Annotated in this window: 71 protein-coding genes, 2 tRNA genes and 1 pseudogene (2 of these 74 running past the window's edge); 58 read left to right on the forward strand and 16 right to left on the reverse strand. The window is 61.4% G+C overall.

Annotation, left to right across the window (positions count from 1 at the left end):
• A protein-coding gene (gene tig, locus NKI85_RS02655; protein ID WP_352776225.1) for a trigger factor crosses the window boundary here: on the reverse strand, positions 1-699 show its start. 777 nt of this gene lie to the left of the window's left edge; the window shows 699 of its 1,476 coding nt (coding positions 1-699); it begins with the start codon at positions 697-699; its stop codon lies off the left edge, out of view.
• 556 nt (positions 700-1,255) lie between these two features.
• On the opposite strand from tig, the gene NKI85_RS02660 reads away from it, so the two are divergent.
• The 46 genes from NKI85_RS02660 (at position 1,256) to terL (ending at position 36,622) form a co-directional block, all read left to right on the forward strand.
• A complete protein-coding gene (locus NKI85_RS02660; RefSeq protein ID WP_352775676.1) occupies positions 1,256-1,666 on the forward strand; it encodes a hypothetical protein in 411 nt (136 codons plus the stop codon).
• A 69-nt stretch (positions 1,667-1,735) separates the two neighbouring features.
• Positions 1,736-2,185: a hypothetical protein gene (locus NKI85_RS02665; RefSeq protein WP_352775679.1), complete on the forward strand. Its 450-nt coding sequence runs from the start codon at positions 1,736-1,738 to the stop codon at positions 2,183-2,185.
• Positions 2,186-2,339: 154 nt separating this feature from the next.
• Positions 2,340-4,832, forward strand: a complete 2,493-nt coding sequence (locus NKI85_RS02670; RefSeq protein WP_352775682.1) for a DNA-directed RNA polymerase — start codon at positions 2,340-2,342, stop codon at positions 4,830-4,832.
• 81 nt (positions 4,833-4,913) lie between these two features.
• Entirely contained in the window at positions 4,914-5,117 is a 204-nt protein-coding gene (locus NKI85_RS02675; RefSeq protein WP_352775685.1) for a hypothetical protein, read from the forward strand.
• A gap of 239 nt (positions 5,118-5,356) precedes the next feature.
• Complete coding sequence (locus tag NKI85_RS02680) at positions 5,357-5,560, forward strand: hypothetical protein (protein ID WP_352775688.1); 204 nt, start codon at positions 5,357-5,359, stop codon at positions 5,558-5,560.
• The gene (locus tag NKI85_RS02685; RefSeq protein ID WP_352775691.1) at positions 5,557-5,916 is read left to right on the forward strand and encodes a hypothetical protein; all 360 of its coding nucleotides are present in this window, start codon (positions 5,557-5,559) and stop codon (positions 5,914-5,916) included. Before NKI85_RS02680 ends, NKI85_RS02685 begins: the two co-directional genes overlap by 4 nt.
• Positions 5,913-6,038, forward strand: coding sequence for a hypothetical protein (locus NKI85_RS02690; RefSeq protein ID WP_352775693.1), 126 nt, complete (start codon positions 5,913-5,915; stop codon positions 6,036-6,038). Before NKI85_RS02685 ends, NKI85_RS02690 begins: the two co-directional genes overlap by 4 nt.
• A gap of 28 nt (positions 6,039-6,066) precedes the next feature.
• The gene (locus NKI85_RS02695; protein WP_352775696.1) at positions 6,067-6,834 is read left to right on the forward strand and encodes a hypothetical protein; all 768 of its coding nucleotides are present in this window, start codon (positions 6,067-6,069) and stop codon (positions 6,832-6,834) included.
• 3 nt (positions 6,835-6,837) lie between these two features.
• Complete coding sequence (locus tag NKI85_RS02700) at positions 6,838-7,323, forward strand: PDDEXK family nuclease (protein WP_352775699.1); 486 nt, start codon at positions 6,838-6,840, stop codon at positions 7,321-7,323.
• Positions 7,320-7,556, forward strand: a complete 237-nt coding sequence (locus NKI85_RS02705; RefSeq protein ID WP_352775701.1) for a hypothetical protein — start codon at positions 7,320-7,322, stop codon at positions 7,554-7,556. Before NKI85_RS02700 ends, NKI85_RS02705 begins: the two co-directional genes overlap by 4 nt.
• Before the next feature lie 2 nt (positions 7,557-7,558).
• Complete coding sequence (locus NKI85_RS02710) at positions 7,559-7,738, forward strand: hypothetical protein (RefSeq protein WP_352775704.1); 180 nt, start codon at positions 7,559-7,561, stop codon at positions 7,736-7,738.
• Positions 7,738-7,998 (forward strand): hypothetical protein, encoded by a 261-nt coding sequence (locus NKI85_RS02715; protein ID WP_352775706.1) that lies wholly within the window; start codon positions 7,738-7,740, stop codon positions 7,996-7,998. The genes NKI85_RS02710 and NKI85_RS02715 overlap by 1 nt, the downstream gene beginning before the upstream one ends.
• Positions 7,995-8,495: a hypothetical protein gene (locus NKI85_RS02720; RefSeq protein ID WP_352775707.1), complete on the forward strand. Its 501-nt coding sequence runs from the start codon at positions 7,995-7,997 to the stop codon at positions 8,493-8,495. Before NKI85_RS02715 ends, NKI85_RS02720 begins: the two co-directional genes overlap by 4 nt.
• Positions 8,492-8,719, forward strand: a complete 228-nt coding sequence (locus NKI85_RS02725) for a hypothetical protein (protein ID WP_352775710.1) — start codon at positions 8,492-8,494, stop codon at positions 8,717-8,719. Before NKI85_RS02720 ends, NKI85_RS02725 begins: the two co-directional genes overlap by 4 nt.
• Positions 8,716-8,865 (forward strand): hypothetical protein, encoded by a 150-nt coding sequence (locus tag NKI85_RS02730; RefSeq protein WP_352775713.1) that lies wholly within the window; start codon positions 8,716-8,718, stop codon positions 8,863-8,865. Before NKI85_RS02725 ends, NKI85_RS02730 begins: the two co-directional genes overlap by 4 nt.
• Positions 8,866-10,515 (forward strand): toprim domain-containing protein, encoded by a 1,650-nt coding sequence (locus NKI85_RS02735; protein WP_352775716.1) that lies wholly within the window; start codon positions 8,866-8,868, stop codon positions 10,513-10,515.
• Positions 10,496-10,711, forward strand: coding sequence for a hypothetical protein (locus NKI85_RS02740; protein ID WP_352775719.1), 216 nt, complete (start codon positions 10,496-10,498; stop codon positions 10,709-10,711). Before NKI85_RS02735 ends, NKI85_RS02740 begins: the two co-directional genes overlap by 20 nt.
• 147 nt (positions 10,712-10,858) lie before the next feature.
• Entirely contained in the window at positions 10,859-11,137 is a 279-nt protein-coding gene (locus tag NKI85_RS02745) for a hypothetical protein (RefSeq protein ID WP_352775722.1), read from the forward strand.
• Positions 11,137-13,134 (forward strand): DNA polymerase, encoded by a 1,998-nt coding sequence (locus NKI85_RS02750; RefSeq protein WP_352775725.1) that lies wholly within the window; start codon positions 11,137-11,139, stop codon positions 13,132-13,134. Before NKI85_RS02745 ends, NKI85_RS02750 begins: the two co-directional genes overlap by 1 nt.
• Positions 13,135-13,201: 67 nt before the next feature.
• Entirely contained in the window at positions 13,202-13,471 is a 270-nt protein-coding gene (locus NKI85_RS02755; RefSeq protein ID WP_352775728.1) for a GIY-YIG nuclease family protein, read from the forward strand.
• A 24-nt stretch (positions 13,472-13,495) separates the two neighbouring features.
• Positions 13,496-13,681, forward strand: coding sequence for a hypothetical protein (locus NKI85_RS02760; protein ID WP_352775729.1), 186 nt, complete (start codon positions 13,496-13,498; stop codon positions 13,679-13,681).
• Entirely contained in the window at positions 13,678-14,412 is a 735-nt protein-coding gene (locus NKI85_RS02765; protein WP_352775732.1) for a hypothetical protein, read from the forward strand. The genes NKI85_RS02760 and NKI85_RS02765 overlap by 4 nt, the downstream gene beginning before the upstream one ends.
• Positions 14,409-14,621, forward strand: a complete 213-nt coding sequence (locus NKI85_RS02770) for a hypothetical protein (RefSeq protein WP_352775734.1) — start codon at positions 14,409-14,411, stop codon at positions 14,619-14,621. Before NKI85_RS02765 ends, NKI85_RS02770 begins: the two co-directional genes overlap by 4 nt.
• A 5-nt stretch (positions 14,622-14,626) precedes the next feature.
• Positions 14,627-14,854 (forward strand): hypothetical protein, encoded by a 228-nt coding sequence (locus NKI85_RS02775; protein ID WP_352775737.1) that lies wholly within the window; start codon positions 14,627-14,629, stop codon positions 14,852-14,854.
• Positions 14,855-14,915: 61 nt separating this feature from the next.
• Positions 14,916-15,041, forward strand: coding sequence for a hypothetical protein (locus tag NKI85_RS02780; protein ID WP_352775740.1), 126 nt, complete (start codon positions 14,916-14,918; stop codon positions 15,039-15,041).
• A gap of 3 nt (positions 15,042-15,044) precedes the next feature.
• Positions 15,045-16,637, forward strand: a complete 1,593-nt coding sequence (locus NKI85_RS02785; RefSeq protein WP_352775742.1) for a portal protein — start codon at positions 15,045-15,047, stop codon at positions 16,635-16,637.
• On the forward strand, positions 16,630-16,794 hold the full coding sequence (locus NKI85_RS02790) for a hypothetical protein (RefSeq protein WP_352775745.1): 165 nt from the start codon (positions 16,630-16,632) through the stop codon (positions 16,792-16,794). The genes NKI85_RS02785 and NKI85_RS02790 overlap by 8 nt, the downstream gene beginning before the upstream one ends.
• On the forward strand, positions 16,794-17,636 hold the full coding sequence (locus NKI85_RS02795; protein ID WP_352775748.1) for a capsid assembly protein: 843 nt from the start codon (positions 16,794-16,796) through the stop codon (positions 17,634-17,636). Before NKI85_RS02790 ends, NKI85_RS02795 begins: the two co-directional genes overlap by 1 nt.
• A gap of 53 nt (positions 17,637-17,689) precedes the next feature.
• On the forward strand, positions 17,690-18,073 hold the full coding sequence (locus NKI85_RS02800) for a M15 family metallopeptidase (RefSeq protein WP_352775751.1): 384 nt from the start codon (positions 17,690-17,692) through the stop codon (positions 18,071-18,073).
• Between the two features lie 199 nt (positions 18,074-18,272).
• Positions 18,273-18,599, forward strand: a complete 327-nt coding sequence (locus NKI85_RS02805) for a hypothetical protein (RefSeq protein ID WP_352775752.1) — start codon at positions 18,273-18,275, stop codon at positions 18,597-18,599.
• Positions 18,559-18,795 carry a hypothetical protein gene (locus NKI85_RS02810; RefSeq protein WP_352775755.1) on the forward strand — a complete coding sequence of 79 codons (237 nt, stop codon included), beginning with the start codon at positions 18,559-18,561 and terminating at the stop codon, positions 18,793-18,795. The genes NKI85_RS02805 and NKI85_RS02810 overlap by 41 nt, the downstream gene beginning before the upstream one ends.
• Before the next feature lie 552 nt (positions 18,796-19,347).
• Positions 19,348-19,418 (forward strand) — tRNA-Ile (locus tag NKI85_RS02815).
• Between the two features lie 197 nt (positions 19,419-19,615).
• Entirely contained in the window at positions 19,616-20,548 is a 933-nt protein-coding gene (locus NKI85_RS02820; RefSeq protein WP_352775758.1) for a major capsid protein, read from the forward strand.
• A gap of 79 nt (positions 20,549-20,627) precedes the next feature.
• On the forward strand, positions 20,628-21,215 hold the full coding sequence (locus NKI85_RS02825) for a phage tail tubular protein A (RefSeq protein WP_352775760.1): 588 nt from the start codon (positions 20,628-20,630) through the stop codon (positions 21,213-21,215).
• On the forward strand, positions 21,215-23,689 hold the full coding sequence (locus NKI85_RS02830) for a phage nozzle protein (protein ID WP_352775762.1): 2,475 nt from the start codon (positions 21,215-21,217) through the stop codon (positions 23,687-23,689). Before NKI85_RS02825 ends, NKI85_RS02830 begins: the two co-directional genes overlap by 1 nt.
• Positions 23,689-24,153: a hypothetical protein gene (locus tag NKI85_RS02835; RefSeq protein ID WP_352775764.1), complete on the forward strand. Its 465-nt coding sequence runs from the start codon at positions 23,689-23,691 to the stop codon at positions 24,151-24,153. The genes NKI85_RS02830 and NKI85_RS02835 overlap by 1 nt, the downstream gene beginning before the upstream one ends.
• 3 nt (positions 24,154-24,156) lie before the next feature.
• Entirely contained in the window at positions 24,157-24,702 is a 546-nt protein-coding gene (locus NKI85_RS02840) for a virion core protein, T7 gp14 family (RefSeq protein WP_352775766.1), read from the forward strand.
• A complete protein-coding gene (locus tag NKI85_RS02845) occupies positions 24,702-26,912 on the forward strand; it encodes a hypothetical protein (protein WP_352775769.1) in 2,211 nt (736 codons plus the stop codon). The genes NKI85_RS02840 and NKI85_RS02845 overlap by 1 nt, the downstream gene beginning before the upstream one ends.
• Positions 26,913-26,968: 56 nt before the next feature.
• Positions 26,969-30,697: a hypothetical protein gene (locus NKI85_RS02850; RefSeq protein ID WP_352775771.1), complete on the forward strand. Its 3,729-nt coding sequence runs from the start codon at positions 26,969-26,971 to the stop codon at positions 30,695-30,697.
• A 76-nt stretch (positions 30,698-30,773) separates the two neighbouring features.
• On the forward strand, positions 30,774-32,165 hold the full coding sequence (locus NKI85_RS02855) for a phage tail fiber domain-containing protein (protein ID WP_352775774.1): 1,392 nt from the start codon (positions 30,774-30,776) through the stop codon (positions 32,163-32,165).
• Complete coding sequence (locus NKI85_RS02860; protein WP_352775776.1) at positions 32,165-32,590, forward strand: hypothetical protein; 426 nt, start codon at positions 32,165-32,167, stop codon at positions 32,588-32,590. Before NKI85_RS02855 ends, NKI85_RS02860 begins: the two co-directional genes overlap by 1 nt.
• A gap of 26 nt (positions 32,591-32,616) precedes the next feature.
• Positions 32,617-32,793, forward strand: a complete 177-nt coding sequence (locus NKI85_RS02865) for a hypothetical protein (RefSeq protein ID WP_352775779.1) — start codon at positions 32,617-32,619, stop codon at positions 32,791-32,793.
• Complete coding sequence (locus NKI85_RS02870) at positions 32,790-33,062, forward strand: DNA packaging protein (RefSeq protein ID WP_352775782.1); 273 nt, start codon at positions 32,790-32,792, stop codon at positions 33,060-33,062. The genes NKI85_RS02865 and NKI85_RS02870 overlap by 4 nt, the downstream gene beginning before the upstream one ends.
• The gene (locus tag NKI85_RS02875) at positions 33,062-33,319 is read left to right on the forward strand and encodes a hypothetical protein (protein ID WP_352775785.1); all 258 of its coding nucleotides are present in this window, start codon (positions 33,062-33,064) and stop codon (positions 33,317-33,319) included. Before NKI85_RS02870 ends, NKI85_RS02875 begins: the two co-directional genes overlap by 1 nt.
• On the forward strand, positions 33,319-34,815 hold the full coding sequence (locus tag NKI85_RS02880; RefSeq protein WP_352775788.1) for an SGNH/GDSL hydrolase family protein: 1,497 nt from the start codon (positions 33,319-33,321) through the stop codon (positions 34,813-34,815). The genes NKI85_RS02875 and NKI85_RS02880 overlap by 1 nt, the downstream gene beginning before the upstream one ends.
• Positions 34,816-34,915: 100 nt before the next feature.
• Positions 34,916-36,622 (forward strand): phage terminase large subunit, encoded by a 1,707-nt coding sequence (gene terL, locus NKI85_RS02885; protein ID WP_352775791.1) that lies wholly within the window; start codon positions 34,916-34,918, stop codon positions 36,620-36,622.
• 224 nt (positions 36,623-36,846) lie between these two features.
• Here the strand turns inward: terL and NKI85_RS02890 are convergent, their stop codons facing one another.
• The 6 genes from NKI85_RS02890 to NKI85_RS02915 form a co-directional block, all read right to left on the reverse strand.
• Positions 36,847-37,077, reverse strand: coding sequence for a hypothetical protein (locus tag NKI85_RS02890; RefSeq protein ID WP_352775794.1), 231 nt, complete (start codon positions 37,075-37,077; stop codon positions 36,847-36,849).
• A 76-nt stretch (positions 37,078-37,153) separates the two neighbouring features.
• Complete coding sequence (locus tag NKI85_RS02895; protein WP_352775797.1) at positions 37,154-37,399, reverse strand: DUF982 domain-containing protein; 246 nt, start codon at positions 37,397-37,399, stop codon at positions 37,154-37,156.
• 197 nt (positions 37,400-37,596) lie between these two features.
• A complete protein-coding gene (locus NKI85_RS02900; protein WP_352775800.1) occupies positions 37,597-37,851 on the reverse strand; it encodes a DUF982 domain-containing protein in 255 nt (84 codons plus the stop codon).
• A 7-nt stretch (positions 37,852-37,858) separates the two neighbouring features.
• The gene (locus NKI85_RS02905; RefSeq protein ID WP_352775803.1) at positions 37,859-38,101 is read right to left on the reverse strand and encodes a DUF982 domain-containing protein; all 243 of its coding nucleotides are present in this window, start codon (positions 38,099-38,101) and stop codon (positions 37,859-37,861) included.
• 4 nt (positions 38,102-38,105) lie between these two features.
• A complete protein-coding gene (locus tag NKI85_RS02910) occupies positions 38,106-38,339 on the reverse strand; it encodes a hypothetical protein (RefSeq protein ID WP_352775806.1) in 234 nt (77 codons plus the stop codon).
• A 148-nt stretch (positions 38,340-38,487) separates the two neighbouring features.
• A complete protein-coding gene (locus NKI85_RS02915; RefSeq protein ID WP_352775809.1) occupies positions 38,488-38,682 on the reverse strand; it encodes a hypothetical protein in 195 nt (64 codons plus the stop codon).
• A 1,138-nt stretch (positions 38,683-39,820) separates the two neighbouring features.
• Between NKI85_RS02915 and NKI85_RS02920 the strand changes: the two genes are divergently transcribed.
• Positions 39,821-40,603: a hypothetical protein gene (locus tag NKI85_RS02920; RefSeq protein WP_352775812.1), complete on the forward strand. Its 783-nt coding sequence runs from the start codon at positions 39,821-39,823 to the stop codon at positions 40,601-40,603.
• Between the two features lie 184 nt (positions 40,604-40,787).
• Positions 40,788-41,207, forward strand: a complete 420-nt coding sequence (locus NKI85_RS02925; RefSeq protein WP_352775815.1) for a hypothetical protein — start codon at positions 40,788-40,790, stop codon at positions 41,205-41,207.
• Positions 41,208-41,332: 125 nt separating this feature from the next.
• Here the strand turns inward: NKI85_RS02925 and NKI85_RS02930 are convergent, their stop codons facing one another.
• Positions 41,333-41,923 carry a hypothetical protein gene (locus NKI85_RS02930; protein WP_352775818.1) on the reverse strand — a complete coding sequence of 197 codons (591 nt, stop codon included), beginning with the start codon at positions 41,921-41,923 and terminating at the stop codon, positions 41,333-41,335.
• Here NKI85_RS02930 and NKI85_RS02935 point away from each other — a divergent pair.
• A complete protein-coding gene (locus NKI85_RS02935; protein ID WP_352775821.1) occupies positions 41,916-42,056 on the forward strand; it encodes a hypothetical protein in 141 nt (46 codons plus the stop codon). The two genes, NKI85_RS02930 and NKI85_RS02935, sit on opposite strands and share 8 nt — an antisense overlap.
• A 9-nt stretch (positions 42,057-42,065) precedes the next feature.
• On the opposite strand, the gene NKI85_RS02940 is transcribed toward NKI85_RS02935, so the two are convergent.
• Both NKI85_RS02940 and NKI85_RS02945 read right to left on the reverse strand, forming a co-directional pair.
• Positions 42,066-42,440, reverse strand: coding sequence for a hypothetical protein (locus tag NKI85_RS02940; RefSeq protein ID WP_352775823.1), 375 nt, complete (start codon positions 42,438-42,440; stop codon positions 42,066-42,068).
• 66 nt (positions 42,441-42,506) lie between these two features.
• Positions 42,507-42,665 (reverse strand): annotated as a pseudogene (locus NKI85_RS02945) (IS1595 family transposase); the annotation flags it as partial.
• 445 nt (positions 42,666-43,110) lie between these two features.
• Here NKI85_RS02945 and NKI85_RS02950 point away from each other — a divergent pair.
• The 6 genes from NKI85_RS02950 (at position 43,111) to NKI85_RS02975 (ending at position 46,174) form a co-directional block, all read left to right on the forward strand.
• A complete protein-coding gene (locus NKI85_RS02950) occupies positions 43,111-43,521 on the forward strand; it encodes a helix-turn-helix domain-containing protein (protein ID WP_352775825.1) in 411 nt (136 codons plus the stop codon).
• A 96-nt stretch (positions 43,522-43,617) separates the two neighbouring features.
• Positions 43,618-44,016 carry an ArsR family transcriptional regulator gene (locus tag NKI85_RS02955; RefSeq protein ID WP_352775828.1) on the forward strand — a complete coding sequence of 133 codons (399 nt, stop codon included), beginning with the start codon at positions 43,618-43,620 and terminating at the stop codon, positions 44,014-44,016.
• A gap of 65 nt (positions 44,017-44,081) precedes the next feature.
• The gene (locus NKI85_RS02960) at positions 44,082-44,447 is read left to right on the forward strand and encodes a hypothetical protein (protein ID WP_352775831.1); all 366 of its coding nucleotides are present in this window, start codon (positions 44,082-44,084) and stop codon (positions 44,445-44,447) included.
• 122 nt (positions 44,448-44,569) lie between these two features.
• Complete coding sequence (locus NKI85_RS02965; RefSeq protein ID WP_352775833.1) at positions 44,570-44,947, forward strand: winged helix DNA-binding protein; 378 nt, start codon at positions 44,570-44,572, stop codon at positions 44,945-44,947.
• 2 nt (positions 44,948-44,949) lie between these two features.
• On the forward strand, positions 44,950-46,032 hold the full coding sequence (locus tag NKI85_RS02970; RefSeq protein WP_352775836.1) for a tyrosine-type recombinase/integrase: 1,083 nt from the start codon (positions 44,950-44,952) through the stop codon (positions 46,030-46,032).
• Between the two features lie 56 nt (positions 46,033-46,088).
• Positions 46,089-46,174 (forward strand) — tRNA-Leu (locus tag NKI85_RS02975).
• Between the two features lie 20 nt (positions 46,175-46,194).
• Here the strand turns inward: NKI85_RS02975 and NKI85_RS02980 are convergent.
• The 3 genes from NKI85_RS02980 to NKI85_RS02990 form a co-directional block, all read right to left on the reverse strand.
• Positions 46,195-47,679 carry an aromatic amino acid lyase gene (locus NKI85_RS02980; RefSeq protein WP_352775839.1) on the reverse strand — a complete coding sequence of 495 codons (1,485 nt, stop codon included), beginning with the start codon at positions 47,677-47,679 and terminating at the stop codon, positions 46,195-46,197.
• A 250-nt stretch (positions 47,680-47,929) separates the two neighbouring features.
• On the reverse strand, positions 47,930-48,511 hold the full coding sequence (locus NKI85_RS02985; RefSeq protein WP_352775842.1) for a GDYXXLXY domain-containing protein: 582 nt from the start codon (positions 48,509-48,511) through the stop codon (positions 47,930-47,932).
• Positions 48,508-49,626 carry a DUF2157 domain-containing protein gene (locus NKI85_RS02990; protein ID WP_352775844.1) on the reverse strand — a complete coding sequence of 373 codons (1,119 nt, stop codon included), beginning with the start codon at positions 49,624-49,626 and terminating at the stop codon, positions 48,508-48,510. The genes NKI85_RS02985 and NKI85_RS02990 overlap by 4 nt, the downstream gene beginning before the upstream one ends.
• A 224-nt stretch (positions 49,627-49,850) precedes the next feature.
• Between NKI85_RS02990 and NKI85_RS02995 the strand changes: the two genes are divergently transcribed.
• The 3 genes from NKI85_RS02995 to trmFO all read left to right on the forward strand — a co-directional run bounded on the left by NKI85_RS02995 (position 49,851) and on the right by trmFO (position 51,959).
• Complete coding sequence (locus NKI85_RS02995) at positions 49,851-49,991, forward strand: DUF1127 domain-containing protein (protein ID WP_091596947.1); 141 nt, start codon at positions 49,851-49,853, stop codon at positions 49,989-49,991.
• 48 nt (positions 49,992-50,039) lie between these two features.
• Positions 50,040-50,180 (forward strand): DUF1127 domain-containing protein, encoded by a 141-nt coding sequence (locus NKI85_RS03000; protein ID WP_023678914.1) that lies wholly within the window; start codon positions 50,040-50,042, stop codon positions 50,178-50,180.
• 369 nt (positions 50,181-50,549) lie between these two features.
• On the forward strand, positions 50,550-51,959 hold the full coding sequence (gene trmFO, locus NKI85_RS03005) for a methylenetetrahydrofolate--tRNA-(uracil(54)-C(5))-methyltransferase (FADH(2)-oxidizing) TrmFO (protein ID WP_352775846.1): 1,410 nt from the start codon (positions 50,550-50,552) through the stop codon (positions 51,957-51,959).
• A 26-nt stretch (positions 51,960-51,985) separates the two neighbouring features.
• Here trmFO and NKI85_RS03010 read toward each other — a convergent pair whose 3' ends face one another.
• The 3 genes in view from NKI85_RS03010 to secDF are tightly spaced (at most 25 nt apart) and all read right to left on the reverse strand, a layout consistent with a single transcriptional unit that may run on beyond the window.
• Entirely contained in the window at positions 51,986-52,813 is an 828-nt protein-coding gene (locus NKI85_RS03010) for a phytoene/squalene synthase family protein (protein ID WP_502896100.1), read from the reverse strand.
• 25 nt (positions 52,814-52,838) lie between these two features.
• On the reverse strand, positions 52,839-53,228 hold the full coding sequence (locus NKI85_RS03015) for an Mth938-like domain-containing protein (protein WP_352775851.1): 390 nt from the start codon (positions 53,226-53,228) through the stop codon (positions 52,839-52,841).
• A 14-nt stretch (positions 53,229-53,242) separates the two neighbouring features.
• Positions 53,243-54,726: the 3' portion of a protein translocase subunit SecDF gene (gene secDF, locus NKI85_RS03020; protein WP_352775854.1), read on the reverse strand. It continues 1,069 nt past the right edge of the window; the window shows 1,484 of its 2,553 coding nt (coding positions 1,070-2,553); the start codon falls outside the window, past its right edge — the gene reads right to left on this strand; the stop codon is at positions 53,243-53,245.

Here is a 54,726-nt window from a genome sequence, read left to right on the forward strand (position 1 = left end):
ATGCGCCGCCTGATAGTTTTCGGGGAAGGTGACCGTGACCTGCTTCTCATCGCCGGCCTTGCCGCCGATCAGCTGATCCTCGAAGCCGGGGATGAATTCCTTCGAGCCGAGCACCAGCGGCTGATCGGTACCGGCGCCGCCGTTGAAGGCTTCGCCGTCGATCTTGCCGACATAGTCGATCGTCACGCGGTCGCCCTCGGCGGCCTTGCCGGTCTTCGGCTCGTAGGTGCGAGCGGATTCGGCGACGCGCTTGACCTGCTCGTCGATCTCCTCATCCGGCACGTCGAACACCTGGCGCGTCACCTTGATGTCGGAGAAATCCTTGATTTCGATCGGCGGAATGACCTCGTAATTCAGGCGAAACTCGAAATCGGCGCCGCCGGCCAGGATCTTCTCGGCTTCCTTCTCGTCCTCGGTCATGATCACTTCGGGCTGCATGGCGGCCTTTTCGCCGCGCCCGGTGATGATCGAACGGGTCGAATCATTGAGGATCTCATTGACCACTTCGGCCATGAACGACTTGCCATAGACCTTGCGCAGGTGCTGCACCGGCACCTTGCCGGGGCGGAAGCCGTTGATGCGAACCTTGTTCCTGGCGTCCGAAAGCCGCGCCATCAGCTTGGCTTCCATGTCACCGGCCGGCACGGTGATTTTGATCTCGCGCTTGAGACCGGAGTTGAGCGTTTCGGTGACCTGCATCATAAAACCTTTGTTTCCACCAATGAGGCCGCCAAACGGCCCCTGCCGTTCGCAACCTGCCGGTATGATCTTGCCGGGAATGGCTTTTGGTGCGGGACTTGGCGATTTGTCCGCCCAACGCGGCTCAAATCCTCCAGCAATACGCTCCAAAATGTGAATAAGTCTTTGTTTTTCCTACTTCTTGTCACATTCTGCAGAAGCGGATCGCCGCGTTCCGTCACATTCGACACGCCTTCTGTCACAGGCGCGGCTGATTTTCAACCATCTTCGCGTTCCGGCCAATGATGCTGATGTGGGCTCTGACATTGACAGAATGATGGCTACATGAGATTGGCCGGGCGACGCGGATGTGGCGGAATTGGTAGACGCCCTGGATTTAGGTTCCTTCCGGCCCAATCTCCCCTAGCGGAGCTACTCCCCAAAAATCAGTTAAACCCTTGTGAAACATAAGGGTTTTTCCCCCGCGCAAATAGATACGGTATCGATACTAGATACGGTGACAAACTCGCCGTGTGACAAATTTCTGCGACAAACGTGACAAACAGGAGAACCTAACGTGAACTTCGACGGCATGAACCTCGATCAACTCGGGGCTCAGGCGTACGCCCACTACAAGGCCGGCGAGAAGGCGAACCAGAAGGCCAACGACCACGCGAAATCGAGCGGCCTGTATCTGGCCGAGGCGAAGCGCAGGATCGACACGGAGCATCCCTACGGGGAACGCACGAAGGTTTGGCACGGGTTCCTGAAGTCGCATTGCCCTGTCGCCCCAACCCGCGCCCACCAGCTCATCAGTGTTGCCACTGGCAAGACCACCGAGGAGGAGGTCAAGCAAAAGACGGCTGCGTCTGTGCGGGAGACCCGCGTAAGGGCCAAGGACGAGAGTTTTTCACTACGTAGTGAAAAAGTTCAGGCACGCCTCCACTTCCAGTCACACCCGATCTCGACGAACGGGACACCCTCATAGCCCGCATCACGGCCAAGCTGCCCGCGCTCTCCATCGAACAACTCCAGACCATCGAAAGGCTGATCCCCAATGTTCAAGACTGACGACATCCCGCACTCCAATTACACCCGCAGGCGCAGCCGCTCCTTGGCTCCCGCGATCAGAGGGCTCAACCCGAGCGAGTTCGTGCGGGTCATGTCCATCTACAACAGGGGCAAGGTCCGCTGCACCGTGATCAAGGGGGAGACGTGCCCCGCGATCATCGACCTCCTGCCGGACGAGTTGGTGAAGGACAAAGGATCGTGGGTGGAAATGAAGGTCTCCGTCCGCGAGTTCGCTATGCGGAATTGCAAGGCATGTGTGAGGAAGATCGGCAACAAGCGCCTCTTGGTCATTCCGGGGAGCTGCGTTCAGACTTTCGCGACCTACGTCTACCACAGGGCTCAGGGTCTGGACTTCAGGGCCTGCTTCGCTGCCCTTCCCAACCTCCTCGACGAGCCCACGGCCCCGGTCTGGGATAGCAACGGGCTGTACCAGTGATGGCCCAGAACCGCTCCGGTATCCACTACCTCGCCGCTACCTCTGGCCTCTCCTACGGGGGAGGTCAAGCAGCTCCTCTTCGAGATCATGATGAACACCACAAAGGCCAGGAGCGCCGCCCGGGAACTCGCCCGGGAGATCGTAGGAGAATTTGTTGAACGCGCCATTCGACCACAACCTCCAGCGGCAGATCGAGCTGGAGATCGAAATGTCCGGCTTGGGCCGGGATCGGTACCTCTCCCGCGTTCGTAAGAACATCGACAAGGGACGCGGCTACGAGACTGACACCGGGCGCTGCATCCTCCAGAGTGCTGTCGGGCCAGTCGCTGACGGCATCGCCCAGTTCATAGAGGATACCTACAACGGTCGCCCCGGCCCCCGCGCCGTGGCAGCCAAGCTGATCAAGGACATGGACCACCATGTCGTGTCGTTTCTCGCCTGTCGGGCCGTCCTGGCGGGCATGATGCGCCGCCGCTCCGGTTCCCTCCTAACGCTTGCCATCTCTGTGGCCCGGGCTGTCGAGACGGAAGCGCGCTTCGAGGTCTTCCTCAGGACTGATCCCGACCGCTTCAGGTGGAAGCTCAAGGAGTTGTCCGACAGCGGCGCGACGGAGCAGCACAAGGCCACCGTGCTGACCTACGCCATGGGCAAGCTCGGCATCCCTTGGGATCGCTGGACGCACACCGACAAGCTGCACCTTGGCATCAAGCTGGTGGAGCTGTTCTGCCAGCAGACCGGCCTGACCGCCATCGAGCAAGCGTACATCGGAGGGGACAAAGAGGCACCCCGAGACCAGTACATTGTCCACCTGACCGAGCGCGCCATGGCGTGGATCGACCAATCCATCCTTGGCGGCGAGCTTCTGTTCCCCGCGTTCATGCCCACGCTGGTCCCCCCGAAGGACTGGACGGGCCTGTCGGGTGGCGCGTACTTCACCAAGCTTGGGCGTCCCGTGCCCCTCGTCCGTCGTTCCCGCCCGGGGCAGCTAGAACTGCTCAAGCGAGCCGACCTATCGCTGGTCCTCAAGGGACTGAACGCCATCCAGCGGACGCCTTGGGAGATCAACGGGGCGATCCTCGACGTGATGGTCGTCCTCGCTCGATCCGGGGAGAGCATCGCCGGGCTGGTTCCAGCGGAAGACAAGCCGATGCCCGCGCGGCCTGCTGGTGTCCCTGAGGACGCCGACATCAAGTCCCTCCCAGTTCACCTTCAGAGGGAGTTTCAGGAGTGGAAGTGGGCAGCCCGGGACGTCTACTCGGAGAACCTCCAGCTCCGACAGGACCGCCTCAAACAGCAGCAGCTACTCGGTCTGGCCGAGAAGTTCCGCAATGAGGCTGCCATCTACTTCCCCCACAACCTCGACTTCCGGGGTCGTGCGTATCCCCTGCCAGACGTCCTTCACCCGCAGGGCAGCGACCCCGTCAAGGCGCTCCTCAGGTTCGCCGAGGGGAAGCCTCTCGGGGAGGATGGGGAACGCTGGCTGGCCATCCACGGGGCGAACACCTACGGCATCGACAAGGTGTCGTTCGATGAGCGCGTGAAGTGGGTCGAGGAGAACCGCTTCCTGATCTGGGCGCAGGCCGTCGATCCCTTTGCGAACCTGTGGTGGACCGAGGCTGACAAGCCTTGGTGCTTCCTCGCCTTCTGCTTCGAGTGGCTTGCACTGGACCAGCAGGCTGACGCCTTCATCTCGCACCTTCCAATCGCCCTCGACGGCTCCTGCAACGGGCTCCAGCACTTCTCTGCCATGCTCCTCGACAGTGTCGGCGGTGCGGCGGTGAACCTGATCCCGGCGAAGAAGCCTCAGGACATCTATCAGGTGGTCGCTGACCGCGTGATGGCACAATTGCGTCTTATTGCCTCCGGTAACGGAGCTGATCCCGAAAGGGAACGGTGGGCGCATGAGTGGCTGGCCATGGGGATCGACCGCAAGGTGACCAAGAGGCCGGTCATGGTGCTGCCCTACGGGGGAACGCCACGGTCGTGCCTCAAGTATGTCGACGAGGCCGTGAAGGCGAAGGTCGCTGCCGGCTATCAGCACAACCTGGGTGACGAACTGAAGAAGGCCATCGGCTTCCTCGCCAGCCTTGTTTGGGACAGCATCGGGGACGTGGTGATCGCCGCAAGGGACGCCATGGGGTGGCTCCAGAAGACGGCCCGAGCGGTCGGCAAGGAGAACCGCCCGGTGTACTGGACGACGCCCAGCGGCTTCGTCGGGTATCAAGCCTACCTCAACATGACGACCCGTAAGCTGAAGACCAAGATCGCCGGTCAGATGGTGCAACTGCGGGTCAACGACGACACCGACGACATCGACGTGTCCAAGCAGGCAACCTCGATCAGCCCCAACTACGTCCACTCAATGGACGCCTCGGCCATGATCCTGACGGTGGCAGCCTTGGCAGTCGCTGGCTTCAAGTCGTTCGCCATGATCCACGACAGCTATGGCACCCACGCCTGCGACACTACCCTCCTCGCTTCGACCCTCCGCAAGGTGTTCGTCGAGATGTACAAGCAAGACCCCCTCGCGGCCCTCCGCGCGGCGATCATAGACAACAACCCCTCGGTCGACGGGATCGAGCCACTACCATCGAAAGGAGACCTGAACCTGGACGCTGTCATGGCGTCTGACTTCTTCTTCGCCTAAACACCTCCGCAAAGGGAATTGATCCCTGATCGGAGATTATGGTGACCAATAGCCCTACGAAACATTCTCGAAGGATTTCACATGAACAACAACATCACGATCCGCATGGGTGCTGCCTATCAGGACATCACCGTGGGCACCGTTCACATCGACCTCGCGGCTGCCGACAAGACTGCCCGCTACGAGGTTCGCAGGACCCTGATCGAGGGTCTGAAAGAGAACGGCTACTTCGGCAAGAAGGAACAGCGCAAGGCTCAGTTCCGCAACCGGAGGGCTGCAGCATGACGCCGGCTGAGGTCTCCGCAATCATCCTCCTCCACTTCGTCGCTACCCTCGCCGGCTACTGGGTCGGCTGGAAGATTGGCGAGTGGCTGTTCGACTGATGACCATCGAAGCTGCAACGGCGCTGGTCGCCCTCTCCCTCATCACCCTCTTCTTCCTGGCTAACCTCGGAGGCCCCGATGCCACGGCTTAATCGTGACGTTTTGAACATGGCCGGTCCCCGCGACGTCGCAATGGCGTCCATGACCGTTCTCGACCGACTGCAGGACTTCCGCCCTGAAATCCAGATCATGGGCGCAGCAGCGGTCTTCCTGACCCTCGCAGACCACCTCGGCATTCCTGCTCAGGAAGCCTTCACGGTCACCAAGAACCTGATCAACGGGGACGACGGCAAGCGCGCCGAGTTCCGTGGCATCGACGCATACATGAAAGGCGAACTGGCATGAGCAACCCCTTCAAGGCTAACGACAAAATCATCTGCATCGACGCCAAGAACAGCCATGGCCGGCTCACCGAGGGTGAGACCTACACCGTCCGTGAGGCCCACCCCAACGGCTACATCAAGCTCGTCGAGCGGCCCGGCATCTACTACGCCAAGCGGTTCGAGCCGGCCTCCAAGGCTAAGGCCAAGCCGACACCGTTCGGTCAGGTCAAGGCCGTCACCGTCAACAAGGCCGACGTCCTCGCCGTGCTGACCCAGTACGTCCGCTTCGGCTTGGGCATCGACGCCACGGTCGCGAAGCTCGTCGACAAGTTCCCCGAAGCCATCGAGCTGGTCCTCAGCAGCGAGGCTGCCGCGTGAAGTACCTCACCATCGCAAAGCTCCTCTGGAAGCGCGGTCAGCCGCTACCACTCGACCTCTACATGAAGCTGACCGACCTGGGCCACAACGTCGAAGCCCTTGAACGCCGTTATTCCGTCTGAACTCATCCCTTAAAGGACCTACTACTGCATGGCAAAAGATACCAAGAAGAAGCTTCCTCAGTTCACCACCCCGCGTGGCGTGTTCGTCTACCCGAAGCTGTCTGAGCCCGACTACGGCACGAAGGACTACCCGAAGCCGGACGGCGAATACTCGCTCAAGTTCCGCATGTCGCACTCCGACGCCGAAGCCTTCGTGAACCGCAAGGTCAAGCACGGCAACGAGTCGTTCTCGATCCAGTCGATCTACGAGGACGCCCTCCGCAACGCCGAGCGCCTGTTCGGTGAGCTGAAGCTCGAAAGCCGCAAGAAACTTGGCTCGGTGAAGCCGAACGCCCTCTTCACGGTCCTGTACGATCAGGACACCGAGGAGCCGACCGGAGAGGTTGAGTTCAAGTTCAAGATGAAGGCTTCCGGCGAGTTCAAGAAGGGTCCGAAGGCGGGCACCAAGTGGAACCGCAAGCCCGACATCTTCGATGCTCGTGGCGTCAAGATCACCAAGGGCGTCCAGATTTGGGGCGGCACCGAGGGCAAGGTCTCGTTCGGCATCGGCACCGACAAGGATGGCGTGCCGGGCTACTTCGTGGCTGGCACCGCCGCTGCGGGTCTGACCCTCCAGCTCTCCGCTGTCCAGATCATCAGCCTCGTGTCTGCCGGCCAGCGCTCCGCTGACAGCTACGGCTTCGGTGAGGAGGAAGGCTTCGGCTACGATCCCGACGATTACCGTGAGGACGATGCCGGCGAGGACAAGTCCAACGAGGGCTCATCCGAGAGCCAGGCCGGCGAAGACGACTTCTAAGCCTTGGCACGACGCACGTTCCCGAAGCGGACCTCGACGCGGCAGATCGCTGTCGCCAAGGGGTTCCGCTCGGGGCTCGAAGACAAGGTGGCGGGGGAGCTGGACCATGCCGGCGTCCCCTACACCTACGAGACGTTCAAGATCACCTACGAGATACCCGCCCGGCTGGCGAAGTACACACCTGACTTCCGCCTACTCAGCAACGGCATCATCGTGGAGACCAAAGGACAGTTCGTCACTGCGGATCGCCAGAAGCACAAGCTGATCAAAGAGCAGAACCCCGACCTCGATATTCGGTTGGTGTTCAGTCGCTCAGGCACCCGCATCTCCAAGCAGTCTCAGACCACCTACGCCATGTGGTGCGAGACCCACGGCTTCCTCTACGCGGACAAGTCAATCCCTCAGGAATGGCTCGACGAAGCACCGACTGCCGGTCGCATGGAAGCCCTCAACGCCATCCTCAACTCCCAATCAAAGGTCAAGAAATGAGCATCGTCACTTCCATCATCAACTTCTTCAAGCGCGCCCCGTCGACCGCCAACGCCGTCGCCGTCTTCAACAAGGCCATCGCCGAGCTGGACGCCGTGGTCGAACACCACAACCTCAAGGCCGAGCTGCTCGACGCCGAGATCGCCGTGAAGGTCGCCGCTCAGACGGTCGCCAAGGAAGCGGCTGCCGACGCCGACAAGATCGCCAAGCGCGTCCGCAAGCTGGTGGCCTGATCATGAAGGGTGTCGTTCTCTTCCAGCTCGCCCTGATCGTGGCCTTCATTTACGGCTGGATCGTCAACCTGATCGAAGTGATCCACGCGGCCACCGCTGGTGCGCCGTTCACCACCATGCTGATCCTTCGCATCATCGGCATCCCGGTCGGCCTGCTCGGCGCGATCTTGGGGTGGTTCTGATGAACGAAGCCGTCCGCATCGCTCACTGCTTCGGCGCGATCCTGACCGGGATCACCATCGTCGTCCTCGCCATCGTGATCAGCGTCACCCACGGGTCGGCCTTCGGGGCAGCCTTCGGGTTCCTGTCGCTGATCTTCGGCTACGGCGTTGGCGTCAACACGGTCGGCTCCATTCTCGCCACCAACACGACGGTCGCCATGGTGATCGTCTCGTGGACCTCGGCGCTGGCTGCCGTCGTCCTGGCGCTGCTCGCCCTTTGATGGAACTTGATAGCAAGGCTTGGACGGGTCGAGAGGCCCGTTCCAGCTACCCCTCCGTCACTGAGCTGATCGACAAGTACCTCCCCCGGAAGACCCGGGCCGAGGTCTACGCGATGTCCCGGGCCTACGAGGATCGGATCACCGACCTCATGCGGACCATCCACGACTATCACCTCCGCTGCGAGGCGATGGCCAAGCACATGGATGGCATGGAGAAGGAGTTCTACAGCCGGGTCGCATGGCCGGTGTCCTACGGCTCCTTCGACAGCTCCGTCGAGATCAACCCGATGGAATGTACCCGGTCCTACCAAGTCGAGTGGAAACCAGACGTCTATCGCGCCCGGTACGTCATGCGGGACAGCGACCTGATCAACGAACGGGATCACCCACACCTCTTCGAGATGGTGTGCCGCCAGTTCGAGGAACACATCACCAGAACCCTCATCCCCAAGCTCCGCCATGAGTTCGCGAAGCTCTACAGCAGGACCACACGATGACACCGAAAGACATGGCAGAGAACCTCGCCGGGGACTTCTTGGAGTTCGCTCAGGACCTCCTCAAGGTCAGCCGCGAGGACAACCTCAAGGCCGTCGAAGGGCGACCTGTCACACACGTCTACGATGCCGCCGAGATGGCGCGCATCATCTTCACGACCGCCTATCAGGTCCACCACCGGCTGATGTCTGTGGCCAACTCGATGCGGATTGAAGAGGTCGGGTGAAACGCCTGACTGACGCGGACAGGCTCTCCCTGCTCCGCTTCCAGCTAGTCCTCAGCACCGCTCGACAGCTCGGCAAACCCATGCTGACCGCCGAGATGGTCAAGCACCAGCTCCAGCAGTTCCAGAACATCCCGCCGCAAGGCTGAATGCACGAAACCGACAGTGAGTTCCTGCGCAAGGAGCCATGCCCATCCTGTGGCTCCCGCGACAATCTCGCCCGGTACACGGACGGCCACGCCTACTGCTTTGGCTGCCGCCACTACGAACCCGGAGACAATGAATTGACAGAACAGACCGAGGCTGCAGAGCCCCGGAACGTAGACTTCGTCCCTCTTGGTGAGCCGTCCGACTGGCAGAGCCGAGGCATCAATCTAGAAAGCGCGCAGAAGTGGGGCTTCACCCGTTCGACCCTGAACGGCCAGCCCGTCCGCTTGTTCAACTACCGAAACAGCGCGCAGCAACTCGTCTGGCAGAAGGTCCGGTTCCAGGGAAAGGACTTCCGGTCCAAGGGCACCAAGGAGGACATGTGCCTCTACGGCCAGTGGCTATGGCGGGACGGCGGTAAGCGCGTCGTCATCGTCGAGGGCGAGCTGGACGCGATCTCTCTCAGCCAAATGCAGGGTCACAAGTGGCCCGTCGTCTCGATCCCTAACGGGTGTGACGGCGCGGCCAAGGCCCTGCGGAAGAACCTCCAATGGCTCGAACAGTTCGAGGAAGTCGTCCTCATGTTCGATCAGGACGACCCCGGCCAGAAGGCCACCGAGGAATGCAAGACGATCCCGTTCACACCGGGCAAGCTCAAGATCGCCTCGCTGCCCCTCAAGGACGCCAACGAGATGCTCATGGCGGGCCGGATCAAGGAGACCATCGACGCCATTTGGGGTGCCAAGGTCTACCGCCCTGACGGTCTCGTCGGGGTGGCGGACATCATGGGCGACCTCCTCAAGCCAGTCGAGTACGGCCTGCCATGGTGCCTGGAGGAGCTGACCAAGCTCACCTACGGACGCCGAGACGGCGAGGTCTATGGCTTCGGCGCAGGCACGGGCATCGGCAAGACCGACTTCCTGATGCAGCAGATCGCGTTCGACATCACCGAGCTGAAGCAGCACGTCGGTGCGATCTTCCTCGAACAGAAGCCCGTCGAAACGGCGAAGCGTGTTGCAGGCAAGTTGGCCGGCAAGATGTTCCATGTTCCCGACGCCGGCTGGACGCCCGAGGAACTGACCCGCGCCGCCACCGAGCTGGATGGCAAGCTGTTCTTCTACGACAGCTTCGGCCAGACGGACTGGGAGTTGGTCAAGGGCCACATCCGCTACATGGCGGTGAGCCTCGGCATCAAGCTGATCTACGTCGATCACCTGACGGCCATGGCCGACACGGGCGACGAGAAGGGCACCCTAGAGCAGATCATGAAGGAGATGGCGGGCCTCGCTATGGAGCTGGGCATCATCATCCACTTCGTCTCGCACCTGTCGACGCCTGATGGGAAACCCCATGAGGAAGGCGGGCGCGTCATGATCCGCCACTTCAAGGGCTCCCGAGCGATCGGCTTCTGGTCCTACTTCATGTTCGGCCTCGAACGAGACCAGCAGAACGAAGATCCAGTTATCGCCACCACCACAATCTTCCGCATCCTCAAGGACCGCTACACCGGCAGGGCCACGGGCAAGACCATCATGCTCGGGTTTAAGCAGGAGACTGGCCGTCTGTACGTGCGGGAGGACGATCCCTTTAGCGACAAGGACGCAAACGCGCATGGCTTCTCTAACGAGAGCGATGACGACCTACCTTTCTGAGGCGCTGTCATTCGTGATGGTAGCCCTCCTGATCCTCTGGCTCGCGGTCTCGCCGCATCAGCCAATCTCACAGCCAGGTAACCATTGCCGCGTCGATGTGGCCCCAGTCGGTCAGGACGTGTTCCTGCTGCCCTGCTCCAAGGTCGAGCCGGCAGTCTATCCGTACGTGTGGCTGAACGAGGGTCAAGACATCTGACCTTCGATCACACCAACGAGAACATCCCCTCGGCGCTGATCGTCCGGCGCGAGGGTCACCGTCTAATCCTCCAAGGCAGAACTGCCAGCATCGTCCTGTTCGCGGAAGCGTGGAGGGACGTCGTGGGCGCAATTCAAGAGGTAATGAATGGCCAACCAGACCACCCTCAACCTGACCCAACTCCTGCTCGCTGAGAAGGAAGAGAAGCGCCAGCTCTACAATCGCTACAAGGAACTCGAACGCAGCCGGGATCACTTCCGTGACTGCGCCGTCAGCGCCGACAACCTCAGGGACCAGATCAGGGTCCTGACGGGCGAGAACTCCAAGCTCGACCAGATGGTCGGCAAGCTGCTCGACGAGAACCTCGGGCTGAAGCAAGACAACGAGATGCTGCGTATGCCGCAGTTGTTCGTGCCGACCTCCTGATGGGTCCAACCACGCTCGTCTTCGACATCGAGACGAACGGACTGATCCCAGAGATGACCACGATCCACTCGTTGGTCATCCGAGACGTCGCAACCGGAGAAATCTGGAGCTGCGACGACCACACAAACCGCAACGGCTACTTCATCAAGGACGGCCTCGACCTCCTGATGGAAGCTGACGTGGTTGTCGGTCACAACATCGTCGACTTCGACATCCCCGCAATCCAGAAGCTCTACCCGTGGTTCAAGCCTAAGGGTCTGATCCGCGACACCATCGTCATGTCCCGCCTCATGTGGGCCGACATGACCGACGCCGACTTCCGGCAAGAGAAGCGGAAGGGCAAGGGCAAGTGGATCGAGCAGAAGATGTTCGGTCGCCACTCGCTCGAAAGCTGGGGCCAGCGCCTCGGCATTTGGAAGGGTGACTACGGCAAGAGCAAGGAAGCCGAGGGCAAGGCCCTAGGTCTCAAGCGCGACGACCTCGTCAAGTTCGTCTGGGGCACATGGTCCCAGGAAATGCAGGACTACTGCGTTCAGGACGTCGAGGTCACCACCCAGCTCTGGCTGAAGGTGCAGTCCAAGGGGTTCTCGGAAGAGAGCATCAACCTTGAACATGACGTGCGCCGGATAGTCAGCCGGCAGGAACGCTACGGGTTCGCCTTCGACGAGAAATCCGCGGTGCTTCTGCTGGGCGTCCTGTCGCAGGCCAAGGCCGACTTGGAGAAGACCCTGCTCGACACCTTCAAACCGTGGTTCAGGGACCTCGGACGGAAGACCCCCACGGTCGACCGCTCAATCTCTCAGAAGCACATGAAGCCGGTCGGCTACGCGACCTACAAGAATGGGAAGCCGAAGCTCGACAAAGAGGGACAGCCGGTCCCGATCTACCCGAAGTGCCATTACAGCACCGACGCCCCGTACACCGAGATCAAGCGCGTCCCGTTCAACCCGGGCTCCCGCTTCGACATCGCTGACAGGCTGAAGAAGATGCGTGGCTGGAAGCCCACAGAGTTCACCTCTGACGGGCATCCGAAGGTCGACGAAGAGACACTGTCCGCGCTGCCGTACCCGGAGGCCAAGCTGCTCACGCAGTACCTCATGGTGCAGAAGCGCCTCGGTCAGCTCTCGGACGGCAAGGAAGCGTGGCTCAAGAACGTCCGCAATGGGCGCATCCACGGCTCGGTGAACACCAATGGTGCCGTCACCGGGCGCATGACCCACAGCAAGCCGAACATGGCCCAGGTCCCCGGCAATGGGGCTCCCTATGGCCACGACTGCCGCGCCCTGTTCATCGCGGTGGCGGGCAAGCTGCTGGTCGGTGCCGACGCCGACGCCTTGGAGCTGCGAGACCTCGCTGGCTACATGGCTGCCTACGATGGTGGCGCGTACATCAAGACTGTCCTCGAAGGTAAGAAAGAGGACGGGACGGACATGCACACTCAGAACGCTGCGGCGTTGGGGTGTGATCGTGCCACGGCCAAGGTCTGGTTCTACGCCTTCATCTACGGTGCCGGCGACTTCAAGCTGGGTCTGATCCTCGGCGTGAAGGGTTCCAAGCAGCAAGTCACCGCTGCTGGCAAGGCATCCCGAGCCAAGTTCCTCAAGGCACTCCCTGCCCTCGCCAAGCTGGTCGACGCGGTCAAACGCAAGGCCAAGACGCAGGGGTGGCTCAAGGGTCTCGACGGTCGCATCCTCATGGTGCGCTCCGAACACGCGGCTCTCAACACGCTCCTGCAGTCCGCAGGCGCGATCCAGATGAAACGGGCTCTCGTGATCCTCGACAACAACCTTCAGGCCCTCGGTCTCGTGCCGGGCGTCAACTACGAGTTCGTCGGGAATATCCACGACGAGTGGCAGATAGAGGTCGATGAAGACATTGCCACGCTGGTGGGTGCGGAAGCCGAGAAGGCCATCCGACTTGCCGGTGAATACTACAAGTTCCGCTGCCACCTCGCCGGCAACTCCGTCGTGGGAAAGAGCTGGGCAGAGACACACTAAGGCTCCCCTTAACGCCCCGGGCTACGTCTACATCGCGGTTAATCCCGCGTGGCCCGGGCGCTGCAAGGTGGGTCTCGCCAAGGACCTCAAGAACCGTCTTCGGCAGATGAATACGAACGACCCCGACCGGGCATACGCCTTCCATGAAACGAGGAGATTTAATGATCGCAAACAGGCTGAGGCAGTTCTTCACGAGCTGCTGGCTGGCTATCGCATCGCCGGCACCGAATGGTTCGACCTACACCCTGAAGATGCAGCCGGTCTGCTACGGGGGCTCCATCGCAGGACGCCTGAGAGAGATCGACCGGAAGGCGATGCAAGACGTCCTGACCAATAAATACGGCATCAGGGAAATCGACTGATGCGGTGCGACATGGGCGTCGGCTGTGACGAGCATGGTGCCTGCTTTGCCTCCTACCACGGCAGGCCCGACATGTGCCCGATCTACGACTGGGCCGATGACGCGCGCAAGTCCTACGACCTCGCCATCAAGGTCAAGCGTGAGCGCGGCGACGACTACTACACCAACCCCAAGGAGACCAATTGAGAACACTACTGATCGACGGGGACATCCTCGTCGTATCGACTGGAGCTGCCCTTGAGGTCGAGACCGACTGGGGCGACGACGAGTGGACCCTGACTTGCGACGTCAACGAAGTTAAGGCCACCGTCCTCTCCACCATCAGACGCCTTGAGCGAGACCTCGACGCCGACGCCTCGGTGATCACTCTCTCGAAGGGCACGACGTTCCGCCACGACCTCTACGCCGGTTACAAGAAGGGCCGCTCACGCAAGCCTGTCGGCACCAATGAGGTCAAGCGTTGGCTGATCGAAGAACACGGCGCGAAGTACAAGCCGGGGATCGAGGCCGACGACGTCATGGGCATCCTCGCGACCAACCCTCGGCTGATCAAAGGCGAGAAGGTCATCGTCAGCCAGGACAAGGACATGCTCACGATCCCTGGCCTGATCTACCGCAATGGCAACATCATTGAGGTCAGCCCCCGGGAGGCCCTCCACAACTTCCTCAAGCAGACCCTCACAGGTGACATAACGGACGGCTATCCCGGCTGCCCGGGCATGGGACCTGTCAAGGCTGAGAAGCTCCTCGCGGCGATCCAGCCCGGTGACCTCTATTGGCCTCACATCGTTGCCGCGTACGAGAAGGCCGGCCTCACCGCCGACGATGCCCTGCTTCAGGCTCGGCTCGCTCGCATCCTCCACAACGACGATTACGATCACGCCAAGAAGGAGCCCATTCTGTGGACGCCCCGGTGAAATCTGACGGGGGTTCCTCGTCCTACTACCTCATCCCTGAGGATGCCAAAGAGCTGATGGACCTGATCGAACACAAGAACATGGGCTTCAGCATCGGCAACATCTTCAAGGCTTGCTACCGCCTCGGTTCCAAGGATGGCACGTCCCGCGCCTACGACCTCAGAAAGATCATCTACTTCGCCCAGCGCGAGTTGGGTCGCCTCGGGTGAATAGGGTGACCAATAGCACTACGGAGGGCTTTCTTAGCCCCCCGTCAGTCTCTCGGGAGCTGATCAAATACCTTCAACAGGTGTTCCGAAATCAGATCCCCGACATCACCATTTCCGACCGTGAGCTTGGGGCCAAGATCGGAGAACAGCGGGTGATTAGTCACCTCGACGCTATCCTCCAAAATCAGGAAGAAGACCTCCTCACCAATGTGCTTCAGCAAGCCAAAGATTGAGAAGGCCGACCCGGTCGCGCCTCCTCCACCCCCGGCCAACGACAAGCCCCTCGCGCCTGTCTTGAACGAAACGTCCCGCCTCGCCAATCAGGAAGGCGCCACCGCCAATGCCGCCCGCAGGGGCCGCAAGGCACTGACCATACCGCTGGCTCGTACTGGCGGCTCCGGCATCAACATTCCACAGTAATCCGTGGCCGAACAAGCGGTAACGATTACTGCGAAGGCTCTCTACGATCAGCTCGCTCAGTCCCGTGATCCCTACCTAGTGCGGGCGCGCAGGGCTGCCGAGCTGACGGTCCCGTATCTGGTGCCCAAAGACGGCACCTCGGGATCAACCACGTTCACAGAGCCCAACCAAGGTCTAGGCGCTCGGGGCGTCAGGCAGCTCGCTTCCAAGCTGAGCATCAGCCTGTTCCCCATCAACGCGCCTTTCTTCAAATACGAAATCGACGACATCGCGCTCGCTGACCTGACCAAGGCCGACGACAAGCGTGGTGAAATCGAGAAAGCACTCAACGCCCGCGAACGTGCCGTCATCAGCGAGATGAACGGCTCCATGTTCCGGCCCATCGCCTTTGAAGCCTGCCGCCAGCTCGTGGTCGCCGGCAACTACCTCCTGTTCATCCCGAAGAAGGGCAAGCCTCGCGGCTTCCGCCTGACTTCCTACGTGGTGAACCGCGATCCCGCAGGCAACGTCCTCGACATCGTGGTCAAAGAGGTGGTCGCTAGGGTGGCCCTCTCGGAGGACATCAAGGCCAAGATCGGCGCAGTCACTAATGTGGCCACCGCAGATCGCGAGGCCGAGGTCGAGGTGTACACGAAGATCACCCTCGACGACGCCACGAACCAGTACATCGTCACCCAAGAAATCGACGACGTCGTGATCGATGGTGAGTACTCTGGCAACTATCCGGCTGACAAGCTCCCGTGGCTCCCGCTCCGCTTCACCTATGTGGAGGGCGAGGACTACGGGCGTGGCTTCGTTGACGAATACATCGGCGACCTGAACTCCCTCGAAGTCCTGACCGGAGCCCTCCGTGACGGTACCGTGCAGGGTGCCAAGGTTGTCTGGATCGTCTCCCCCAACTCGACCATCAACGTCAACAAGCTGGCCAAAGCCGAGAACGGTGGGTTCGTCCAAGGCGACATCAACGCCGTGCAGGCGCTGCGTCTCGACAAGGCGAACGACATGGCCGTGGCCGAGCGGTTCATCGCTCAGCTCACCGAACGTCTCTCCTTCGCGTTCCTCCTGAACACTGCCATCCAGCGGAGTGGGGAGCGAGTGACGGCTGAAGAGATTCGGTACATGGCTGGTGAACTCGATCAGGGTCTCGGCGGCGTCTACTCGCTGCTGGCCGAAGAGTTCCAGATGCCTGTCGCCAAGCTCTACGAAGCTCGCATGGAGTTCGTTCGCAAGGTGCCTCCGCTTCCCAAGGAGATCACCTCCACGTCCATCGTTACGGGCCTCGACGCCCTTGGACGCGGCAACGACCTACAGAACCTCGACAGCTTCATCGCTGGCGCCGCCCAAGTCGGTGGCCCCGAAGCGATTGGCCGATACGTCAACCTCGGTGAGTACTTCAAGCGCCGTGGAGCTGCCCTCGGTATCGACATGGGTGGCCTCATCCGCACCGACGAGGAAATCCAAGCGTCCGATCAGCAGGCCCAACAGATGGCCATGGTCCAGCAACTCGGCCCTCAGGCAATCGCTCAAATGGGCGGCATGGCCAAGGAGGGCATGAAACAGCAACCCCAAGCCACGACAGGAGAACAGAATGGCTGACGAAGTGACAGAAGGCGCGACCGGCTCCACCGAGCCCGCACCCGAAACCAAAGGCGCGAACGGCCCCGCTGGCCCCGCCCCGAAGAAGGCCAAAGAGCCGAAGCTCCCGGCCAACCATACGCTGCTCAATAGCGGCAACGTGCTGGTGGCCCATTAATGTCGGTTGAGACCATCCAGGTCCAAGCCGTCCAGCCGACCGCAGAGGAAGCCGCAGCGGCCCTCGCGGAAGCTGCCAAGACCGCCCCGACGAACGAAGCCGAAGCCCGCGCCAAGCTCGACGCCGAGAAGGCCGCAAAGGAAGCCCCACCGGCCCCTGAGCGCCCCTCTTGGTTGAACGAGAAGTTCGCCACCCCGGAGGACATGGCCAAGGCTTACGATGAGCTTGAGAAGAAGCTCGGCGCTCCGAAGGAAGAGCCCAAGCCGGAAGCCGAGAAGACCGCCGAAGAGAAGGCGAAGGAAGAGGCAGACAAGAAGGCAGCCGAAGAGGCTCCCAAAGGTGCTGCCGAGACCATCGCCGAGCTGAACAAGCGGTTCGAGGCGAACGGCCAGAAGCTCACCGAGGCTGAGTACGAGCTGGCTCAAAAGAGCGGCTACGACAAGGTCACGGTCGACAACTACATCGCCGGCCAACAGGCGCTCGCCGAGATGGCGACCCAGCGGATCACTTCCGCAGCCGGCGGCAAGGACAGCATGGACCGCATGTTCGCATGGGCCTCCACGTCCCTACAGGCTACCGAGATCGACACCTTCAACAAGTCGTTCGAGGGTGCCGACGTGAACGCTGCCGTGGTCGCCATGGAGCAGCTCAAGGCCAAGTACGAAGCGGCCAACGGCAAGGAGCCGACGCTGATCGGCGGCAAACCGGCTGGCAGTGCCGTGGACACCTTCACGAGCTGGGCGGAAGTCCAGACCGCGATGTCTGACGAGCGTTACACCAAGGACCACGCCTACCGGCTGAAGGTCGAGCAGAAGCTCTCCCGGTCCAACAACATCCGATAACGGACACGGCCCCCACCTCTGCATGTCAAGTGGGGGCCATCTCAAAGGAAATCATGGCCTATTCGTTAGGCGCGAAGTCGCTCGCCAATCTGGCAGGCGTCCATCCTGACCTCGTCAAGGTGGTCAAGCGCGCCATTGAAATCACCACCCAAGACTTCACGGTAGGCGAAGGTCTCCGCTCAAAGGCGCAGCAGGCGGCGAACGTCAAGAAAGGCGTCTCGACCACCATGCGCTCCCGTCACCTCGACGGACATGCGGTCGACCTCCTGCCCATCGTGAACGGCAAGCCGACCTTCGACTGGAAGTTCTACTACCCCCTCGCGGCAGCCATGAAGCAGGCCGCTAAGGACGTTGGCGTTCCCATCGAATGGGGCGGCGACTGGAAGACCTTCAAGGACGGTCCCCACTTCCAGCTCCCATGGGCCTCATACCCGTGATCCGCAGCAAGCGCAGGACCTCGAAGTTCTGGCTTGGTGTCACTCTCGCGCTCTCCTTCGTGGCCCTGTTCAGTTGCATCTGGCGGGGCCTTGAGACGGCTGCCGTGGGGATCACGGTGATGATCCCGGCAGTCTACGGAGCATACGTCGGCGTGGGTCACATGGACCTCCGCGCCCTCGCAAACACACAGGAGCCAGATTGGCAAAGCTCTATGGCTGGCTTGCCGGCCTCGTCGCCATCCTCGCCATCGTCGGAGTAATCTACGGCAAGGGTAGGATCGACGCCAACCACGCTGTCGAGACCAAGCAGCTCACCGAGACAATCGAGCTGCAACGCAAGGCAATCGAGAAGGAGACGGCAGCCCGACAGTCGGACGCCATCGTCGCTTCCGAGAACGCCAAACGTCAGGCAGCCCTTCAAACCAAGATAGGCGAATTGAACCAGTATGTGGAAACGCTCGAAGACGCTGACCGCGAGTGCCTTAGTGGCGCTGACGTTGAGCGCCTGCGCGACCTCTGGCGCTAAGTTCGCCAAGCCGCATTACCCTGAGCTGCCCGCCGATCTGCGGGTATGCTTCGAGACCCAAGTCGCCCCGCCGTCCAGCGGCGTGATGACAAAGAAGCGAGTGATCTTTCTGATCGCTGAGCTGAAGAAATCGGAGACCGAGAAGAACGACTGTGGCAAGCGCCTCATCGCCTTCTACGACAACGTCTCCCACTGACATACACCCCGGCAGCGTCTCTGGCTTAGCCATGCGCCCCGGGGTGGCTCAGGCCGCTTTTGATGGCGTCTGAGATCACGTTGCCCTCTTCCTCGAACACGGCTTGCGACCTTATACAAGGTAAGTCTAATGTAATTAATGATCCGCCTATTGAGAAGGGACGGCAGCGCTCTCGGGTTGGGCGCTATCGTAGCCGCAGCCTGCACTTTCGGGATGCCGTCTGCATCGGCACATGATTGGTATGAAAAGCAGTGCTGCCAAGATGAGCATTGTGAGCCGATCGCGGACGGCGCAGTGCGCGAAACAAGCAATGGCTTCAAGATGCCATCCGGTGAGTTGCTGCCTTACTCGGACAACAGGGTGCGTCGATCACACGACACGCGTTTCCATTGGTGCCATGCCAAAAAAGCAACGGCAAACGGGTCTCGTGGCCGATTACCACGTGGCCTCCCCGACAGCACAATCTGCCTCTACGTGCCGCCTAGGTCCTTCTAACACTTTATTATTCCAATTCTGGCCGCACTTTATTATGGCCGCAATACGGGTTGCTTTCGGAGAGTAGCTCAAAGGTAGAGCAGCCCCCTAATGTGGGGAAGACGCAGGATCGATACCTGCCTCGCCGTCCGGTCCCGACGCCCTGTTCTGACAGATCACACCCCTCTTTAGGCGGTGATCAAGGAACCAAGGAAGTCTCACCAGAAGACCACTTGGAGACCCGCCGACCGACCCTGAGGGCTCGGAAGCCGGACAATCCCAATGACGCTTCCAGTGCTGCTCCGAGGTCCGCGCAAACCTCAGAACAACCACGGGAATACAACACATGGCCAATCCTGGCATCGTTTCCAATCTCGGTCAGGCCAACGGCGTCGGTGACGTTCAGGCCAACTTCGTCAAGGTCGCAACCGGCGAAATCCTGACCGCCTTCGCTCGCACTGTCGAGTTCGCGGACAAGCACATGGTCCGCAACATCTCGGAAGGCAAGTCCGCTTCCTTCCCGGTCACGGGCCGCACCTCGGGTGCCCGCTACCATACCCCGGGCGATCAGGTCCTCGGTACGGTCACGAAGTTCAACGAGCGCGTCATCACCATCGACGACCTGCTCCTGACCGACTACTTCACCGCCAACATCTACGAGGCGATGAACCACTTCGACACGCGCTCGGAGATGACCAAGCAGCTCGGCGAAGAGCTGGCTCAGGCATACGACCGCAACGTCGCCCGCACCATCATCCTCGCCTCGCGCGGCACGAACGTCGTGGACAACCTCCCGGGTGGTGGCAAGATCGTCAATGCTGCCCTGCTCACGGACAGCGACAAGATGGCTGCGGCCTTCTTCGACGCTGCTGCAACGCTCGACGGCAAGTACGTCCCGGCTGACCGCTGGGGTGCCCTGAAGCCGGTGCAGTATTACGCTCTGGCGCAGAACACCAAGGTCATCAACCGTGACTGGGATGGCAAGGGCTCGTACTCGGACGGTAAGGTCGTCAAGATCGCCGACATTCCGGTGTTCAAGTCCCTGAACCTCCCGAACGGCACGAACGTGAACACCGGCCCGGCCAAGTACCAGGGCGACTTCACGGCGACCGCTGGCGTGATCTTCAACAAGGGCGCTGCCGGGACCGTCAAGCTGCTCGATGTCGCCATTGAGCAGGAATACATGGTCTCGCGTCAGGGCACCCTGATCGTCGCCAAGTACGCTGTCGGTCACGACAAGCTGCGTCCTGAGTGCGCTCTGGAACTCGCTACGGCGTAATCCACCACTCCCCACCAATGAACCGGGGCTCCGAAAGGGGCCTCGGTTTTTTTCATTTCAACCTCTCTCGGAGGCATCTATGGCCGTTGGCCTGACCCCACTGACAGAGCTTGAGGCGATCAACGAAATCCTCGCGACCAGCGCCGAAAGCCCTGTGTCGACCCTTGAGGACAACCAAGTGATCGACGCCTCACTCGCCATGAATACCCTCCGCGCCACCTCTGTGGAGGTCCAAACCGTCGGCTGGAACTTCAACTCCGAAGACGGCGTGAGCATCACCCCGGACCAGAACGGGGAGATCATCCTCCCGCGTAACGTCCTGAAGGTCGATACCTCAGGCGAAAGCTCCAGCATCAACGCTGTCCAACGCGGCCAACGCCTCTACAACAAGGGCGACCGCACCTACCAATTCGCAGGCCCGGTGACGGTCGATTGGGTCCTCGGTCTCGACTTCGAGGAACTCCCGTCCACCGCGCGCCTCTTCATCACAATCAGGGCCGCCCGCAAGTATCAGGATCGATACTTCGGTGATCAGGCCACCCACTCCTACACGCTGCAGGACGAGCAGATCGCGCGCGCCGCGATGATGGAGGAGGAACTCGACAGCGCCGACCCGAACATGCTGACCGACAGTCAGTTCATGCAGCAGCTCCGGGGCCGCTCGTAGTGGCTAAGGTCTCCGGGTCGATCCCTAACTTCGCCAACGGCGCCAGTCAGCAGGCTATGGCCCTGCGGCTGGCTACCCAAGGCGACATCCAGACGAACGCCTATTCCACCATCGTGGACGGCCTCAAGAAGCGCCCTCCGACACAGCTCAGGGCGAACCTCGGGCCTGCCATCGAGGGCAACGTCTTCACCCATCAGATCAACCGTGACGCCTCCGAGCGCTACCAAGTGATCGCCACACCCACGGCGATCCGAGTGTTCACCCTCAACGGCGCTGAGCGTACCGTGACGGCTCCCAATGGCTACGGCTATCTGAGCTACGACAGCGGTGCCTACGACCGTCCCCCTTATCGGGCACTGACGGTGGGCGACTACACCTACATCACGAACCAGACGGTCAAGGTCGAGCTGGACACTGCTGTGATCGAGCAGCCCTCCCCTAGCGAGGCCCTGATCAATGTCATGGCTGGCAACTACGGCAAGGCGTACACGATCAAGATCAACAACGTCGAGGTGGCTCGCTACCTGACCCCCGATGGTCAGAGTTCCGCGCAGACCCCCTCGGTGGACGTCTCCTTCATAGCCCGCCGCCTCGCCACTGGTGAGACCGTCCTGATGGAGGACACCGCCAATGACAAACCGAATGGCGACTGGACGTGGAAGGCCACCGACACGAACCTCGCCGCCAACGGAATAATCTCGGCCAACGGTTGGACCATCAAGGTCTTCAAGTCGACGATCTACATCAAGAAGGACGACGGGGCGGACTTCAGCGTCTCTGTCGACGATGGCTACAACGGCCATGCGATGAAGGCGATCCGAAAGACCGTTCAGGACTTCGCTGATCTGCCTGCCTACTGCGAGGACGACGTCGCCGTTGAGGTGGTAGGCTCGGTCGGTACCCAGTTCGACAACTACTTCGTTCGCTTTGACCGGCAGGACGCCAACTCCTCCATCGGCGTCTGGCGTGAAATCCCCAAGCCCGGGATTGTCACCGCGCTGAAGGCTTCGACGATGCCCCACGTCCTTATCCGTCAGGCAGATGGCTCGTTCACCTTCGACGTGGCCACTTGGGACAAGCGTAAGTGCGGCGACGACGTGATCGCTCCCGGCCCATCCTTTGTGGGTGAGAAGGTCAACGAGGTTCTGTTCTTCAAGAACCGCCTCGGGTTCCTGGCTGGCGAGAATGTTGTCCTGTCAAGGCACGGTAGCTTCTTCGACTTCTTCCGCTCCACGGCTACGGCTCTGCTCGACGATGATCCCATCGATGTTGCGGCGACCGACAACGGTGTCTCTGTGCTTCGCAGCGCGGTGGCCTCGTCGGACAGGCTGGTCCTGTGGGCCGACCAGATGCAGTTCACCCTCATGGGCAACGAGCTGCTGACCCCGAAGACAGCCTCGATCCGCCCCTCGACTGCGTTCTCAATGTCCAGCAAGGCGCGCCCTGTGCCGGCTGGCAATTCGATCTTCTTCCCGGTGAACCGTGGCCAGTTCACGATGATCAGGGACTACAAGATCGACGTGAACACCGGCGTAGCCGACGCCGAGGACGCTACCGGACACGTTCCGCAGTACATCCCGGGAACCGCCATCAGGCTCGCCGCGTCGACCCATGAGGACATCCTTGTGGTGCAGGCCGACGGGGACCTCACGTCCCTCTACGTCTACAAGTACTACTGGTCGAACGCTCAGCAGCTTCAGGCTAGCTGGTCCCGGTGGACGTTCCCCGGCGTGACATCGATCCTCGACATAGGCTTCATCGACAGCCAGCTCGTCTTGATCCTCAACAGAGGCACTAAGGCGTTCATTGAGGTCATGGAAATACAGCCAGGTGGTGTCGACCCAGACATCCGCTTCGTGGTCAACCTCGACAGGCGCTTCAGGGTCGAGAACCACGGTCTCCGCACATACGATCCGTACACCAATCGGACCACGGTGCTGACGGATCACGACATGACCGAAGCTCCATACGTCTGTGTCACAGCGGGATCGCCGACGCCAATCCTTGAACCGGGATTGGAGATAAGCATCCTGTCCTCGGACATCGACGCAGTGGTCCTCCAAGGCGACCTGAGGGAAGTCCCGCTCTACTTCGGGACCACCTACGAGACACGTTACGGCCTGTCCACGATCTTCATCCGGCAGGAGAGCCGAAATGGCGGTGTCTCGGTAATCACCGAGGGCCGGCTACAGCTCATCAGCCTCCTGATCCAGTTCTCGAAGACCGCCTACTTCCGTGTCGAGGTCACCCCTCTGGCGCGCGAGACACGGGCCTACTTCTCGACTGGGCGTCTCATGGGTGATCCGAACAACAGGGCCGACGAGATCAATCTCAGCGACGGAGCCTTCAAGGTTCCGGTCCTGTCCAAGAATGACCGCGTGAAGGTCGAGATCGTGAACGACAGCTACCTCCCATCTTGCCTGCTCTCCGCAGAGTGGATCGGCAACTACGTCCAGAAATCGCAAAGGATTTGATGATCACAATTCGCAGGGCCAAGGTGGCCGACGCTATTTCCTTGGCCCCGCGTCTGCGTTCAGCAGATCGGGATGAGTGCAGGGCTTACCTCGGGATGGAACCTGAGGTGGTCCTGCCGCATCTCGTCCAGCAGGGCAACTATGTGTGGGCCGGCGTGGAGCCGAACGGAGAGGTCTTCGGCCTCTTCGGTGTCGATCCAGTCAAGGGCAACCCCCATCTCGGGATCGTCTGGATGGTCTCTTCGCCCACCATCATGAAACACCGCCGAGACCTCATTGGCATGGCCCCTAAGTGGCTCAAGAGGCTACACCGGGTGCGTCCCCTACTCGGCAATCACATTGACGCGCGCAACACCACGCACATCCGCTGGCTCAAACGCATGGGTTTCTCGTTCCTGAGAACCCACGCTGAGTTTGGCGTCGAGAAGCGTCCCTTCCACGAATTTGCAAGATTGAGGTCATAACGAATGTGCATTGGCGCAGTCGGTTTGGCTGTTGCCCAGTTCGCTCTGTCCGCAGCCAGCACTGTCGCCGGCTTCATGGGCCAGCAGCAGCAGTATGAGGCGCAGCAGCAATACTATCGGAACAACCGTGAGGCGGCCAACAAGGCAGCCGTCAACACATACGCGGCTAATCAGAACCGTGCCCTACAGGAACGCAAGGCTGCCTCTCAGGAGCAGCAGAACCTCAACGTCGAGGCGATGCGAGGTAGAGCAACCGCAGAGGTCGCAGCCGGCGAAGCTGGCGTCACTGGTCTCTCCGTCAATGCCCTGATCGCCGACTACTATGGGCAGCAGGGGCGCTACGAGCGAACCCTCGACAACAATTACCAGATGCAGGCCGATTATCTCCGAGGCGAGATGGACGCAACTCAGGCGCAGGCCGAGGGCCGCATCAATTCGGTCCAGCAGGGCCAGAGGCCATCGTTCGCCGACGCAGCCATCCGCATCATGGGTGGGGGCCTCGACGCTTACGGCGGCTACCAGAGAGCTAGAGCAGCAGGGGTCGCTTAATGGCACAAGGAAGAGTTCAAGCCCCCGAACTGCAGTCGAACGTGCGGCTCACGCCGGCACCGATGCAGTCGGACACCTACACACCCCCGCCCCAGCCGGCCAAGAACGAGAACCTCTTCCGGCTGGCTGACGCCCTCGGAGCCTTCTCGAACTCAGTCGGGAACCTCGTCGGTGTGACCGGGAAGAGCAGCAGGGAAGCCCGCGCGGCTGAGGATGCTGCATTCCAGATGCATGTCGCAGGACAGACCCTCGCAGAGACCCGCAAGGAGATCAAAGAGGGCCGCATGATGGTCACCGACGACAAGATTTCCAACGCGGCCCGTCAGTCGTACTACGGCGACAAATGGGCTCAGGGGCTCGCTCAGGACACCGACGCTGAGCTTCAGACCAGCTTTGATTGGGACAAGGGGAACCCGGAAGAGTTCCTCGCCAAGAAGTTCCAAGACAGCATCAAGGAGAGCGGCCTCACCGACGTGAACGCCATCGCTTCGGCGGGGCGCGCGTGGGACCAGTACAAGACCTCGGTTCTCGCCAAGCAGCAGAAGTACCGGATCGACCGGACCAACCAGTCCACCGTTGACACCGCGTACGGGGTCATCACTGATAAGGTGAACGAGTGGATCGGCAACGGCGTCGATCCTCAGAAGTTCGCATCGAACCTCAACGCCATGCGTGGCGAGCTGGGTACCAAGGGCTCCCTCGGGGCCGGCGAAGACGAACTCGATCAGCAGTACCTCAACGCCGCCGCTCGGCTTGCTCAGACGAACCCCGAGTACGCCGTGGCGATGCTGGACGCCGAGTACAGCGGACGCTCTGGAAAGACCTCCCTGTCGCAGCAGCGGGCCTACGCTGACCGCGTTCTGCAGATCAAGGCCGAGGCTGCCAAGGCAGTCGGGCTCCGCAACGACAAGAACGCTCAGACCGAGATCGACACCCAGGCCGACGGGCTCCTGGCCGACGATCGCCTCGACCGTGTCACCGACACGACTTGGTGGGATCACGACGGGAACCAGAAGACGGTCCCGGCTGCCACGATCAAGAAGGAAGCCTTCAACCGCTACCTCGAACGTTCCCCGCAGATCGCGGCGCAGAACAGGGAAGACGGCCAGCAGACCATGCAGCGAGAACTCCGCAAGGCACAGCTCGCTGGTCTCGAACATCCGGCCCTCAAGGGCGTGGTCACAGGAATCGCTGATGCCGCTTCGGTGGACATGGCGCAGGACCCCGAGGCGATGAGCAGGGTGATGGACAAGGTCAAGACGGCGCGTTGGCTCTACAACGCCTCGAAGAACACCTACATGTCCTACCTCTCGGAAGCCGACCGTGACTTCATGGAGAGCTTCATCATCGCCAAGGACGACCTGACCGGCAAGGACGGCAGGCAGATGTCCGACAATGCGGCCCTAGAGTTCGCTGTGCGGACCTCGCAGCCTGTACAGGTCGACGGCCTGAACTTCACCCGAGACCAGAACGACAAGATCGACAGGTCGGTGAAGAGCCTCGCCGCTTCCGATGGTTGGTTCTGGTCGCACACGACGCCGTGGAACTCAGCAGCCGCGCAGCAGCGTGTGGCGTCCATTGCCAAGCGCCTCGTGCGTGGTGGCGTGGATCAGGACAGGGCCATTACGGTGGCCGCTGACAGCGTTCAGCGCAACTCGATCACCTACAACGGCACCCTACTGGAACTCGGTCAGGCGGCGCTCCCTGACAACTACAAGGACGCCCTCGACGGCATCATCGGGGACTTCGCTACGGGCAACCCGGGGGTCCTCAAGGATCACGACATCGGGACCGGCGACATCACCATCCTGCCGGCTCAGGACCTCAACCGCTCTGGCGGCCGATTTATGCTGGCCGACAAGAACACGGGTCTCCCGCTGATGGATGACAAAGAAGGCACCCCCTACTTCGTCACCCTGAAGACTGTCCGTGATCGAGCCCGCGTGATGGACGACGCCAAGACCGCCAAGGCGGCTCACGACATCTCCATCAAGGGCGCTGCCAAGACCCACGGTCTGGTCGCTGCCAAGGCAGAGGACGGCAACGGCACGGTCTGGATCAACCCCAAGACCCGCGAAGCGTTCGACATCACCATCCCAGAGCCGGGCGGCAAGCCCAACGTCAAGAAGCTCGGCAAGCGCATCCGCAAGGACGCTCCGGTCTACGACGACAACGGCTTCATGCCCCCGCTAGGCGGCGCTAACCGCTAACCCTCGCAAGGCCCTCGGTAACCCCGGGGGCCTTTCTCTTTCAACCATGAGGAACAATGAACGACGAACTAAGAAACGCCATCGTCTCCGAGGCCAAGCGGATCGGGGCTGACCCGGTCGATTTCGCTACGGCCATGTCGTATGAGACTGGCGGCACATTCGACCCGTGGAGGAAGGGTCCGACGACCCAGTGGGGCCAGCACGTTGGCTTCATCCAGATGGGCGCCCCCCAGCGCAAGCAGTTCGGCTACACGCCGGGCAAATCCGTTTCAGAGCTGGTCAAGTCTTCCGCCGACTATCTGGTCGCCCACGGCTTCAAGCCGGGCATGAGCGGGCTCGACCTGTACTCCACAATCAATGCTGGTGCCCCGGGCCGCTACAGCGCCTCTGACGCCAACAATGGTGGCGCTCCAGGCGACGTGCGGGACAAGTGGGATAGCCAGATGGGAGGTCACCGTAGGAATGCAGCAGCACTCCTCGGGGGTACCTTTCAGACGATAAGCTCGTCCCCCTCGGACAACGGCTCAGCCGACATCTCGATCCCCTCGGTCGAGGTCTCGGACTGGCGCACGAATACCCCTCGGGCTCCTGAGGTAGAGACTGCCGACCCGTCGTGGTGGCAGCTCCAGAAGGACGCCTACAACACCCAACAGACGCTCCCGTGGCTGCTGTCCCAGGGCAAGAAGATCGCCCCTGACGAGAACTGGTCGCTCGACCCGGCTCATGTGAAGACCGATCTGGAAGCCCGCGGAGTCCCCGCAACGGAAGCCGAACGCTACACGTCCCAACTGTCGAGCGTCTCTGAGGCCGACTATCAGGACAACCTCGGTCGCGTTAAGGACGACTGGGATCGCAACGTGCGGCTCTCCAACGCTGGCTTCAGCGGCACGGCCCTCAGCATGGCCAACTCGATCCTCGATCCGGTGGCCCTCGGTGCCGACCTCTTGGCATCCACGGTGGCCCCTGAGCTGGTCATTGGTAATCGCGCTCGGCGTCTCGGCAGGGTCCTTGAAGGGGCCATTGCTGGCGCTGCCGGTGGCGCTGCCTCGGTGGCTGTCAATGCCGCCGTGAACCCCAACGTCAACCAATCAGATCTTCTCGCCGCGACCGTCTTCGGCTTCGGCGTGGGTGGTGCTGTGGGTCACCTCTATGGTCGCCCTGAGACCGCGTTCGAGGGTGCCCAGTTCCAGCATGCTGGCCGCAGGGCCGTTGAAGCCCACGAGGGCATCGACATGGCTGGTTCGGTGGGTGCCGCTAAGGCTTCCCCGAATGCCCCGTTCCTCGACGAGAAGGGCCTCGGGCTGCTCGATGACAGGGACTTCAACGAGACCTTCGCCGGCTCGATCCGGCCCGACCTCTCGGCTCGCCTACAGCAGGACAGCAACGTCCTCGTGAAGGCCGGCGCTGGGCTCGTGCAGGACGGCACCGGCAAGGCCAACGGAGCGGTCAACGCTTTCGCGGCCTCGGAGGACATGACGCGGCTCTTCGACGAGAAGCGCATCACCGAAGCTCAGACATACATCCCGCAGCTCAAGGACTACGCCTCGCGTCAGCAGGGCATGGGTTCGGCAGAGGTCGAGCGGCAGTTCAACAAGGAGGTCCACGCCTACATCACCGACAGGGCTCCAGGCCGTGCAGACCGCTATGACCCTGCGGTCGTCAAAGTGGGCAATAAGCAGGCTGAGCTGTACGCCGACGCCCTGCGTCTTCAGCAGAACCCATTCCTGCGGGAAGGCATTGAGGACGCTCGTCCGGTGCTTGGCGCTGACAGCATCCCGACCGACCCCCACTACGCCCCGCGCTACTGGAACAGCCAAGCGATCATCTCGGCAGTCAATGAGTTCGGCATCGACCCCATCGTGACCCTCATTGGCAGGGCCATGAAGTCGGCTGACACCGGCCTCAAGGATGACGTGATCGAGCGCACGGCGAAGGCGTTCACCAATGCCATCGTCGACCGGGCTCACGGCCTCGAAGACGTCTCGTCACACATCCTCAGCGCCGACCAGCTCGAGAACCTCGTCGAGATGCTGGAGGGCCACTACGGGCTCGCCCCGGAGGACGCCACGGCGCTCAAGTATGAGTTCGGCAAGAACCGCGCCAAGGACGCCGGCAGGGATGGCCACAACAAGGCCCGCCTGCTGCTGGACGAGAAGATGACCCTTGAGAACGTCGCCAACAAGCACGGCGTCGTGAACGAGCGCGGCATCAGCATCTCGGACCTCGTGGTCACGGACGCCCGTCAGAACTTCACCCGCTACATGCGCAACAGCATGGGCCGGGTGGCACTCGCTCGGTACCGCTTCAAGGACCCGGTCTCCGGGGAACTCCTGATCAACGGCTTCACCAGCGACAGGGAGTTCGCCCAGTACCTCACCAAGGTCAAGCAGAAGAACGCTGACCTCATCTCGCAGGGCAAGATCACCAAGGCCCAAGCGGCTTCTGGCATCAAGCGTCTGGAATACGCCTATGCGTCGATCCTCGGTCGCCCAACAAGCGACATGGAGGCCACGAACGCCGGCTGGTTCCTCAGGATGGTCAGGAAGTACAACTTCTCGCGCATCATGAACCAAGTGGGCTTCGCTCAGGTCTCTGAGATTGGCGCACCTATCGCGTCCCTCGGCTGGAAGGCTGCACTCTCGCAGGCACCGTCTCTCAGGCGCGTCGTGACGGATGATGGAGCCTCGCTCCTGAAGTCTGGCCTCGGCGACGATCTGGAGGCGATCATAGGCGTGGGCGCTGACCGGCTGCTCCACAGCTCCGACTACCGGATCGATGAGTTCTCCAATGGCTTCCATGGGGAGCCGACGTCGAGCTGGAAGGAGTTCGTGGAAGGCAAACTGAACTCGGCCAACAGGATCACCTCGGAAATCTCGGGGCTGACCCAAGCCAACCTCATGCTGGAACGGTGGACCGCCAAGGCCATCGTGCAGAAGTTCTCCGACATGGCTGCCAACGGTGGCAAGGGGATGTCAGCCAAGCGGTTGGCCGACCTCGGGCTGGACAAGGACATGACCGACAGGATCATGAAGATGTTCCACACTGAGGGCAACTTCGAGCATGAGGTGGGGTTCATCACGGGGCGCAAGATCACCCGCGCTCACTTCGACAAGTGGTCGGACAAGCCGGCCCGAGAGGCGTTCATTCAGGCAGCCCATCGCCTGAGCCGTCAGATCATCCAGAAGAACGACATCGGGAACATGACCATGTGGATGTCCCATCCGCTGGCCAAGGCCCTGATGCAGTTCCGCACGTTTATGGTCGGATCGTATGGCAAGCAGACCCTCAAGGTCGCCCGTATGATCCACGACAAGGACTACCTGGCTGCGGCCCACCAGCTCGTCATGACCACAGCGTTCGCCACTGCCGGCTACATCCTACAGATGAAGGCTCAGGCCGCACTGAGGTCGGATGGTGACAAGTTCCTCGAAGAGCGTCTCGCCCCCGGCAACTTGGCTGCGGCGAGCTTCTCGCGGGCCGGCGCTTCCTCGATCATTCCGATGCTCATCGATACGGGCCTCGGCATGGCGGGGCAGGACACGCTGTTCTCGTACACCCGCTCCACGGGTCAGGCGAGCAACATGTGGCTGGGCAACCCGACCACGGGTGGCGTCGACGACCTGTACCAAGCTGGCCGCTCTGTGGCTGGCATCTTCAGGGACGGCGACTGGTCACAGGACGAGGCCCGCAAGGTCTCCCGCGTCCTGATGTTCGGCAACGCCCTACCCCTCGTCATGGGTCTCAATGGCTGGATCAGCGGGCTCCCCGAAAGAGCCCCCCGCTAGGACCCAACACCCGCTCCCAAACAGAGGCCCTCGGCTAACCCCGGGGGCCTTTCCGCATTCCCCACCAAGGAACGAAATGACCACACCAATTCTATCCTTCGTCGTCTACGACGGGGACGGGTCGACGCTCGACTACACGTTCGACTTCGGCTACCTCGACCGCAATCACGTTAAGGCATACATCGACGACGTCCCCTCGGGTTCCTTCACTTGGACAGGGCCGTTCTCGCTTCGCTTCTACACCGCACCGGCAGCAGGAACCAAAGTCCGCATCACTCGCGAGACGCCCTCTGCTCAGCCGCTGGTCACCATTGCGAACGGTGCCTCGCTGCGCGCCGAAGACCTCAACAGGCAAGCGCTGCAGGCCATGTACGTCAGCCAAGAAAGCGCTGACATCGCGATCCTCCTGAAGACTGGAGCAATCACGGCTCCTGCCACGGACGCCGGTCGTATCGTCCTCCACTTCCCGACTATCGAAGTCCGCAAGAATAGCGTCCTTGGCTTCGACGCTGACGGCCAGTTTAGACCCTTCACGTCCGCCGACATGCCCAAGGGCGATACCGGTGAAAGAGGTCTAACAGGCCCTCAAGGCCCCACGGGTCCGCAAGGTCCGCAGGGTACGCAAGGCCCTCAAGGTCCCCAAGGTCTTGCCGGGGCCAACTACGCCCCCAACGCCCAAGGGTTGACCGCAGGGCGGGCGGCTTACGACGCTCAGGCGCAGAACTTCTCCTACCTCGACATCGAGCAGGGCAAGCTCTTCTGGAAGCTCAGCGCGACCTCCGGCAATTGGTCCGCAGGGATCACCTTCGGTGCCGGCGCTCAGGGCGTCCAAGGCATCCAAGGCCCGGCAGGACCCGCTGGTTCGCAAGGCCCGGCAGGACCCGCAGGAGCCGCAGGCACCCCGGGGATGATCTGGCGGGGCGCTTATGCAGGCGCAACTGCCTACGCCCCCAAGGACGTCGTCGCCTACAACGGCTCGGCCTACATCAACATCCTGGCCTCAACCGGCAACCTCCCGACGAACGCGACCTGCTGGTCCCCCGTAGCCGTCAAGGGTGACACTGGCGCGACCGGCATCCAAGGCCCCGCTGGCCCGACTGGCCCGCAGGGTGCTGCTGGCCCGCAGGGTCCGCAAGGCCCAGCCGGCACAGACGCTACAATAACCTCAGCCGCAGTTGGCTCAGCTATTGCTGGCATCGCTTACGGCGCTGTTGGCTCGTTCGTGTTGGGCTACATCTACAACACCGGAATTACTGAAGGTGGGACCTACGCCGGCTCCTCCATCCAGCCTGCTGGTATGCAACTGAGTTCTTTCACCGCCATGACGGATGATAACGCTCCTTCGGGCGACCGTACCCTGACGAAGGGTGGGTCCGCTCTGTCTGGCACCTGGCGCGCACTGGGTCGGTCTTCCTACAGCACTGGCACCAACTACGCCCGGTTCACTCTGTTCGTGAGGATCGCCTAATGGAATACCGCTACCCAAAGTTCAGCGCAGCGCGCTCCATCGACATGGAGATCAATCACCCAGTCCATGGATGGATACCCTTCACCGCATCCCCGAGGGACGCTGAGGTTCTTGGTCGGCAGCTCTATGCCTCGGCCAGTGCCTCAGCCACTCCGTACGTTGCTGCAACCCCGCCGACCGTCGAAGAGCTTCGCGAGGCAATGCCGACCCTAAGCCCCCGTCAGGTCCGCAGGGCTCTTCTGTCCATCGGCATTACCGAAGCAGACGTCGAGATGAAGCTGGTGAATGACCCGGCTGGAATGATCGAATGGAGATGGGCAACCTACTTCAAGCGGACCCACCCTCTCGTCGAAAGCCTCGGCGCACTCTTCAGCATTACCCCCGCGCAGATCGACAGCCTCTGGGACTGGGCGGCTGCGCTGTGACCCTCGCTCTAATCACAGGAACCCCCGTGGAGAACACCACCGCTGCGGTCGCCGTCTCCGCAGTATCGAGCCCTGTCTGGCTCCCGTGGCTTCACGCCGCGTCTGACGGCGCTGCCCTCATCGCACCCATCCTCGGCACGGTCTGGCTCGTCGTCCAGATCGTCGCCAAGGCCAAGGAAATGCTCCGAAAGGACAAGAAGTGAAGACCGATAGCAACGCGCTCGAAGCCCTCTTCGACACGTTCGCGAAGCAGCTGGACGATCTCCTCTCGAATGGCCGAACGGTCGTCGACAAGGAGACCGGCGAGGCTGTCCGCATCACGCCCGACGCGGCGTCCCTGAACGTCGTCCGTCAGTTCCTCAAGGACACTGGCACGAAGCCCGTACCGGGCACCAACAAGGTCGTCAACGATCTGGCCTCGAAGCTCCCCTTCGACGGCTCTGAACACGATCAGGATTATCCGAGACACTGATGAACATCACCGCACAGAACACCTTCACCCCTGCTGTCCTGATCCAGGCCGGCGACATCTTCGACGTGTCGATCAGCGGCACCTTCGTAGCGACCGTTACGGTGCAGCGATCCAAGGACAGCTCGACTTGGTTTGACGTCGACAACTTCACCGCCCCCGCCGAGAAGACTGGCGTATCCGGCTCCGCTTGGTACTTCCGCGTAGGCGTGAAGACGGGCGGGTTCACTTCCGGCACGGTCGTGGCTGAGATTTACTAATGGGCGTCCCTTACATGTTCTTCCGGGGCGTCCTTAGCGACGTCCTGTGGACCTCTGCCGCAGCGGCTCCGTCCCAGCCGGCGCCTGTGCCTGTCGATCCGGTGTACCTGCCGACGCTCTCGACAGCCCCTGCGGTCGTCTATGGAACGACAAGGCTTGTCCAGACCTACTCAGGCCCGGCCCTCCGTGTGCAGCGCGCAGTCGACGACGTTGAGCAGGACATCGGCTTCGGCTCGAAGTACTTTGACACTGCAGCCGCCACATCGTTCCGTGGGGCCAGCTCTCTGGGGCTGCGCAAGTGGTACGATCAGACGGGCAACGGCTTCCACCAAGAGCAGGCGACCAAGGTCAACCAGCCGGGCGTCTTCCCCGAGGTTCTGTACAATGGCGCGCCCTCGATCTCGTTCGACAGCTCCGCGCTCGTCCAGAACCAAAGCTCGAAGTTCACGGCCTGCACCACCGGCCCGACCATCGCCAAGGAGAACTTCACCGAGTTCTACCTGCTCTCGCCGAACTTCTCGCTCAACGACAACTACTACGGCTCGTTCCCGGCAGACGCGACGACTGTGTCGTTGTTCACCACGACGGCAAACGTCGGTCTGAGGGGCAACAACACGACGCCCTTCAACGACACACGGACGGGTCCCCGAAAGGTGCCGCCTCTGAACCAGTGCGTTCTCCGCTGGAGAGGTGGTCCGACAGGTAAGCAGTTCGGCGTCAACGGTTCCCTGTTCCTCGTCGGCACCGCCCCTGTAGCTGGCAACGTGACCGGCAAGGGCTTCGGCAGGTGGAATGCCACCACGCCGTCCAGCTACGACGGTGAGTTCGACATCATCGCCTACGTTGCCTATCCGGCAGCCCTGTCCGATGCCGAATGCCTGGCCGTCGAGGCAGCCCTCAAAGCCCAGTGCAACGTTCTGACCTCCTCCACCGTCAAGGTCGTCTTCGACGGCGACAGCAGGACCGAGGGTTCTGGTCACTCCAAGAACCAGACGTGGACGAAGAAGCTGGTCCAGTCGGTGTCGACGCCAATCTACGCGGTCAACATGGCCGTCGGTGGTCAGTACCTCAGCAACATGGCAACGAACGTCGCCGGTCGCGTGAACAACCAGTACGACGCTGCGTTCACCAAGAACATCGTCTGCATGGGCGGCCCGGGCATCAACGACCTCACCAACGGCAGGACGGACGCGCAGCTCATCGCTGACTTCCAGACCTACGCGAACGGCATCCACGCCAGCCAGCTCCTCATCGCGGCCACGATCCCTTACCGAGACACCGCGACAGCGCAGCAGGAAACTTACCGCAATTCCTACAACGCTTGGCTCCGTGCCAACTACGCGACGTATGCGGAGCGCCTCGTGGAACTCGACATCCCGCAATTCGCCTACTGGTCCGCGAACTACTACATCGACATCGTCCACTTCAACGATGCCGGCCAGCAGCTTTGGGCAGACGCCTTCAAGCCTGCAATCGAGTCGCTCATAGCGGCCTAACAGACGCCTCAGGACGAGCGATAGGTCGCTCAGCAACCCAACAGCCCCCAAGCTCACAACGCTCGTCCTGAGCGCTCTCTGCCTCTCTCCGAAAGGTTTAATGACCAAGCAGACCCTCGCTGCTTCGACACACTTGTCGACGCAGACAGACCCACTCCGCGACTTCCGCAACTTCCTTTATGTGGTCTGGAAACACCTGAACCTACCGGACCCGACAAAGGTCCAGTACGACATCGCATCGTTCCTCCAGCACGGCCCCAAGCGTCTCATCATTGAGGCGTTCCGAGGGGTCGGTAAATCGTGGGTCACCTCGGCCTTCGTCTGCTGGCTGCTCTATTGCGATCCCCAAACGAAGATACTCGTCATCTCGGCCTCCAAGCAGCGGTCGGATGACTTCTCGACCTTCACCATGCGCCTCATCTTCGAGATGGAGCTGCTGGCCCACCTGAGGCCCGTGGACGGCCAGCGAATGTCCAAGGTGGCATTCGACGTCGCCCCTGCCCGCGCCTCCCACGCCCCGTCTGTGAAGTCGCTGGGCATCACCTCGCAGATCGCCGGCTCCCGCGCCAACGTCATCATCGCGGACGACATCGAAGTCCCGAACAATTCCGATACCTCGCTGAAGCGTGAGAAGCTATCCGAGCAAATCAAGGAGTTCGACGCCGTTCTCTCGCCGGGTGGCCGCATCATCTACCTCGGCACCCCGCAGACCGAGATGTCGATCTACAACCTCCTGCCGGATCGTGGCTACGTGGTTCGCATCTGGCCTGCTCGCTATCCCGATGAGGAGCGCCGCGCCAAGTACGGCTCGAAGCTGGCTCCGCTGATTGGCCGCGAGCTGGACGCGGACCCTGACATCGTTGGCAACCCTACGGACCCCCAACGGTTCTCTGAGGTCGACCTCGACGAACGAGAGCTGTCCTACGGGCGCTCTGGCTTCTCCCTGCAGTTCATGTTGGACACCAGCCTGTCGGACGAGGACAAGTACCCCCTCAAGCTCGCCGACTTGATCGTCATGGGCCTCGACGCCAAGATGGGACCGAGTGAGGTCGCATGGGGCTCGTCCCCCGATCAGGTCCTCGACAAGCTCCCGATGATCGGGTTGCCGGGTGACCGATTCCACCGCCCGATGTTCGTCTCCAAGGATCACATCCCGTTCGAGGGATCGACCATGTTCGTCGACCCGTCAGGGCGCGGCAAGGACGAGACTGCATGGGCCGTGGTCAAGATGCTGCATGGCACCCTCTACCTGACCCGTGTGGGCGCTGTGAGGGCCGGCTACGACAACGGTACGCTGGACAAGATACTGCTCGATGCCAAGGAACAGGGCGTCAACCTGATCCTCGTCGAGCCGAACTTCGGTGACGGCATGTTCGCCCAGCTCCTGCGCTCTCGATCCCAGATCATCTACCCGGTCTCGATTGAGGATGCCGACTGGTCGAAGGCCCAGAAGGAAGCCCGCATCATCGACACCCTTGAGCCGATCATGAACCAGCACCGACTGGTGGTCTCCGACAAGGTGGTCGAGCGTGACTACGACAGCACGACCGGCTACCCGCTGGAAGATCAGAACCGCATGAGGCTGTTCTACCAGATGACCCGGATCACCAAGAACCGGGGTGCCCTCGCCCACGACGACAGGCTCGATGCCGTTGCCGGTGCCGTGGCCTACTGGTGCGAATGGATGGCTAGGAACCAGACCACTGCTGCTGACCAACGGAAGCAGGAACTGCTCGACCTGGAGCTGGCCCGGTTCATGGAGAACGCCCTCGGGGCCTCCTTACAGTCGTCCCCTCGGTTCTTCTAACAGGCCCCTTCAATCCCCCTCAAGGGAATAGGGTGACCAATAGGACTATCCCCGAGGGTTCCCCTTAGAGTGTACCTTAGGGTGACACCTGAGAGGGAACCTAAGGGGTACCTTAGGGTCCTACCTGAGAGCCTTCCGTCAAGGTTCCCCCTTCAGTCCCCCTGTAGTTCTCCCGGGGTGTGACTGAGGGGGCACAGGTACTAGGAGACCCCCTACCCTGAGTGCTAGTCTACGAACACGACACAGCCTTGCCCGGCTCGCGCGACGTCGATCCTCGTTTGTGGCCAGACGCTCTTACAGTTGCGGAAGGTGATGGTGGGTTTCTTGCCACTCGCAGCCGCTGCGGCTGCAACGTCGATCATCGTCTGGGGGAACATGACCTGCTTGGACAGGTCTATATCCAGGCCGCCGCCAGCCCGCGCGGTATCGATCATGGTCTGCGGAAACATAGTCATTTTATTCCCTCCCAAGGTTGAAAACAATCAAAGGTAGTAATCAGACGTGGGAGGTGGTGACAAGCGGAATGCAGACCTAATCAGAGGAGCGTAGCATCCCCTCCTCCTCGGCGGCAGCCAGGAATGCCTTCCGTGCCTCCTCAGGTTCCATCTGATCGGCAATGCAGGCGATGCAGACGCGCACCGCTTGGTTCCATTTGGGGCCACGCTTGGTCCACTTCATCAGCTCCTGGCCGGCTGCCTCGACGTTGTTCACGTTCCGGGTCATACCGGCGCGCTCAGTCCTCACAGGGACCGGAGGGGAGAACCAATGGGTTGCCATGAGGGGAAATGTAGAGCGGCACAGGCCTGCCGACCAACGCAGGTTGTAGGGAACAACGCAGGCCCTCGCGGGTTTAGGAGCTTGCAGCGGTTCTTCTTGGATGTGCAGCCGCTGCGGGGGTCCGTCGCCTTTCTCACGGGCGGCGGGCTCCTTTCGCGAAGGCGGTGTTGGTCAGAGAACCTTTACCGCAGTTCAAGTTAGCTGGTTGTCATTGGGGGGAGTAATGTCCCCTCCTCTTTTGCAGCAGCCAGGAATGCCTTACCGGCCAGTTGAGGTGACACCTTATCGGCCAGTGCGGCCATGCAGATACGTACCGCAAGGTCCCACCGAGGACCCCGGTTAGTCCACTTCATGAGTTCCTCGGCCGCACCCTCGACGTGGCTGACCCCAACGCGGACACCTGGGTGGTCGGTCCTGACGTAGACCGGAGGGTTGAACCAATGGCGAGACATAGAACTCCTAATCAGCAAAGAGCACCCCCTCCTCCTTGGCAGCAGCCTCGAAGGCCTTACGGGCCTCCTCGGGGGTCGCCCGGTCCGCGACGGCGTCGATGCATACTTGCACAGCCTTCCGCCACTTAGGCCCCATCTTGGTCCACTTCAGGAGTTCCTCTGCGGCACCCTCAACATTGTTGCACCTGTGGGTGACCCCAAGGCGGTCGGTCCTGACGTACACCGGAGGGTAGAACCAATGGGTTGCCATGCGGCTATTCGCGAAGGTCGAACGCGACGAACATGCCAAAGGTTGGGGCAAGATCGACAATAAGCTCCACCAGCTCGCAGTCACTTTCCGCCAGATGCGGGCCGTCTCGGCGCACCGCTGCGATAGTCTCTTTGACGGAGATGATGATGATTTGGCCGCGCCGGGCTTGTAAAATCAGCTCTTCAACAAGCTCATTGGCAGTCACTTTGATGGGTCGCCAGTTCGTCCAAACGTTCATACCAGGCCTCCCACCTCAGCGAGAACCCATGCGGAACATACATGATCCTCTGTCGGGAAAAATCAAGAAGAAATGTTTGGCGGAATTTCTGAGCGGGAACCAGAAAAACAAGTACGGAGCAAGCCTCTGTTTGGCGCTCAGCCAGCCCCTAGGCACCTTCTTCCGTCGGCCCCTGTTTGGCCCGATCAATAGCCGCGAGTAATGACGCTAGGGTCGGCGGCAGTTCTGGTTCGACTGCTAGCCTTAACAGCTTGTGTATGTGACGACGATTGTCTTCCGAATGGATCAGTTTCCGAACTGCTTTGGAGACAGACGGATGGCCTGCTTTGTTCTTCTTTGCCATGTTCGGGGCGTCCCTTCCCAAGTCAGCTGCAACTCGCCCGAAACGAAATGGTTCCAACACGAGGCTGGGAAATGTTTGGTAGAAATTTCTGAGCGGGGGATCGGATAACTGGCTCGCGCGAAGACCCCCCGTGCCCCTTCGTTTCCCGCAGCGTGGCACGTCGCGTTGCCTCCCATTGTCACAGCATTTGTCACAAGCTGGCAGTTTATCCAACGATTTCAACAGCATGGAACAGATAAGGTATCCAATGCGGTGCCAGATGGGCACATGAGGGGCATGTGAGGGGCGCGCAAGTGTTCGGAATGTCCGGTCGCATGTCTCATAATCGGTGCTTTTGTGAATTGACAATCTGTCACGATTTGACCCGGCGATTGCCCCACGGTTCAACGCTAGGTGCAAACGCTAGGGGCACATCGGCAACGCACATCGGCAAACCTTGCCCTGTCTCTAGCTCCGCGCGTATAGGGGCGCAGGCGGTTTCCTGTTAGGGCGATTGATGGCTGACAGTTATTTGATGCTTTGGAGTGGATTGCTTGTCGGCACGCTTGGCGTGTCGGGGATCTGGTGTCGGTCGCGCGGGCGATAAGGCGGGGATGTGGTCTTGCCTGCTCTTGGCGCTATTTGGTGCGCTTGCGTTGATGCTGGGGAGGTGGAATTAAGACTCCGCAAGCGGACTTAATCGGCCATTTCGGGCATTCCGCGGATTATTCTCAAACTTTCTTTCATAACAATTTCAGTTGGTTAGGCATCAACATGCGACCCATCTGTTGTTTTTTTCAATAACTCCGCTTGCGTATCTAATACGGTTGTGAGACAAAGAGACACCGAACGAGACGGCGGCGACGCCAGACGGACGGGACCGGGGACAAGACCTCGGCGCAGGCAAGGGCTTCCGAGCCCAAACCATACAGCGGAACCAAAGGTCAGACTGGTGCGGAACCGGGAGGCGCGCATAACCGGGATGGTTGCGAGATAAGAGCCTAGAGCGAAAGCTGAAGAGCTAGGTGGACCGCAACTAACGCAGTGGCAAGACCGCAAGGTTGAACCGGGCAGCGCGACAAGTGTGATCTTGTCCATCCTCTAAGGTACTAGGTACTGCAACGTAGGGGATCGACAAGCTCACATTTGGAGATTTCCAATGATCAACACCGCTTCTGAAATGCAGGCTGCATTGCGCACCGCTAAGTTCGCTGGCGTCATCCTCTATGAGGGCCCGTCAATGATCGACGGTTCGCCAATCGTCGTCATCGCTAACCGGATCACGGCGCGTTCCAAGAATGAGAAGACTGGCGCAATGGTCCAGACTTTCATCATTCGGTCGGACATTGACCCTGTCACGGCTTTGAAGTCTTGCGATGATGCATCGGTCTGCGGCGACTGCCCGCACCGCCCGGCAAACAACGGCACATGCTACGTTCGCGTGTTCCAGTCGGTCGCGTCCACCTTCAAGGCATACAAGCGCAACCGCTATGCCCGGCCCGGCGTCGACTATGACGTCAAGCTGACCGCTGACCTGTTCCGTGGTCTCGCCTTCCGCATGGGCTCCTATGGTGACCCTGCAGCGGCCCCATTCATGGTCTGGCGTCGGGCAACCGTCAACGCCGCTGTGATCAACGGCTATACGCATCAATGGCGGCAGGTCGAGTTTCAGGCTTTCCGCCTGCTTTGCATGGCCAGCGCCGATAGCGTTGCCGACATGAACGACGCCCATGAACTCGGCTGGCGCACCTTCCGCGTTCGGGCTGCAAATGAGCCTGTCGCGGCAAAGCGTGAAGTGGTCTGCCCTGCATCGAATGAGGCTGGCAACCGCACTAGCTGCGCCGATTGCAAAGCCTGCGGCGGTCTGTCGGCCAAGGCCAAGGTGTCGATGGTGATCATTGCCCACGGCGCAACGGCCAAGCGGTTCGCAACTGCGGCTTAACGCCTCCCACAAGGTACCAGTTCCCTGAGCGCATCGGTCGGCTCCTCCAGTGCTGGCCGGTGTCGCTCGGGTCAATCTCAAAGGACCCTCCAATGCCAACTGAAACGCTTGTCGCCGCTGTCCTGTGGTCTGGCCTGATCACCGGCTGCGCCGTGTTCTTCATCGCAACCCTGCGGAGCCCGTCATGAACGTCTACCGCATCGAACACCCTAACGACGCCAGCGGGGGGCCTTGGCAGACTGGCGCGGTCTTTCGCTATGACGGCCATCCGCGCGTCAATGGCGACCACAGTGCCTACGATCCGCCCGGGCCGCGCAGCTACGGCGAACACGGCACCGCGCTCTATGCGCTCTTCAACGAGTGCCGCGCGTCCTACGGCGACTTCTATTTCGGCTTCCGGTCGAAGACGCAACTGGTTCGCTGGTTCAAGTCCAAGGCTGGCCGGCAAGCCATGCAGGAAGGCGGCAGCGCCGTCCTCCGGGTCTACGAGGTGGACCCTCAACACGTCGTCGCGGGCAACTGGCAAATCGCCTTCCGGCACTCCGCTGCCAAGCCCATCGCCACCCTCGATCTCGCCACCCTCAAACCAGCCGGGGAGTGCTGACCAATGGAGAGGGCGCAAGTCAATCCGCTTGGGCCGCTCCAATCTTCGCTCGGAGCGACCAATGGGGCACCGTCGAAATGCGCCATATGTGCATCGCTCTCGCCCCTGTCGCCGAAGAAGGGCAATTAAGATTGCGGCCCTGTCTCTATGCGGGCGTGGACCTGTTTCGACCACTGACTATGCATACTCGGTTCGTGCATTTCTGGCGGCATTTCTATCAGAGCCGGCTTGCCACTCAGGATCGGCGTCAGGTTCGTTGTCACAGTCAGAATGCACTGCCGCGTATATTCAAAGAAGGCTTCTTGCTTTTGAAGTAGCGGCAGAGTGATGCTGTCCCACTTAAAGGGCTTCATAGGCTGGGCGAAGACCTCGCCATCGGTGCGGGTAAATCCTAGCCCATCCTTGCCCCAGTCCCCCCAGTGTGAGTGTGCCCATTGGTTACGCACTTTGAGGCAATATCGCATTGCCCTGTGCACGCGGGCGTATTCGGCTGCTAACCCAATTTTGGCGAAGCCGCCGGAGGCGATAGCGTGAGTGATATCAAGTCTTGCGCTTTCAGAGCGCACTTGATTGACCGCGTGTAGGAGCGCAAATTTCTGGTGTACTGCGGTACCTGCCGCCAAGGTGAATGAGATATCGAGTTCGCCATAGCCAAGCACGATTGCCCCGAGCAATCGCGCTTCCTCTGGATAGGAAATAAAGGCTGGGTTGATCATGTCAGAAACCCCCAAAGACAAAGACCAGGATAAGGCCGACCAGCGCCGCGACGATCTGGCGAAGCGCGTTTTGAATACGCCGCCACAGCCCAAGCCCAAGCCGGCGCCGAAAAAGAAGAAGCCCGCCAAGTGAGGCGGGGTTTCAGGGAACAATGGCTATGATTTTGTCCCACACCGCGATGATCGCGGAGATTACGGCTATCGCAAGCGCGAGCGTTGCTCTTGTGTTTGCTGTTCGCGCTAGGCGAGCCTGTTCTTCAGCAGCCTCTGCCGCGCGCGTTGCTGCGTCTGCCGCACGCGTTGCGGCGTCAGCGGCTTTGCTCGCGATCCCGGTTCGCTCAGATTCCAAGGATAGTGCTCGCGACTGATCCTTTCGCCGCAACCACTCCTCAGCGAGTTCCTTCTTCTTGTTGCCGGAACCATAGACACCAGCAACAAGGCGCTCACGGACCGTTTCCTCGCCGACAGCGTCAAGCGTCGCCCAAAACTGCTGAACCGTAAATGTCTCTTGCGGCATGGAATATCCCCCCAAAAAAGAAGCTACCTCTTTTTTCGCTTGTTTAGGAGTCGCTTCGCTTTCTGCTTAAGCGTGACCGGCTTCGTCAATCCGCCGATAGGTAAGGCGCTTGCCAACCATGCCCTTGATTGCGCGTTCGCAGCGTTCGGTATCGGTGACGCCAAGGCCAACGCGGTTGTTATAACGGAAATCGAACTTGGCCAAGTAGCGGTGCAGATGGGCTTCGCTCACTACCAGCGGTGACCCTGAGGGCCACCAGCCATTTTGTAGATGCGGCCCACTCCCTGCTCCTCGGCAAAGGCCGAGAAGTCGTCGGGACGGTCATCCCACGTCCGCTTCCACCTCAACTTCAACTCGATCTCGCTCATGCCAGGACAAATAGTGCCTCGACGTGAACGGAGCAAGAACAGGAGATCACCATGCACCACGTCAACGAACTCTTCCTGACCGAGGGGAAGGCCACCCACCTTCATGCGGGACTACAGCGACAAGTACCGCCCCTCGATCTTCGGCACCCGGCTGGCCAAGCGCCGCTCCCGCTGCGGCCAGTATTGGGAGGTGGTCGGCTCCCGCTTCGCCGTCAACTGATGGCACATTTCTTGCATTTCGTAGTCCCGGTTCGGGTGGTCCGCCCGGGTCCAAACTCTCAGCAACTCTCAAGGCAACTGACATGCTCAAGAAAGAATTTTTCAAAGGCCAGCGTATCCGCATCATCGAGCCGGCGTGGGCCGACCACACCGATGGCTTCGCTACGGGCAACACCGTGACCATCACCGAGCCGGACCTTCACGGGTTGGTCGAAGCGGTCAGCGCCACGACAGGCAACACCGGCATACTCTACCCCGACGAGTTCGAGGTGATCGACGCCAGAGAGCCCACGGCACCGATGACCAAGTCGGTCCTCGATCTTCTGCGCCGCAAGGGTGCCATCACGTCGCTCGAAGCCCAGGGCGTCCTGCGCTGCCGCCAGTTGCCGGCCCGCATCCTCGAACTGAAGCGCCTCGGGCACCGGATCATCACCGAGTTAAAGGTCGACCCGACTGGCCAGAAGTACGCCCGCTACCATTTGCAGGCTGCGTGAACCTTGGCCGGGGAGTGTGAGTTGCTACTAATGCACTCTCGCACTCCCGATCTGGTGCCCTTACGTGAGCCCTTCGCGGGGCCAGGAAGGGAAACCATGCCGAACGTGCCTGCAAAGGAAAGAGTGAGGCGCACTGCCGTGATCGAGTTGGTCCTCGGCATCTGCGCAGAGATGGTCGCTCTTGGTGAGAACCGGGACCTACATCTGGTCCTGATGGCGATACGCCTCGGGAACTACCAGAAGCGACCGATGGACGTGACGGGGCTTGCTGCGGCAACGAGCCTGCCACGGACGACTGTGATCCGCCACATCAAGGCTCTGGAGGAGCTAGGTAGGATCACGGTCGTGAACACCGGGCGCCGCGCGCTGCCGATCCTCATTGGTACTGATCGCCCGCTGACAAAGGGCTTCTACAAGAGGCTGGAGCAGCTCGTTCTTCAAGCATCAGCTAACCTGTCCAAAATGGACACGTTACCGGATAGACACAAAATGTGACCGTCGTTAAATCGATTGTAGCCGCCCCACCCACGGGACCACGGCCAACTCAGGGAACTACCATTATGCAAGAACACCAGATCGAGGCCCTCCTCGATAGACTGACCCGTATTGCCATCGCTTTGGAGAGTGCGGGAGGGGTCGCGCAAGGGGGAAGCGCGACAACCCCCAACAACCCCTACCAGAGCCCTGACGTGCCCGATGGGTACGACACGGTTCTCGGCTACTTCTCGAAGAACATGCCCGGCGCGTTCGAGTTGATGGACGACCCCATCACTGGAACCCTTCGGGACGGACACTGGCTCACGCATCAGGCCAGTCGGCGGGGGATCGGGATCATCAAGGTCCCAGCGCCGGAACCTCTCGTTGAGATCGGCATCAACGAACTGAACGCCTATCCGGTGTCGCTTCTCCAAGAGCGTATCCGGTAACACAGGCGGGGATAACAGGGGGAACTGTGGCGGAGGTCTATGAGGGAACCTCCGCTATTGCAGTAGATGCGGGACTGGAATAACAACTACCTCGTACCTATCACTGGGAAGGAGTTACCACCATGAACGCTGGCACGCGCGGGGTCGAGAACAAGACCGCCCGCAAATTCATCGCCTTCATTGACGAGTTCAGGAAACTGAACGCCGAGATGCAAGCCCAACAGATCAGCCTGTTCCTGCACATCGTTGCGCAGCCGGAGCTGACCATCAAGGAATACGCTCAGCGCGCCGGGCTCGGCGACGGTGGGCCTATCTCGCGCAACATTGAGGCGCTTAGCGAGAAGCGGAAGGTCATGGTCGCCGGCAAGCCCGAGCTGGTCGACGGTCACGGGCTAATCGAGACCTACGAGGACCCTCTGGATCGCCGCTTCAAGCGCGTCAAGCCGACGCAGCGGGGTCTCCGGGTCTACAACACCCTGATCCAACTCTTGGGGAGCTAATCATGTCCGTCAGGAAACGCGGCGACACCTATATGGCCGACTTCATGGTCGCGGGAACCCGCTACCGTGAGACCTTCGACAGCGAGGTTGAGGCCGAAGCATACGAGCTGGAGACGCGCGCGGCCCTCGTGCGTGGCTCTCCTGTCCCGTCCCCCAAGAACGGTCGCACCGAGACCGGCTCCTCCCTGCACACGCTCGGGGCGCTGTTCGACTATGTGAAGACCGACCATTGGGAGAACAACCCGAAGATCAAGGCTCCGCATACGGCCATCGCCAACGGGCGCGAGGTCGTGGAGTTCTTTGGGCGCAACACGCCGGTCCAAGACCTCACCCAGGACGAGATGAAGCGGATGGCCCGCCACGTCGTCGAGAGTGGGCGATCCTTCGCCACCGCTGACCGCAAGCTCGCCGCTCTGTCCAAGATGCTGCGCTTCGCGGTCGAGCGTGGGGTTATCCCTCGCGTCCCGAAGGTGCCCCTCTATCGAGAGGACAACGAGCGCCTGCGGTTCCTGACCAAGGACGAGGCTCAGAAGCTCCTGAAGCTGTGGCGCGACTGGCATCAGCCTGACGCCCACGCCTTCACCGTCTTCGCCCTGCACACCGGGGCGCGCGTGGGAGCCATCATGGACCTCCGCTGGAACGCCTTCGGCCCGGGCTTCAACACCGTCCTCTTCCTCGGCGGCGACAAGAAGTCCAAGCCACGGACCCTGCCGATGTCGAAGGCTGCCAAGGAAGCGGTCATCGCCATGCAGCGCGCCTATCCCGACAGCAGAGGGCCGTTCCAGCACATGAAGGGCTCGGACGGTAAGGCTCGCCATCTGCGTGACCTGTGGGACGAGATGCAGAAGACCCTCGGGTGGGACGATGTCGTGGTCCACACGCTTCGCCACACCTGTGCGAGCTGGTTGGTCCAGAACGGGGTCGACCTCAAGCGCATCCAGACGTGGCTCGGGCACAAGCGCATCGAGACCACGCTGAAATACGCCAAGCTGGCGACCGGCGACCTCGACCTTGCCGGCGACATTCTCGGGGACATCCTCGACGACACCAAGCCGAAGCTGAAGGTGGTTTCCGCCGACAACTAGGCGCTCGTTGACTTGTGACAAACGCCGTGACAAACGGTGACAAAGTGACAATTTCAGCGGGTATGGTGGAATTGGTAGACACGCTTGGTTTAGGTCCAAGTGCTTGAAAAGCTTGGGGGTTCGAGTCCCTCTACCCGCACCAGCTCCGCTAGCGGAACAGATTTAGGTTCCAGTGCCGAAAGGCGTGGGGGTTCGAGTCCCTTCATCCGCACCAATATGGCTCCTCAACTCCGCCAGTTTCGCAAGTTCGGGTCCCAGCACCCGGTCGGCGCCGCCCGGCGGCACAATGCTCCTGATATCAGCCACGAACGACTGAAGCGCCTGGGGGGCCGCCCGCTCGGTGACATGCAGCGCCTGCGACGCGATCACAGCCAGCATTGCCATCGCCGCATCCAGGCAGCGGCCGGCGCGTGCTTCCTTCGTCCATGCGAGGAAAACCGTCGTGGCGACATCGTCCTGCCCGGCGCCGGCCGATTCCGTTCCCGGGATGAACGTGCGCTGCGCCGAAAGCTTCGCCTGCTCCAGATAACCGGTGATTGCCATCGGCACGTAGCCGACATTGCCGTGACCGTCACTGTCGGCCCAATGCCGCCCGGTCATCAAAAGATCCGGTAGCAGAGACACCTTGCCGTTCAGCAGCTTCGAGGCATGGCGGTCGCAGAGCAGGCAGATATCGGCCCAAATCGCCGCCAGATCGTCCAGGGCCGGCGTCGCCATGGCATTGTGATAGCCCCCGGTGCTGATGCAGCGGCCGAATGGGTGCGTCTCATCCGGCGGGACATAGACCGGATTGTCCGATATTGAGGCCAGCGACACCGTGGCCGCCCGTTCCGCACCGGACAACGCACGATGGGCATGCCCAAGAATGCGGGGAACGATGCGGTAGCTGACAGGCGCCTGATAATTGCGGCGCCCGTCTCCTGCGCCAACAAGGAACTCCCTCAATCCCCGCAGGGCCGCTGCTTCGTGTTCGTCGCCCCAAAGTGCATCGAGCGCCGGGTCATAATGTTCGAGCGGCGCGCGAAACGCCTCGATCGAAAGCGCAAAGACTTTTTCGGCCAGGCGCACGCGGCGGCGCGCCGCCAAAGCCGCGTCGGCCACGAGTGCGGCGGCGCAAGGCGACCCATTGATCAGCGAGCCCCGTTCTTTCACTTCCAGGTCGAAGCGCGTCGAAAGCTCTGCAAACAGGGGATAGAGGGCGAGGATCTCGCCGGCCCCGCCCTGACCTAAGGACGGCACCACAGGCATGGGTCCGCCGTCCAGCATCGCGGCAACGGCGAGCGCCATGCGCGGTGTGGTCGCCGCGTTTCCCTCAAGGAAATTGGTCAGCCGGGCAAGCACGATCGCCCTGACCACCCGATCGGGCAAAGGCTCGCCGAAGGACGTGGCGGCTGCGAATGCCTTGATGCGAGCGTGGCGATCACGCTCCCCAGGTTCGAGCCGCCTGCTTGCCAGTTCCCCCATGGCCGTGGTGACCCCGTAGATGACCGGCACCGGGTCGGTTTCAATGAGACGCAGGAACGAGGCGCGGCACTCGGCAATGCGTTGCAAGGCCTCGCTGCTGATCTGCACCGTGTCTCTTTTCCAGGCGACCCGGAAAACAGTATCGAGATTTATGTCTTCTCGCGTCGTCAGGGTGATTGCCATGAGGCATGCTCTCCGCCAGGCCCGGTGTTCACGCACAGCGGCGCGGTTGATTATCAGCCACAACCACGCCCTGAGCCAAACTTTCTTCGGTGTGTTGAGATTCAGGTCAGGCCGAGCCGGAGTCGAAGACGGGCGCGAAGCGACCAAACAGGTGGGTTCTGAGAACCGGAGCGGAGCGTACGTTTGGGTACGTGAGCACCGGAAGCGCAGGAAGCCGCCGTTTGCAGGCCGGCATCACCTGAATAGCACCCTAGTAAAGTGGCTCCTCGAACAGCGTCTTGTCGCCGTCCATCAGCGCCTTGATCTGCGCCGTGCCGTTGGCCGCGATCGCGACGCGGATGCCGAATGGCCGCACCCGCATGTCGTTCTGGATCGCCATCCCCTCGCCTTCCGGCAAATAGAAGCGCTCGATGCCGTAATCCGGCGCGATCGTCGTGGCTGCGCTGAGATCCCAGCCCTCGGAGACGTGTCCGACGATATCGGCTTCATCGGCTGCTGCCGGCGCCGGCGCTTGCCCGAGCCATGCCGCGGTCGGCCCCCAATAGCCGTCGGCGCCCTGCTTCAGCCTCACCACGATCGACGTGTCCTCGCTTGTCGGTTTGCCGGCCGGAATGTTGGCGATCAGCTTCACCGGTATGCGCGAAATCTCATAGCCGAGCAAAATATAGTCGCCGCGCAAGAGATCGCGAGGATCGATCGGCTCGACCTTGAGCAGGACTTGCTTGCCGTCGCGCAGGATCGCCGCGCGTCCGGCGATAATCCAGCTTAAAAAGCCGATCTGGACGAGCGCCAGAACCAGCGCCGAGATGATCAGTCTTTTGCCCGTCATCATGCCGCCGCTCCTGTCACGTCCGGGGCGTTCATGCGCTTTTCAATGCGGATGATGACGAAAGCAAGAACGCCGAGAAGCACGGCCGCCGCCAGGAAGAAGCCTGCCGTGTCGAGCATTGATTGCAACATCACGACATAGATGATGGCGAGTTCGAAGGCGAAGCCCGCATAGGCAACCCAGCGCAGCCCCCGGCTCTCGCGGCCGCCGAGCACGATCGCGGCGACGATGCCGGCCAGCGCAACAGCCGAGGCAATCGCAAAGCCGCTGGTGTAGCTGCTTTCGTCCGCCAGCTCGAACTGGATCATCGCCAGCCCGGTGAGAAAGCCGATCAGCGCGTGCAAGGGCAGCCGGCCGCCGAGTTGCAAGACCCTGTCGACGGGCCCGGCAGCAAAGATCGCCGCCGCGAAGAGCAGCGCCGACGCGACAACCAAGGGGATCGCGACCTGCAGCGTGTCGTGGTCCATCGCCAGGAGCACGAGATAGAAGAGGACCGACAGGATGATCAAATGGCGCGCCGCCTGGCTGCGCGTCCAGAACGAAACGGCAAACAGGACCAGCGCCATGACGACAAACAAATGCGGGAATTCCGTGCGCCTGAAATAATCGAAGCCTTTCAGGAACAGCCAGGCGTCGGCAATGCCGACGGATGCGACGGTCAGCGGGTTCGAGCGCAGCGCAACCGCCGCCAGCGCCGTGCCGGCACCCCAGGTGATCAAGGCCGACGCCTCGTCGCCGGACAAATGGTACATTTGGCCGATCAGCGCGATCGATCCGCCAAATGCCGCTGCCGCGACGATCCATAGCGCTTCGCCGATTGCCGCGTGGTCGCGCATCTTCAGCACGGCACCGCCGACATAGCCGGCAAGGATAACGGCAAAGAGTGCCGCGACCCGCACCAGCCGCGGCATGACTTCCCAGTTGGCGGCGACGAAGATCAGGATGGCCGCGCCGAACAACAGCGCCGCCATCATCGCCAGGATCGAGCCGAAGCTCAGTGACTTGCGTTCGTTGGCCTCGACGTCGCGTGTCAGCGCATCGGCCGTCGGCGCGTCGATCAGGCCCGCCTGCTGCCATCGCCCGATATCAGACCTGACCCGCGACGAATAGCTCGCCATGCCCCTCCCCCTTTGCCCGGCCCCTTTTTAGCTCACCCGCCCAAGCCGTTGACGCAATGGCATTTTTCAATTTGGGCGGAGGCCTGTACACGCGTTAATGTTGCATTGCACAATTTGCATTGCTGCCATGCACCAATAGCGCTTTTAAATCGATATGACGCCTCCTATCTTCACGGCATACAGAAAGACGGAATGATCCGAAAGAAAGACGAAACGAGAATACCATGAACCTGATCCGCAACTATCGCAACTGGCGCCGCTACCGGGACACCGTTTCCGAGCTGAGCCGCCTGAGCACCCGTGAACTGACCGACCTCGGCATCAGCCGCAGCGACATCCACTACGTCGCCCGCAAGGCGGTCTAATCCTTCGGGCCGCAAATGGTCCGAACCAGTTTTGAAAAGAGAACGACAATGAACCTGATCCGCAACTATCGTAACTGGCGCGTCTACCGCGAGACGGTTACCGAGCTGGGTCGCCTGTCAAACCGCCAGCTGAATGATCTCGGCATCGTCCGCGACGAGATCAAGATGGTCGCTCGCAGGGCGATCTAACCACAGGAATTTCGCCAGGGTCGACCTCCTCCCCGACTCTGACGGATACGGTCAGCCTTCACCTCCTCCCGAGGGTTGACCACCAAAACGGCGCCCGCCGGACCTCCTCCCCCGGCGGGCGTTGTTTCCAACAAGGGTTTCGCGCCCTTTCAAATGGCGAAAAGAATTTCGTCAAAGCCGACCTCCTCCCCGGCAATGACGAATACGGTCGATCTTCACCTCCTCCCGAGGATCGGCCAACAAAACGACACCCGCCGGACCTCCTCCCCCGGCGGGTGTTGTTGTTTTGGGCAGTCTTTCCCAGCAGCCCACTTGCGGTGCCACGCCTGGCAATTGCAATCGCCGCGCCAAGGGCTTATTTCGGCGCTCATGAACAAGAATCCCATTCACGTCATCGGCGGCGGTCTCGCCGGCTCCGAAGCCGCTTGGCAGGCGGCCGAAGCCGGCGTTCCCGTTGTCCTGCATGAAATGCGTCCCATCCGCGGCACCGATGCGCACAAGACCGACGGGCTGGCCGAGCTCGTCTGTTCCAATTCCTTCCGCTCCGACGATGCGCAAACCAATGCCGTCGGCCTGCTGCACGCCGAAATGCGGTTCGCCGGTTCGCTGATCATGAGCGCCGGCGACGCGCATCAGGTGCCGGCCGGCGGTGCGCTAGCCGTCGACCGCGACGGGTTTTCCGAAGCGGTGACCAGAAAGCTCGAAGCGCACCCGCTCATCACCATCCAGCGTGAGGAAGTGCCCGGCCTGCCGCCGGCGGATTGGGACCAGGCGATCGTTGCCACCGGCCCACTGACCGCGCCGTCGCTCGCCCAGTCGATCGCGGAAGTGACCGGCGCCGACGCGCTCGCCTTTTTCGACGCCATCGCTCCAATCGTCCATTTCGACACGATCGACATGGACATTTGCTGGTTCCAGTCGCGCTACGACAAGGTCGGCCCCGGCGGCACCGGCAAGGATTACATCAATTGCCCGATGGACAAGGAGCAGTACCTTGCTTTCGTACAGGCGCTGGTCGACGGCCAGAAGACCGAATTCAAGCAATGGGAAGGCACGCCCTATTTCGACGGCTGCCTGCCGATCGAGGTGATGGCCGAGCGTGGCGTCGAGACGCTGCGCTACGGACCGATGAAGCCGATGGGGCTGACCAATGCACACAATCCGTCTGTAAAGGCCTATGCCGTCGTCCAGCTTCGCCAGGACAATGCGCTGGGCACGCTCTACAATATGGTCGGCTTCCAGACCAAGCTGAAGCACGCTGAGCAGGTGCGCATATTCCGCACCATTCCCGGGCTGGAAAACGCCGAATTCGCCCGCCTCGGCGGCCTGCACCGCAACACCTACATCAATTCGCCGACGCTGCTCGACGCTTCGCTGCAGTTGAAGTCGCGGCCCGGCTTGCGTTTTGCCGGCCAGATCACCGGCTGCGAAGGCTATGTCGAGAGTGCCGCCATCGGCCTGCTTGCCGGGCGTTTTGCCGCCGCCGAAAGGCTTGGCAATACACCGTCGCTGCCGCCCTTGACCACCGCCTTCGGCGCATTGCTCAACCATATCACCGGTGGCCATATTGTCTCCGATGACGAGCCGGGAAAGCGCTCCTTCCAGCCGATGAACGTCAATTTCGGCCTGTTCCCGCCGGTGGACGCGCCAAAGATCGAGGGCAAGCGGCTGCGCGGCAAGGACAAGACGGTCGCCAAGCGGCACGCGGTGACATCGCGCGCGCTTGCCGACTGCCGCGAATGGCTGGGGTTGCCTTTTCGGGCGGAAGCTGCGGAATAACTGTCGGGTTGGTTACGCGGCAGCCTCTATGCGGCCGGCCAGCCTTGCGTGGCGCGCCGGAACAAAAGCCAATGCCGGCGCAAGGCTGAGAGCCGAGCCACATCCTTGAGAGGCGAGCGGCGGGCATTCTCTATTCTGTCGAGATAGGCGCTCGACAGAGCCAGCGGCAGAAACGCCGGACGCAATGAAACCGGCAAAGCGGAAGCCCCCTGCTCGAAGGCGGAAAGATGCTCCCGTGCCAGAGCGATCATCGCGGCAACGACGCGTTCCGCGGCTGGCCCGCCATCACCGCTGACGAATTCTTGCGCCGACGACCCCGCCGCAGCCAAAATGTCGGCCGGGACAAAGCACTGTCCCCGCTTGCGATGCAGCGGCAGCAGAAGCAGCAAACCGGTCATCGCCTGCGCACAACCTGCCCTGCCGGCCAGTTCGGCAAAACGCGGTGCTTCGACCGGGTCGAGCACCATCGCCGCAAGCTGGATGAGCGCGGCGGCAGTCTCGCCGCAATAGCCTTCGAGATCGGTGCGCGATGGCATCGGGTCGTCATAGAGATCGAATATGCGCGCTTCGAGCATATTCTCGAAAGCCGCCTTCGGCAGGCGGTGAGCGGAAATCGTCGCCTTCAGCGCGTCCGCCACAGGATGGCCAACCCCCGCCCCATCCTCTTGGGCGGCGATGACATCTCGCCACCATTGCAGCCGGACTTCACCCGGCAGCGCTTCGCGGATGCGATCGCGGATGCCGGCGATTTCGGCATTGAAGGCATACAGCGAAAACAGCGCGTCCCGCTTGTCTTCGGGCGCATAGAGCGCGGTGAGATAGCGGTCGTGGTCGGCGGCACGCACCGCTTCCATGACGATATTGGTGTTTTCGGCCACGTCAGTCGACGGCGATGAGTGCTGCGGCCACGGCGCGGTCTTCCGCCAGCAGCACATTGTAGGTCCGCACGGCCGCCCCGGTCGACATCGGATCGGCGGAAATGCCCGCCTCCTTCAGCGCAGCACGCAGCGCGGCAGGCAATGGCCTCAGATCCTTGCCGCTGCCGACCAGCAGGATCTCGACCTTGTCGGCCTCGTTAAACAGCTTGGTGAAATCCGCTGCCGTCAGCGCCAGCGGATCGGCCGGTTCCCAGCCATAGATGCCCGAAGGCAGACACAGCAACGAGCCGCGATGCGACATGTCGGCAAAGCGGAAGCCGCGATTGCCGTAAGCTTCGATCGGCGCGCGGCCGGGGAAATGCGCCTCGCGGATGACGATGCCTTTGGCCACTGGCGCGGCAGTCGTCAGGTTGCCACGGCGTTGCCGCCGCCCACCGGCTTTTCCTCGTCGGAGGCTGCCGCCTGTGGCCGCAACTTGAACAGGATGAGCAGCGGCGCGGCGATGAAGATCGACGAATAGGTGCCGAACACGACGCCGAACAGCATCGCCATGGTGAACGAGCGGATCACCTCGCCGCCGAACAGCACCAGCGCCAGCAGCGCCAGAATCGTCGTCACCGAGGTCAGCGTCGTCCTCGACAGCGTCTCGTTGATGGCGTTGTTCAGCAGTTGCGGCAGCGGCATTCGCTTGTATTTTCGCAGATCCTCCCGAACGCGGTCATAGACGACGATCGTATCGTTGAGCGAATAGCCAATGATGGTGAGGATCGCCGCCAGCGACGACTGGTTGAATTCCAGGCCGGTGATGACGAAGAAGCCGATCGTCATGACCACGTCGTGCACAGTCGCAACGATGGCGCCGACCGCGAACTGCCATTCGAAGCGGAACCAGACATAGATCAGGATGCCGAGCAGCGCAACAAGCATGGCGATGGTGCCTTGCTTGGCAAGCTCGCCTGAGACCGTCGGCCCCACCACTTCGACGCGGCGGAAATCGTACTGGTCTTGCAGTTCGCCGCGCACCTTGTCGATGACGGTCTGCTCGGCATTCTCGCCGCCCTCCTGCGTACCGACGCGGATCAGCACGTCGTTCGGCTCGCCGAACTGCTGAACCTGCACCTCACCGATATTAAGTTCCGTCAGCCTGCCGCGGATGTCGGCCAGATCGGCATTGCCGGTCTTGGACTGCACCTCGATCAGCGAGCCGCCCTTGAAATCGATGCCGTAATTGATGTCGATGGTCATGAACCCGACGACCGACAGGACTGAAAGCACGCTGGACAGCGTGAACGTCCAGCGGCGGATGCCCATAAACGGAATTTTCGTTCCGGGCGGAACGAAAGTCACAGGCGCCCGAGGCAACTCCTTCGGACGGGCCCGGCGAAGCCAGATCGACACCAGCAGGCGGGTGAAGGTGAAGGCGGTGAAGACCGTGGTCAGGATGCCGATGGCATAGGTGACGGCAAAGCCCTTCACCGGCCCGGTGCCGAGATAGAACAGCACCACGGTCGCGATCAGCGAGGTGACGTTGGAATCGACGATTGTGGCCAGCGCCTTGCTGAAACCGGTATCGATCGCCTGGATGACCGAGCGGCCGGCACGTCGCTCCTCGCGGATGCGTTCATAGATCAGCACGTTGGAATCGACCGCCATGCCGATGGTCAGCACGATACCGGCGATACCGGGCAAGGTCAGCGTCGCTCCAAGCAGCGACAGCAGCCCGACGATCATCGCCACATGCACCGCCAGCGCGATGTTGGCGAGGAAGCCGAAGAAGCCGTAGGCGACGAACATGAACGCCACAACCAGGATCGAACCGATGATGCCGGCGACTTTGCCGGCATGAATGGAATCCTGTCCGAGGCCAGGGCCCACCGTGCGCTCCTCGA

Origin of the sequence: Mesorhizobium sp. M0571, from assembly GCF_040320985.1 — a bacterium.
Taxonomy (GTDB): Bacteria; Pseudomonadota; Alphaproteobacteria; order Rhizobiales; family Rhizobiaceae; genus Mesorhizobium.

Coding starts and splice junctions, on each gene's coding strand:
- NKI85_RS02665 (WP_352775679.1), top strand. CDS start 1,736: ATGTTCAAGACTGACGACATCCCGCACTCCAATTACACCCGCAGGCGC.
- NKI85_RS02675 (WP_352775685.1), top strand. CDS start 4,914: ATGAACAACAACATCACGATCCGCATGGGTGCTGCCTATCAGGACATC.
- NKI85_RS02680 (WP_352775688.1), top strand. CDS start 5,357: ATGACCGTTCTCGACCGACTGCAGGACTTCCGCCCTGAAATCCAGATC.
- NKI85_RS02685 (WP_352775691.1), top strand. CDS start 5,557: ATGAGCAACCCCTTCAAGGCTAACGACAAAATCATCTGCATCGACGCC.
- NKI85_RS02695 (WP_352775696.1), top strand. CDS start 6,067: ATGGCAAAAGATACCAAGAAGAAGCTTCCTCAGTTCACCACCCCGCGT.
- NKI85_RS02705 (WP_352775701.1), top strand. CDS start 7,320: ATGAGCATCGTCACTTCCATCATCAACTTCTTCAAGCGCGCCCCGTCG.
- NKI85_RS02710 (WP_352775704.1), top strand. CDS start 7,559: ATGAAGGGTGTCGTTCTCTTCCAGCTCGCCCTGATCGTGGCCTTCATT.
- NKI85_RS02715 (WP_352775706.1), top strand. CDS start 7,738: ATGAACGAAGCCGTCCGCATCGCTCACTGCTTCGGCGCGATCCTGACC.
- NKI85_RS02725 (WP_352775710.1), top strand. CDS start 8,492: ATGACACCGAAAGACATGGCAGAGAACCTCGCCGGGGACTTCTTGGAG.
- NKI85_RS02735 (WP_352775716.1), top strand. CDS start 8,866: ATGCACGAAACCGACAGTGAGTTCCTGCGCAAGGAGCCATGCCCATCC.
- NKI85_RS02740 (WP_352775719.1), top strand. CDS start 10,496: ATGACGACCTACCTTTCTGAGGCGCTGTCATTCGTGATGGTAGCCCTC.
- NKI85_RS02745 (WP_352775722.1), top strand. CDS start 10,859: ATGGCCAACCAGACCACCCTCAACCTGACCCAACTCCTGCTCGCTGAG.
- NKI85_RS02750 (WP_352775725.1), top strand. CDS start 11,137: ATGGGTCCAACCACGCTCGTCTTCGACATCGAGACGAACGGACTGATC.
- NKI85_RS02760 (WP_352775729.1), top strand. CDS start 13,496: ATGCGGTGCGACATGGGCGTCGGCTGTGACGAGCATGGTGCCTGCTTT.
- NKI85_RS02790 (WP_352775745.1), top strand. CDS start 16,630: ATGGCTGACGAAGTGACAGAAGGCGCGACCGGCTCCACCGAGCCCGCA.
- NKI85_RS02795 (WP_352775748.1), top strand. CDS start 16,794: ATGTCGGTTGAGACCATCCAGGTCCAAGCCGTCCAGCCGACCGCAGAG.
- NKI85_RS02800 (WP_352775751.1), top strand. CDS start 17,690: ATGGCCTATTCGTTAGGCGCGAAGTCGCTCGCCAATCTGGCAGGCGTC.
- NKI85_RS02820 (WP_352775758.1), top strand. CDS start 19,616: ATGGCCAATCCTGGCATCGTTTCCAATCTCGGTCAGGCCAACGGCGTC.
- NKI85_RS02825 (WP_352775760.1), top strand. CDS start 20,628: ATGGCCGTTGGCCTGACCCCACTGACAGAGCTTGAGGCGATCAACGAA.
- NKI85_RS02835 (WP_352775764.1), top strand. CDS start 23,689: ATGATCACAATTCGCAGGGCCAAGGTGGCCGACGCTATTTCCTTGGCC.
- NKI85_RS02840 (WP_352775766.1), top strand. CDS start 24,157: ATGTGCATTGGCGCAGTCGGTTTGGCTGTTGCCCAGTTCGCTCTGTCC.
- NKI85_RS02845 (WP_352775769.1), top strand. CDS start 24,702: ATGGCACAAGGAAGAGTTCAAGCCCCCGAACTGCAGTCGAACGTGCGG.
- NKI85_RS02850 (WP_352775771.1), top strand. CDS start 26,969: ATGAACGACGAACTAAGAAACGCCATCGTCTCCGAGGCCAAGCGGATC.
- NKI85_RS02855 (WP_352775774.1), top strand. CDS start 30,774: ATGACCACACCAATTCTATCCTTCGTCGTCTACGACGGGGACGGGTCG.
- NKI85_RS02860 (WP_352775776.1), top strand. CDS start 32,165: ATGGAATACCGCTACCCAAAGTTCAGCGCAGCGCGCTCCATCGACATG.
- NKI85_RS02875 (WP_352775785.1), top strand. CDS start 33,062: ATGAACATCACCGCACAGAACACCTTCACCCCTGCTGTCCTGATCCAG.
- NKI85_RS02880 (WP_352775788.1), top strand. CDS start 33,319: ATGGGCGTCCCTTACATGTTCTTCCGGGGCGTCCTTAGCGACGTCCTG.
- terL (WP_352775791.1), top strand. CDS start 34,916: ATGACCAAGCAGACCCTCGCTGCTTCGACACACTTGTCGACGCAGACA.
- NKI85_RS02890 (WP_352775794.1), bottom strand. CDS start 37,077: ATGACTATGTTTCCGCAGACCATGATCGATACCGCGCGGGCTGGCGGC.
- NKI85_RS02895 (WP_352775797.1), bottom strand. CDS start 37,399: ATGGCAACCCATTGGTTCTCCCCTCCGGTCCCTGTGAGGACTGAGCGC.
- NKI85_RS02900 (WP_352775800.1), bottom strand. CDS start 37,851: ATGTCTCGCCATTGGTTCAACCCTCCGGTCTACGTCAGGACCGACCAC.
- NKI85_RS02905 (WP_352775803.1), bottom strand. CDS start 38,101: ATGGCAACCCATTGGTTCTACCCTCCGGTGTACGTCAGGACCGACCGC.
- NKI85_RS02910 (WP_352775806.1), bottom strand. CDS start 38,339: ATGAACGTTTGGACGAACTGGCGACCCATCAAAGTGACTGCCAATGAG.
- NKI85_RS02915 (WP_352775809.1), bottom strand. CDS start 38,682: ATGGCAAAGAAGAACAAAGCAGGCCATCCGTCTGTCTCCAAAGCAGTT.
- NKI85_RS02920 (WP_352775812.1), top strand. CDS start 39,821: ATGATCAACACCGCTTCTGAAATGCAGGCTGCATTGCGCACCGCTAAG.
- NKI85_RS02925 (WP_352775815.1), top strand. CDS start 40,788: ATGAACGTCTACCGCATCGAACACCCTAACGACGCCAGCGGGGGGCCT.
- NKI85_RS02930 (WP_352775818.1), bottom strand. CDS start 41,923: ATGATCAACCCAGCCTTTATTTCCTATCCAGAGGAAGCGCGATTGCTC.
- NKI85_RS02940 (WP_352775823.1), bottom strand. CDS start 42,440: ATGCCGCAAGAGACATTTACGGTTCAGCAGTTTTGGGCGACGCTTGAC.
- NKI85_RS02950 (WP_352775825.1), top strand. CDS start 43,111: ATGCTCAAGAAAGAATTTTTCAAAGGCCAGCGTATCCGCATCATCGAG.
- NKI85_RS02955 (WP_352775828.1), top strand. CDS start 43,618: ATGCCGAACGTGCCTGCAAAGGAAAGAGTGAGGCGCACTGCCGTGATC.
- NKI85_RS02960 (WP_352775831.1), top strand. CDS start 44,082: ATGCAAGAACACCAGATCGAGGCCCTCCTCGATAGACTGACCCGTATT.
- NKI85_RS02965 (WP_352775833.1), top strand. CDS start 44,570: ATGAACGCTGGCACGCGCGGGGTCGAGAACAAGACCGCCCGCAAATTC.
- NKI85_RS02970 (WP_352775836.1), top strand. CDS start 44,950: ATGTCCGTCAGGAAACGCGGCGACACCTATATGGCCGACTTCATGGTC.
- NKI85_RS02980 (WP_352775839.1), bottom strand. CDS start 47,679: ATGGCAATCACCCTGACGACGCGAGAAGACATAAATCTCGATACTGTT.
- NKI85_RS02985 (WP_352775842.1), bottom strand. CDS start 48,511: ATGATGACGGGCAAAAGACTGATCATCTCGGCGCTGGTTCTGGCGCTC.
- NKI85_RS02990 (WP_352775844.1), bottom strand. CDS start 49,626: ATGGCGAGCTATTCGTCGCGGGTCAGGTCTGATATCGGGCGATGGCAG.
- NKI85_RS02995 (WP_091596947.1), top strand. CDS start 49,851: ATGAACCTGATCCGCAACTATCGCAACTGGCGCCGCTACCGGGACACC.
- NKI85_RS03000 (WP_023678914.1), top strand. CDS start 50,040: ATGAACCTGATCCGCAACTATCGTAACTGGCGCGTCTACCGCGAGACG.
- trmFO (WP_352775846.1), top strand. CDS start 50,550: ATGAACAAGAATCCCATTCACGTCATCGGCGGCGGTCTCGCCGGCTCC.
- NKI85_RS03010 (WP_502896100.1), bottom strand. CDS start 52,813: ATGGAAGCGGTGCGTGCCGCCGACCACGACCGCTATCTCACCGCGCTC.